The sequence below is a fragment of the Vibrio sp. B1FLJ16 genome (genome assembly GCF_905175385.1).
Taxonomy (GTDB): domain Bacteria; phylum Pseudomonadota; class Gammaproteobacteria; order Enterobacterales; family Vibrionaceae; genus Vibrio.
In genome coordinates this window covers 634,388-692,058 of the sequence record NZ_HG992749.1, presented here as the reverse complement: position 1 = coordinate 692,058, position 57,671 = coordinate 634,388, and the positions used below count along the sequence as shown (strand labels likewise).

Sequence of the window (57,671 nt, the reverse complement as noted above, 5' to 3'; positions counted from 1 at the left end):
GAGCGTTCTTAATTTTGCCTACGTTTGCAGGCACCAGTGCAGTAACTGTTGGGTAATGGAAGTCAACAGGGAAGCCTGTTGCTTTTGAAGATAAGCCGAAGAAGTCAATTACAATACCTAAACCGAATGACCCACTGTTGACGCCATCTGGCACACCAAAGCTACGCTCAGTTACGGTTTTAAAGTTGCCGGAAATAGACTTCAACGTCGCCCAACCTTCTTGCCAACCTTTACCCTGTAAGATCGCTTCGACGGTTAAGTGGGTAGTACCCGAGCGTGATGGTGCCGACATACCGATGTGTTTGTGGTAAATCGGATTTTCCAGATCTTCCCACTCTTTTGGTATCGGCAACTTCTTCGCTTTCATATAGCGCTCATTCCACATGATACCGTAGCCGGACAGTGCAAAGCCTTTATAATAACCATCAGGATCATTGATTGGGAAAGTGCCGACTTTGTCAGGGATACCAGTAACTGATGAGTTATATTTAGCCAGTAGCTGATTATCTTTCAGAACTTCAAACGCATCAGGGGCAGACGCCCAGAAAATATCCGCTTGGTTTTTTGAAGCAGTTTCTTGTAGGTATTTGATCCCTGCGGTGGTCTTTTTCGATAGGATTTCTACTTTGACTTCAGGGTATTTCTTCTCAAACGCCGCTTTATAAACGTCTGTCACGTCAGTTGGAAAAGAGGTGACGACAACCAAACTGTTATCCGACATTGCAAACGCCGCGCTAGGGCCTAACGCAAAACTGACAGCCAAAGTCAGTGAAAGTAGTTTGTTTCCTTGTTTCATTATTGCACTCCGTTTCGTTGTAGAGGTATAGAGATCAAACTCTTATCTAGACAATTCAAACGGCATGCCAATGTTGCAAAAATGTTAAAAGCAATTAATTCATAGGCTTAAACTTAAGACGCAACATTCGTTAGGTCAAAGCAAGACTAATCCAACATTTTAGTAGGTCAAAAGTGACCTACTCATAATATTCATCTTCTTTCGCATATTCCTCACGTTTTAACCCATACTTTTTCATTCTCAGGTATAGGTTTTTTCTCGGGATATCCAAATGTTCGGCTGTATCACCAATATGCCCTGAATATCGTGCGAGGGCATTATGCAATACCTGTAATTCAAACTGCGCCAACTGATGAGCGAGGCTAGTACATTCTGGTTTGGTACTGACATTAATAAAGTCAGAGATTCCCAGTGTGACCCGATCGGCTTCATTCATTAACTCTCTCACGTTACCCGGCCAATTGTGAGTCATTAACTGATGAAAATGAATCGGGGAAAGTGGCAATGCTTTTTTACCTAATCGAAGTTCTGACTCATGAATAAAATGGCTGAGCAGCAAAGGAATGTCATCTTTCCTTTCTCTTAGTGGTGGGATATCTAAACTAGCGACATTCAATCGATAGTACAGATCCTGACGAAAGCCGCCTTTTTGCGACAGTGCCAATAAGTCTTCTTTCGATGCAGACAACACTTTTAAGTCCACTTTAACCAGTTGGTTACTACCGACACGTTCCAGCTCTCCTTCTTGAATCACCCGCAGCAAACGGATCTGCGCTGAAAGCGGCATGCTCTCAATTTCATCAAGAAACAGTGTTCCGCCCGACGCATATTCAATTTTACCAATGCGCTTTTTGACCGCACCGGTAAAGCTGCCTTGCTCATGGCCAAACAACTCCGATTCAATTAGGTTTTCAGGCATCGCACCACAGTTAATCGCTACAAATGGTTTATCTTTTCGTTCAGACTGAGCATGTAAGGTACGAGCAATCTTCTCCTTACCTGTTCCGGTTTCACCATTAATCACAATGTTAACGTCTGCGTTAGCCAGAGTAATCAGACGCTGCTTGAGCTTAATCATCGGCTCAGACTGACCAAGTAACACTTCATCGAGTGAAATTTGTCGGTTCGAGCTCTGTTTTAAGCGGCGATTTTCTAATGTCAGTTGGCGGTGTTGACTCGCTTTCTTCACCAGCCCGAGTAAATGCTCTGGCCTTAATGGCTTTTCAACAAAGTCGAATGCTCCCAATTTGATGCACTGCAGTGCCGTTTCAATATCGGCATGACCTGAAATCAGAATCACCGGGATGTCTTCATCCACTTGGCGAATGTGCTCAAGAAACGTGATCCCGTCCATGTTCGGCATACGAATATCCGAAACAATCGTCGTGTCGCAGCCATAATTGATGCATGGAAGAGCCTTATCTGCTGACGGGAAAGCATTGACATTAAATCCATTCAATTCAAGGATTTCACTTAAGCTTTCTCTAAGTTCTTTATCGTCTTCAACGAGAATGATGGATGCTTGAGACATAGCGTCACCTCCGTTCCTTGGTTAACTTGCGACGTAACGTGGATACTTCCACCAAAGTCCTGAATGATGTTGTGAGTGATAGACATGCCGAGTCCTAGCCCTTTCCCCACATCCTTTGTGGTAAAAAATGGTTCAAATATATCTTTTAGCTGAAACTTCTCTATGCCACAGCCATTATCAACCACCTTGATCTTGACCTCATCTCCTCTCAGAGAAGCAGAGATAGTAATCTTAGGTGCAACTTCGCCTTCGGTCTGATCGAGTGCTTCAATACTGTTACTGAGTAAATTTACTATCACTTGCTCTAGGCGCACTTCGTTAGCCATCACTTGCAGTGAATCATCGATATCCAATTCAACCCAAGAAGAGGGGATCTTCTCAGTAAATAGCTCCAAAGCGTTTTCAATGACAGGCCTTAGAGCAACACTTTGGTTATCATCATCCGTTTTGCGCGCAAAAGATTTTAAGTGCTGACAAAGTTTCGTGGCACGATCAGTGATGTTGTTAATTTTAGTTAGCTTGTCTCCAGCCTTAATTACATCATTGCTTGTCAGGTATTGCTCGGCTAAGTAACTATTAGAACGAATGGCGGCCAAAGGCTGACTGAACTCATGCACGATCCCCGTAGTTAGCTGACCAAGCACCGCCAATTTTCCTGCTTGTATCAGCTCATCCTGAGTGTCTTTCAGCGTCTGCTCTGCTCGTTTGCGCTGCTGAATTTCCACCACCAGTTGTTGGTTCGTTTCTTCTAGCGTTTTGGTATAACGACGAAGCTCCTGCGACTGATAGTTGAATAAATTGGTAGCATCTGCGAGAGACGACACTTCGTCTTTACCAGAAACATGTATCATGCTCTGCGGCTCGCCTGCTGCCAGATACCGCATACTACGCAAGACATAAGCTAAGCGAAGCAAAAGATGATATTTAAGATACCAAGCCATTGAGATAGAAATTGTCAAAATTCCGAGTAAAGCGAGCGCCAATTGTGCTCGGCTTTGAGCTAAAGTTTCGGTTAACTCAGCGGTTGTTCTGCGATTCGCGCTCTCTGCATCAACAATGGCTTGGTCAATATTGCCCTTGATGTGTTGGATAAGCTGGCGGTTGTCTTCGAGTAGCGCCTGGTTTTGCTCATTGAGTACCAGTACACGCAGACTACGATCCAGAGTATTCTCCGAGCCACTAATGTGTTCTTCAAGCCCCTTTGCCATTTGCCGCAACGTAATCGTACTCGGGTTACTCTTTAACACCGAAATTTGCACCTCAATGGCGTGCATGTTCTCATCAATTATACTTTGTGCCGCTAACACATCATTGCGCGAACTAAGCAGCGGAACACGTTGCAGCAAATCAAAAACCAAATTCACATCTGACTCAAACTTGAGTAACTGAGCCTGAATATTGGCTTCGGTAGCAAGCCTATCGAGCTCATTATCGCTCAATGTCTGACTACCTTTAAAGCCCAACACTAATTGCGATAAGTTGTATTGGCTTTCAGAAGTAAGCGGCGCGACTTCATCAACAAAATCAACTTGTAGCCAATAGAGTTGTTGCCTGAGCTTATCCTGACGTTCTCGTAGTCTGAGCTTTTCTTGGCTATTAGCGAAAAGATTCGCAATATTGGTCTCTAGAGACTCTACCAATACCAATAATTCACTGCGCTGATTGTCGGTTAAACCAGATCGAGATAACTCGCTGAGAATCGGTAAACTTTTCTTTAAGCTAGTATGCGCTCGAGTCAACGCCACAACCGAATCTGCCGAAGCCAATTTTGATGCATCAGTCGTGATCATGCCGCCAATATGCGCAATTTTTGCAGCAGAGGTCAAAACAGGTAAGTGCTCATGCACTGTGACTTCTACGCTATCCGCCACCTGATAAAAAGTGAAAAAGTTCATCAGCACGGCCCCACCAGCAATGCTTCCGGACAAAGCAAACAGAAGGAAGATCTTGGTTGCAATACTATGTCGTTTTTTCATCACGGTTCTTCCCTAGCGACATCTAGGTTCAAACGTTCTAAGTTTTCAATGGCAAGGTGCAAACTCTGAGTAAGTTCCTTTTGCCATTGAGTGGTAATTCTTTGATAAAAATTACTGTAACGATTGTTGGGGCTCAGCTCTTGGTTTAGGGTTGGGTCTCTCGCTACGGATTCATCAATGGGAATCTGTGTCACTTCTTGATAAATATCTTGTAACTCTTTACGTTGAGCTTGAGTCAGTTCGAGATTGTTTAAGTCGTGCCAGACATGCCAAAACATCTGCAGCAATGCTAAACGTTCTGTCACAAAAGCATCAAAAAGTCGATTGACTACATGGTATCGCTCAGCCGACAGCTGTTCATTGAAAGCATTCTGTAAGCGGGTATTGTCCTTACTCTGCGCCTGCTTCAGCGACAAGCGATTCAGCGATGGTGAAGACAACAGCTGTTGTCCGCTTTCTCCAAGTAAGAAGTTGATGAATTCTTGCGCGAGTTTAGTCTGTTGAGAAAACTGACTCAGCGCGACTTGTGCAGGAACAAGGGGCGCATTGGGCAAAGCGCTATACCCCACATTCTCGCCTTCATCTCTGGCGTTTTTATAAAAGAAGTCCACTACGGGGGCAACGGCAAAGCGTTGTTTGATGATTCCTTGTCGAACACCAAAGCTGCGCGCAGTGATCGTAGCCAGGTTTCCGCTTAACTGCGCAATCATTTCCCAGCCTCTTTGCCAGCCATACTCTTGCAGTATTAGCTCTATCACAATGTGGTTGGTGCCAGAACGTGAAGGAGCGCTAAGTGCGACTTTACCTTCAAACTCAGGTAAAAGCAGTGTTTTCCAGCCTTCAGGCCGCGGTAAATGATAGGATGCCAGCACATTCTCATGCCAAAAAAATCCAAACTCAGACCATGCGAACGTTACCGGTTTTTGGATATATCCCATCCGCTGTAAGAGTGCCATCGCATCTGATGATGACACCCAGACTAAATCCGGCTCAGGTTGCCTCTTCTGCATTAAATGCGCAATCAGTGCTGGTGTTTTCTTATTGATAAAACGGAGGTCATTATTGGGGTTTTCATGTTTAAACTGCTGGTAAACGTGCGAATAAAATTGCTCAGGAAAAGAAGTAATGATGACAACTTCAGCTATAGATGAAAATGGAGCAACAATTAGCCATAGGTAAATTAATTGTTTAACCAACATCTTCCATCTCCTTACTCTGCATCTTAAAATTAACAAAAAAGCAACAAAATTAAAACACTTATCCATCCATTGTGGAAGAGGGCTAGATGAGAAACCGAAGCATAAACCTCAGTGTACTGCTGGTTATACCGGGGGGAAGTAAAAGAAAGGGCGATAACTCTTAGAGTTACCGCCCTTTTTTTACTTTTTAATTATCGTTTTTGTGCCAACTGAACTAAAGGGAGACCGATATATCCTTCACCGATAATTGGCAGTGTCGACATCAGTAACACCCTTTCGTCGTTTATTTTTGAATTATTAAGTCGTTGTCACCAATAGTTTATTCTCTATGGCAAATCTAACGAGGTTAGGAATATCAGATATATTCAGTTTTTTCATAATGTTAGAGCGATGCGTCTCAACCGTTTTGATGCTAATGCAAGTGTCGTCTGCAATTTTATTTGTTGAGTAACCCTCAACAATCAATTGGAGAATCTGTCTTTGCCTGCTGGTGAGTAAATCCAGAGGTGCGGCACCTTCTGTTTTAGCCAGTAACTCATTGAGCATGAGCTTATCGATTTTTTGGCTAATATAATTACCCCCGCTCATAATCGAAGCAATCGCCAACTCTAGCTCCTCAACGGCGGATTCTTTGAGCAGGTAACCTTGCGCACCATTTTTTAGACATCTTGCAATATACTCAATATTTTTGTGCATTGATAACATCAGGATATTAACAGGGATTTTATGTTTTCGAATAATACCAACTAGCTCTATTCCATTGATCCCTTGAATCGACACATCCAGAATAAGCAAATCTGGTTTGAGTTTTTTCAGGTTAGGGATCAAATTTAACCCAGTACTGCTCTCAGCAATTACTTCAACACTTGGTTGTGTTTTTAAAATACTGCAAATACCCGCTCTGACTATGTCATGATCATCAACAATAAATACTTTGCTCTTATATATCATATTTTAATTCAGCCAAAATTCTTGTTCCCGTATTCACCTGTGATTCGACGCTGAATTTTCCATTATGACACATCGCTCTCTCCTCCATACCTAGTAAACCTAGGTGCAGATTAGTATTCACTTTGCTTTGTATCGTAGAAATTTCAAACCCTGTGCCGTCATCAGTAATATCAACAGTGATGGTATCTTTGTTAAATTCCAGATTAACGAAGATAGTACTCGCATTGGCATGGCGGATGGCGTTGTTTACGGCTTCCTGAATTATTCTGAATAAGTCAATTTTCAATTGTTGACTCACATCAGGGAAGTTCCCCTTCGATGTAAAGCCTATTTTATTTTTTAATGGCGATGACATTTTTTCGAGAAGTCGTTTTATTGCATCAATAAAGCACAGTTCACTGATAATACCAGGCCTGAGTTCGGCTGATTTATGACGAACCCTCTCGATAACATCTTCAATTAAATCAATGGAGTTATCTACTTCACAGCTATTACTACAATTCTCTTTTTTATGCAGCTGTAAGTTAATTTGTATAGCAGTTAATATCTGCCCTAGATCATCATGTAACTCCCTGGATATACTTGCTCTTTCTTCTTCCTTACTGTTTTGTAGTTTCTGATTAAGAAACCGTATCCATTTATACGGATCTTCATAATTTGCACAATCCATGTGGCTCTTCCCCGATTTGTAGAACCATTGCTATAGCAACACCCCACTCGCAACACAAAACTAGTACACAAGTACACTTACAAAATGTAAAGGTAATAGTCATGACACATTATTCCTTTAATGTGTTCATTCATATTTGAATAACACCATTGCTTTTTTATATCAACTTAAATAAATAGCATTGACTCTGATAAAAACTCAGACAGATACTCTAAATATCAACCAACTTTCGACTTACCATTTCAAATCAAAGAGTACTTTCAGAAAATAAAACCACCAGCCAATAAAATACAATCAATTTTCGGAATTTTATAACAACTCACCCTAATTGCTTTCTGGAATTAAGGTCAACTCTGGGGTGAACGGTAATATTTAGCTAAGCTCCTTCTATTAAAAAGCCATTTATCCGGAATAAAACTCCCCCATATGTAATCCATAAATAAAAACAATTAGATACAGACTACAGGTCTATATGTAGCCCGAAATTGCCCCTTGTTCACTCCCATATATAATCACTGTGTAAAGATTTTTACGCTGGAAATACATTTTTTAAAAATCAGGGATTCCCTGATGTCGGAATTAAGAGCCATTAGTTATTGTGATTTGATGGTAGAGGATCTACCTGAACAAATTGCTAAAAATAGTCAAGGATAACTAATGAAACTCAGTTCAAAGATGGCTGTGTTACTGTCAGCTTTTACGCTGCTGGCACCTGTCGCACAGGCAGCCCAACTCCAATCGCAAAACCTAAAACAACTCATTGCTGATTCTGAAAGCATTATTTCAGGCCAGGTTCAAAGCGTCACCGACGGTATTTCCGAGCAAGGCCTTCCATACACGGAAGTCACCATTAAAGTCGGCGAAACCGCTTTGGGGAATCATGCTGAAGGTTCTGAATATACATTTCGTCAGTTTGGCTTACTTAAACCTCGTACTCTGCCAAGTGGCAACCAGATGCTAGCGTTAACGCCAGAAGGTTTTCCCCGCTGGCATCAGGAAGAAGTCGTTGTAGTGTTCATGCATAAAGCAGCGTCACTGACTGGCCTGCGTTCAACTGCGGGTCTGGCTAACGGCAAGTTCGTTATCCAGGGTGGCAAAGTAGTCAATGAGTTCAATAACCAAGGCATTTTCGACAACTTGGAGTTTGCAGAAGGTACGCTTACGCAGTCAGAACAGACAATGGTGGACACTCATGGCGCATACAACGCACCGGCTTTCATGAGTCTGTTGGGTAAAGCAGTCTCAGAGCAATGGATCAGCAATGGGAAGATGAAATAATGAAACATAATACATTAACAATTGCGATTGCCGCTCTACTCTCTGCCAACGCAGTTCAAGCAGGCGGACCACTCTATACGACTGAAGATGGTAACCCTACCCCATTCGTTTGGGACACGTCTAATGGTTCAATTCCAGTCTATGTCGATGGTGGCGAAGCATTTACTTATGACTACGATGACTCAATATTTTTACCAATTGAGCGAGCTCAGCAAATTACCCAACTTGCTTTCAGCCAGTGGAATAATGTTAAGACTTCAACCTTTGAAGCTAATGTAGCCGGTACAATTGAGGAACAGACAGGGATTGCTGACGTAGACGGCTCTAATGCGCTGCAATTTTATACTCAGCAGAATGGCTACGGCTTCTGGATGCTTTACGATACCGATGGCAGCATCCTAGAAAATGTCTTTGGTGTATCTAAACAATCCGTATTAGGCATCGCCTTCCCGGAAATTGCAGACGGTAACAACGTGATTATCGAAGCAACTGCCGTTATCAACGGCTGGAACGTATACGCAAATGACAATGCAGGTTTGCAGATCGCGGGCGTGTTTGCGCATGAAATCGGGCACGCGATCAACATGTCCCACTCTCAGACTAATGGCCACATTGCTTATAAAAGTAATCCCTCTACACCAATCTTTCCCGGTGTGAAAGGATGTGACGTAGAAGCGGTACATGCACATGATACAGGCAACTGGTATTCAGGTGAGATTAACCGCGCAGACCCAGAAATTATTGAAACAATGTACCCATTTATCGGTCACCACGGCGCTGGTGCGGTCGCACAAAGCACAGTTAACGTAACAGATGACCGTGTCGCTATTTCTAACCTGTATCCAACACAATCTTACCTGAATCAGTTTGGGTCGATAGAAGGCACGCTTCGTTTAAAAGACGGTTCAACCGAATACAGCGGTGTAAACATCATTGCACGTAATATCGATGATCCTCTGTTTGATGCTGTATCAGCACAATCCGGTAACCTGACTCAAGGCAAAGTAGGGCCTGATGGCTACTTCAAAATTAATGGCCTGACTCCGGGTGCAAGCTACGTGCTTTACACCGAAGAAATCAACAGTGGCGCATATCCGACGGCGACTTCAGAAATCCTTTCTGTCCAGGAATACTGGAATGACAACGAAAGCAGTGACCCTGCCTCTGATGACCCGTGTGAAGCAACTCCAATTGTTGCGCAAGCAGGTCAAACCAAACAGGCTGATTTAGTGTTCAACGGCTATCAGGACGGTATCAATTTCAAACAAGTTGTCTTCGCTCATCTGAGTGACCTGGCAAAAAATGGTAAGTCTTCGATAGGAATGGCAGGTAGCAGACCTTTTGTTTGGGATGAAAAGAAAGGCTTTAAGATTCTTCCGGACTATATACATACTGGCTCGGCTCAAATGAGCGCCAATGGTACTAAGCTTCTGGTCAACTCGGATCATGATCGAAATGGCGTAAACGCACCTGCAATTTGGACCGAAGCAAACGGTGTAATGCCTCTAGGCGACCTAACGGGTAACACCTGTGGTGGTTCTAGCGAACAAGGTAAATCGTCGGCAACAGGCTGGGATATTGATGCTTCTGGTAACACTGTCGTTGGTACAGCCTATAAAGATGCAGATGAAAACGGCACTTGCACTACTTACTTTACAGGTGACGTAGTTCCATTCATCTGGACATCAAAAGAAGGTATGCGTGAACTCGATACCAGTAGTGTGGATTGGTCAAATACCGCCTGGGCTCGTGCACATGCAGTTTCAGGAAACGGCGAAGTTGTAATGGGTGCACTTGGTGGCTACAAAGCAGTCGCTTGGGTAAACGAAGGCGAAATGATTAACCTTTATGACGTCGCTGGTGCGATGGGCGCGTACGCATCTTCTTATGACGGCAAGCAAGTCGCATTACAAACCAGAAACGGTAACGTTCTGCTGTGGGATCACACTCAAGAAGGCGAGGCTGCATTTACTGATATTGGCGGCCTGGAATGGTGTAACGATGTACCACTGGTCATGCTAGGAAGTAACTTCTGTGAGACACGAGGAGTTGACTGGGTTCATGCAGCGATAGGTAAGTACACTGGTTTAATGCCTGCTGACATGAGCGACAACGGTGATGTAATTATCGGCCGCGCAGGTGACATACGTACTGGCTTTGTGGGCGCTATCTATATCAAAGACCTAGGCTGGATGAAACTAGATGAGTTCTACAAGAAACAAGGTGTTCTAGAGGCACAAAACGCCTACATGGATAACCCTATGTCTCTGTCTGGCGCCGGATCGAAGATGACAGGTGGCGTTGCAGGTTACTCGGTCGCTTTCCACGTAGATATGTCTCACGTATACGTTTGTGAAAACGGCGCTTCGGTTAAGACCGGCTTCCCAAATGGATTAGTTAATAAGGTGAAATCTGGCGCGGAATTTGGCCGCTGTGAACACCTGACGGATTAACTTCCAGCGAAGCAAAAAGGTGGCTGCCAAATCGATAGCCACCTTTTCAAAAGATACACTCCAAACCACTTTTATTGAATATCCAGCGGATCACTGGATACTACTCTCTTTAGGGATGATTATGAAAATTTTAAATAAATCGCTGATTGCGATGGGCATTTGCTTATCGTTTGGTGCACATGCAGCAGATGACCGTTACATCATTCAGGTAGACAGCGCAAACAAAGGCGTAGTTAAAAACCTAGCCAAAAAGCTAGGTGCAGATATCAACATTGAAGGGCAAGAGTTCTTTGCGGCAACCTTCACAGGCAAGGACTTAGCAACCGTAAAAGGACTGCTAAACAACCCACATATCCAACTTATCGAAGAAGACGCAAAGCGTAAACTGCTTAGCTATAGTGACGATATTGGTGACGCGCGTGAGAAACAGTTAACCCCTTACGCAGTCTATCAATCACAAGCGGATCAACTGAATTTACAACCAAACGACTTTATCAAAGTATGTGTTATTGACTCAGGTTTAGACCGTTCAAATAGTGACTTTGATTGGACAAATATTACCGGTGATAACGACTCTGGCACAGGCAACTGGGATGAAAACGGCGGTCCACACGGAACGCACGTCGCAGGTACCATTGGAGCAGCAGACAATGGCTATGGCATTATTGGTATGGCTCCGGGCGTACCAATGCATATCGTTAAAGTCTTTAACGCTGACGGCTGGGGTTATTCTTCAGACCTCGCATACGCAGCAGAAAAATGTACTGATGCTGGGGCAAACATCATCAATATGAGTCTGGGTGGTGGCGCTCCGACAACAGCAGAAGAAAATGCGTTCAAAGCCTTTACCAACAATGGCGGCTTAGTTCTCGCAGCAGCCGGCAACGATGGTAATGATGTCCTTAGCTACCCAGCTGGTTACCAATCGGTAATGATGGTTGGTGCGAACGACAATAATGATCAAATTGCAGCGTTCTCTCAGTTCCCGGAATGTACCATCGTATACAGCGGTAAAAAAGGCAAAAACAACCAAGAAATCATTGATTCAACTTGTGTTGAAGTAACCGCAGGCGGTGTTAATACTTTATCAACTTACCCAGCGGATATGGCATCAACTTCCGTAGTAACGGTTGGTGAGCAAGTTATCGCATCATCAGGCATGACCTACTCAAGCCAGGGCTATGCATCCGGTGCTGTTCATTACATGGGATTGGGCGATGCTGTCGATACACAAGCCAACGGAAAAATCTGTCTCATCGATCGCGGTGTCATATCCTTTGATGAAAAAGTGATGAACTGTGAGGGTTCTGGTGGTCTGGGTGCCGTCATTGTAAACAACGTTGATGGCATGTTGAATGGCACCTTGGGCGAGACAACGACATCATCCATTCCCGCTGTTGGGGTAGCGTTAAGTGATCGCAATCTACTTCAATCAGCCAGCAACGTAGCAATTGAGATTGACAGCTCTGATTACGGCTTAATGAGCGGTACATCAATGGCGACACCAGGCGTAGCGGGTATGGCGGCTCTGCTTTGGTCAAATCACCAAACTTGTACAGGTACCCAAATCCGTGATGCATTGAAACAAACCGCGTTTGATGCTGGTGCTACAGGCCGGGACAACTACTTCGGCTACGGAATTGTTAAAATTGCCGATGCGCACGAGTATTTGCTGGCCAATGGCTGTGATGAACAGACTGCAGGATTCATTGAACTGGCTACCTCAACATCAACGGGTAAAAAAGGGTACAACGTCAACTTGGAATGGGTTAACGCCACTGCGCGTAAAGTCGATGTTTACCGTAACGGTACGATCATTTCTACTACCAGTAATGATGGTTCTTACACTGACACGTTAGCGAGCAATGCTTACGGTATGTACTCTTACCAAGTATGTGATCAATCAAGCGGTAACTGTTCAAGCATCTCTAGCGTGACATTCGACTAAAAATCATATCGGGCGTCCTCCTGGACACTGCGTTTACACAAAAGACCACCTTAACGTGGTCTTTTTTATTCAATATCTGTTTTTAACTTTAAAATAGAGTTCTAGATAGTTGGGGGGTACGCGGGCTATTTAGAAGTTATTGCTATACCATTGATTAAAGTCTGGTTCAGACAATGGTCTCGAGACAAAAAAGCCCTGACACACATGACAGCCTTTACGTTGCAGATAATCCCAGTCAGTTTTCTTTTCAATCCCTTCGGCCACGACAGATAAGCCTAGTTTGTTACACATCAACAAAGTGCTGTCGAAAATAATCTGTAGTTGTCGGCTACGTGTAATACCGTCAATTAAACTGCGGTCGATCTTCAGTTCATCAAACGGAATATTTGATAACTGTTTAACCGAAGAGTATCCGGTGCCGTAATCATCAATCGATAACTTACACCCAAACAGCTTTAATCGAGCCAATACCGCAAGTGCTCTGCCTAAGTTCTTAACAACGGCGGTCTCCGTGACTTCAAAAGTTAAGCTCTGTGCACTCGTGCCACTCTTTCTGATCAGTGTCATCACTCGCTGGCAGAAATCTTCATTTTCAAACGAAACCGCCGAGATATTGATTGAGATATTAATATTCATGCCTTTCGCGCACCAGCGGCTATGCTGCACTATCGCCTGATGGATAACCTCATAGCTCAGTTCATCCACCAAGTTATTATGCTCCATCACCGAAATAAACCGGTTTGGATAGATAATTGTGCCGTCTTCACTGCGCAGACGAACTAAAGCTTCAACACCAGATAAGACCAGATGCTGCATGTCGATCTTTGGCTGATAGTGCAGAACAAGCCTGTTATTACTGATTGCATCTTGAGCTTCCTCAACGCTAATCAGTTTTTCTCTTTTTCGTTTAACTGCAAGCGATATCTCTTTGTTCTTTTGCATACGATGCAAACGGAAAATTGCCTTTAAGCGTTTTTCTGGAATCGGCTTTTGCATGGTGCCAAGCACCTGCAAGCCTTCATCTTGAGCCATTACTTTCGCCGCCGTGATCAACGACTTTTCGTGGCCACTAACAATGATCAGACCCGAACGGCTTTTTTGCGTACCCAAAATTTGGATCAGCTCAATACCATCTAAACCCGGCATTTCCAAATCGCAGATCAAAATATCGAATCCTTTCTCATGCTCTGCGATAAGTTCCAGTGCTCGACGCCCGTCTTCAGCAGTCGTGATCTTGCAAGCGCCTATATCACGACATTTTTGCGCCATATACTCACGTTGACTTGCACTATCATCAACAATCAGAACAGTCACGTCAGTGTAGTTAATCATTATTCATTCTCTAATTTTCGTTGTGCTGAAAAATGGCATCCGCGACATCATCAAGGCTGATCGTATATTTTACGCCACCCTTTTTTATCGCCTCCCTGGGCATACCAAAGACCACACACGAATCTTCGTTTTGAGCATAGGTGGTACATCCGGAATCGAACATGGATTTCATTCCTTTCGCTCCGTCACTACCCATACCCGTTAAAATAAAGCCGGCTGCATTTACATCGCAGCATTTGGCTACAGAGTTGAACAGCACATCTACCGAAGGGCAGTGGCGGTTCACCGCAGGTCCTGGTTTAACCTTCACAACATAGGAATCATCGCGTTTGACCAAAGACATATGCTTGCCCCCCGGAGCAATCAAAGCGAGACCTTGTCTTACGCGATCACCATTCGTTGCTTCTTTCACTTCTATCTGACATCGACTATTAAGCCTGTCAGCAAAAGCAGCAGTAAATTTCTCTGGCATGTGCTGCACGATCACCATACCCGGACAGTCGGGCGTTAAGCCGGAAAGAATGCTTTCCAACGCACCGGTACCGCCCGTCGAACAGCCGATAGCTACCACTTTGTTAGCGGTTTTTTCACACCTTTCAGCTTGTGACAGCGTGCTGACTTTCAGCGGTAGTTTTACTTTTTTTCGGCGATAGACACTTTTAATTTTCGAACTGGCGGCTACTCTCACCGACTCTGCAATCTGGTGCTGACTAGTTTCTAAAAATCCTTTCAAGCCAATTTTTGGCTTAGTAACATAAGAAACCGCACCGGCTGCTAACGCTTCCAGGGTGGTTTCTGCACCTTTTGACGAAAAGGAAGAGCAAATAACCACTGGCGTAGGTCGCGAAGCCATGATTTTTTTCAGAAAGCTAATGCCATCCATGCGTGGCATTTCTACGTCTAAAATGAAAACATCTGGCCAGTTACCGCGCATTTTCTCTATTGCAAACAGCGGGTCAGATGCTACTCCACTCACTTCTATATCCGGCGTTTCAGAAAAAATATCCTGAAGAAGCTGTCTTACCACCGCAGAATCATCAACGATGAACACTTTTATTTTTTTCGATGCTTTCATGGCCTGAACTGGTAACACCCAGCTTGTATATGCACTAATCGCTCATCAAAGCCATGAATATTTTCCGAGTGCCCTACTATTAACCATCCACCAGAGCGCATTTGCTCAATGACGTTTTTGACAACTTTTTTCCGGTCGGACAACTGAAAATAAATCAGCACATTACGCAATAAAATAAGATCAAATTTCTCTTTGTTATGGATTGGTTTATTAAGCAAGTTGTGATGTTTAAAACTCACTCGCTGTTTCAACTCATCTTTAATTTTGAATAGCCCTTCACTATCACCGACACCTTTCAGACAGTACTGTTTTAGATAACGATCTGAGATGTTGTTTTTCGGTGTCAACTCATAAGAAGCCCACTTTGCTAGCCTAAGCATCTCGGTATTAATATCGGTACCTAAAATATGCCAGTTGCTTTCAGGTAGCAGCTCACCGAACAACATCGCAATTGAATACACTTCTTCACCGCTGGACGAGGCCGCACTCCATACGTTAACGCTTGTTAATTCGGCAAACTCCGGAACCAGATGGTTAGCGATAAACTCAAAATGTTTAGGTTCCCGGAAAAAGTAAGTCTCATTGGTCGTTAACAGATTCAGTGCAATCTGCTGCTCTTCACAATCATTGGTCACCCGCTGGGCATACTCCTCAAAACTAATCAGTTTGAGTTCAGACATACGCTTATGTAAACGATGGCTGACCAATGAATTACGTTTTTCATCCAGGTAAATACCACTCTTAATCAATAACCAAGAGCGAATTTGCTTACATTCAACATCGTTAAACAACACTTCGTTCGAGTTCATAGCATCAACAATCAAAACGACTCGAAGTTAAAATCTTCTTTACGGTTAGTCACATCCTTTACCGGTTGGCTTACTTCTGGCTGAGAAAGAGCACTAGAGCCGGACTGAACAAAGTAATCGCTAACATTAATTTTGAAAAATTTCATCAGCTCTCGCATCTCTACAGCTTGAGCAGCGAGTTGCTGTGAAGTCGACGCCAGGGTTTCAGCTGCTACTGCATTTTGCTGGGTCGTAAACGTAATCTGATTAATTGCACCATTAACCTCTTCCGTACCCGTTGACTGTTCCTTACTCGCCGCCGCAATTTCTTGTACTAGGTCAGCCGTATGCTGGATAGACGGCACAATATCTTCAAGCAACTGACTAGTAAGTTCCGCCTGTTTCACAGACACGGTTGCCATTTCACCAATTTCTTTAGCTGCACTTTGACTGCGGACCGCCAGCTTACGCACTTCAGATGCCACCACGGCAAACCCGCGACCATGCTCGCCAGCTCTGCCCGCTTCAATGGCAGCATTGAGCGCCAGTAAGTTAGTCTGGTAGGCGATTTCATCAATGATGTGTACTTTCTCGGCAATCTTATGCATCGCCTCAACGGTTTGACTTACCGCCTCACCACCTTTAATTGCTGAACAAGCTGTTTTATTGGCAATTTCGTCCGTTAGTGACGCATGTGCATCGTTCTGATTGATTGACGCTGCTATCTCTTCCATTGATGCGGAGGTTTGCTCGGCACTTGCTGCCTGCTCTGAAACCGCCTGGCTTAGAGAAAGAGAAGTAGAATTAACCTGTTGAGAAGCTTCGTTCAGTTTTTTTGCAGAAGACAAAATACTTTGGATCATATGTGTATGTTGTTTGAGCATGTCTTTCAGCATATACAGCACACTACTGGTATCTTTCGGTGATGTCCGGATATCGACTGTCAGGTCACCACTTGCGACTTTTTCCAGAATATCTTTAACGTCTTCTGGCTCACCACCCAGTTGACGAATAATGCTGCGCGATACTTGTATTGAAATAAAAAATGCAAACAAAAGACTCAGTATCAGACTCACTAAATTAATGTCTTTTGAACGCTCAGAACTGGCAATAGCTTGTTTGTATTCACCTTCTGCCAATACCAGCTGCAGTTCAATAATCTTATTGTATTGGCTTCTCAGTGCATCGACACTGGCTAGCAAGTCATGTTGGTATTCGCGTAGCGCATCCATATCCTGATTGACTAAAATCACGCGCAGTTCATCAATAGCATCTCTAGCCTGCTTTGATACTGGTTTGGTTTCTTCAACCAGAGCCCGCTCTTCAGGAGCCAGTTTCGTCGCAAGGTAAGCTTGCCAGTTAGCCGCTGATATTTGAATTGTGTCATCCAGTTTTTTAGTTCCATCTGTAAAACTGAGCTTGTTTTGCAAAACATCTAGCACTGATTGAATAATATCGATACGCAAGCGATCTGACGCTTTACGGACTTCATGGGCAGCCACTAAACGGTCGACATAAATGCTACGCATAACGTCGATATCCTCATCCAACGCTTTGTTGGCGAACATGCCGTTAATACCTAACATCGCAACTAATACGCCAGTCAATAAGTATAAGCGTGACACCAGCGTCATCTTTTTAAACATCACTTTATTTAACATTTTAAACTCTACCCATGACCGATTTTTCAATCACGTTTTTAATTAAGCTCATCATTTCATCGACGGACAGAACTTGATCGCCCTGTAATAAAATGAACAAATCTCCCGCGACATTGATAATCCCATGAATAAATTCGCTATTAATTTTCGTACCAAATGTGGGTGGCTGCTCGATCTGTTGTTCATGGATATCAACAACCTCTGTTACCGAGTCAACAACAAACCCCAGCAGTACCGTTTCCTGGTTAAAATTAATGTCCAGAATCACAATACAGCTGCGCGGTTTGATCTCCGTCTCAGCCTTACCAAAGCGCAGTGAGAGATCAATAATCGGAACCACATCGCCGCGCAGATTAAGCACACCCATAACAAAACCCGGCATAAGTGGCACAGCAGTGACGTTACCGTACGGAATGATCTCTTTGACACTGTCAATGCTCATCCCGTAGTTATCTTCTCTTAACTTGAAAGTTAAGTACTGCTGACAATCCTGATCATGAACGGGCAAATCCAGTTCGCGCATCAGTTCAATCATTTTCATCCCTTATTAACTGGCCGTCTCTGTGAGACTGTAAGTAAGCCGACTCTTTGTTGGCGGCAACCTGAATAAGCTGAGGTATATCAAGGATGAAACCAATATCGCCCGCCCGTAAAATTGTGCTTCCGCCAACCCCTTTAAGGGCACGGAAAATGGCATTAAGTGGCTTCACAACCGCCTGGATTTCTCCACGCAACTCTTCGACTAAAATCCCTGCTTTCTGCGACCCAAACTGCACAATCACCATATTTTTTCGTGCTGCAGGATCAAACTGGATATTGAGAAAATCGTTCATTCGCAAAAAAGGCACGATTTCCCCGCGTAAATCTAAGATGTCGTGTTCAGCGCTCATTGCCTTCGCATCAAACGGCAGACAGCCCCGAATTAAGTTAGAAGGGATAACTAAGTGAGTATCCCCTACCATCACTTCAAAACCGTCGATAATCGCCAGGGTCAACGGTAAACGGATTTTGAAATGCGTCCCTCTACCGGCCGCAGACATTACCTTGATCTGACCGCGTAAGTTTTCGATATCCCGTTTCACCACATCCATACCGACGCCCCGGCCGGAAACCGTCGTAACGGTTTCTGCCGTGGATAAGCCCGGCGCAAAAATCAACTGGTTGATTTCATCGCCCGATAACGGCTGCTCAAGCGTTATTATGCCAGCGTCTATCGCCTTTTCGACAAGCCTGGACTGGTTAATACCTGCACCGTCATCGTCAATTTCGATAATGAAAGTACCTGACTCGTGATAAGCGCGAATACTTATATTTCCGCGCTCGTTTTTACCGTTACGCAGGCGCACAGCCCGGCTTTCGATTCCGTGATCGATGGCATTTCTGACCAGGTGCATAAGAGGATCAATCAACCTGTCCACAATGGTCTTATCAAGCTCCGTATCCGCTCCGGTAATATGAAGCTGAACGTCTTTACCCTGGTCTTTGGCAACATCACGGACAATTCGCTTAAGCCGATGAAACGTGTCTTTCATTTTCACCAGACGTAAACCTAGTGCGTCATCACGGATCTTTTCCACCAGCTGTGCAGTCTGACTCAGCGACTCCATCAACGGCTCGTTGTTTAACTCTTCGGCCAACATCTCATTGGTAGCATTGGATGTGATTAGCTCACCGACAAGATTGATCAAATGATCGAGCTTTCCTGCATCTACCTTAAGGTACTGATTATCAATCGGACCTTTCTGTTCATCTTCGGCTGTTGTCTCGCCATGCTCAATTGACAGCTCTGACTCGTTCAAACCCGGCTCAAGATTATCAAGATGAAACTTAGCACCGCGCGCTTCTTCTTTCTTCACTACCGATACCTGGCTGGTATCACGAATGAACTCGAATACATCTTCGATTTCGTCTTGCGCAGCAGCAGTGAGAAATTCAATCACTAAAGTGAGATAACAAACCTCTGCCTGATACTCTTGCCAGTGCGGAAAGCGTGGCTGAATCTCAACCTTGACTACTTCACCTAATGTGCCCAGATAGTTAAGCTGCGAAGCCGGATCCATACCGTCACGAAAAACCTCTTCGCTATAAATCACATGTATAAGCCAGGTCTCAGGTTCCTGCTGTGGTACAACAATATCTACCGCTTGTTGTTCAGCGATATCCGTGTTTGGTAAATAGCTTTGCAGATCCTGTTCTAACCGTTTTCCCAGTTCTGACTGTGGAGCATTTTCAGGGGAGGAAACTGCTCCAATCAGCAATTTAAGATAGCTGTGACTGTCAAGCAGTGTCTCTGCCAGTGCCTTATCAATTCGCAATACGCCGGTACGGACTTCTGCCAGCACGCTCTCCATGCGATGAGCAAAACTGACAATATTTTCATAGCCGAATAAGCCCGCAGAACCTTTGACCGTATGGGCTGAACGGAAAATTGCATCGATATATTGATCAATGCCGACGTCACCGGACTCCACATCCAGCAGGCACTGCTCCATCACATCAAGCTGCTCTTGTGCTTCAGAGATAAATATCTGTTTCACATGATCCATACTCATAGCTCCTCCTCTGAAGAGTCATGAATAGAAACCATCTGCTCAGATAACTGATAGAGACTCAGTACACGGCTGACAACCGCGTTTTCCGCCACGATAAACTGCAGTTGATAGTGCCCAGCCAAATGAGATTTTAACCACAGTAAAAACTGAAGTGCCGATGAATCGAAATCCGTCACCTGGCTGACATCAACCATAATATTGGTCGCATCACCGCAAATCAGCGCTTCAAATTGTGACTGGATTTGCGCTATGTTCTCGACCGTCATCTCGCCCGTACATTCGGCGATACAAAAATCAGCAAGTTGAGAAAGATGAACTGGCATGCGTCTTCCTTATGCCAGAATCAGTTTGTTAACTGCAGACAGCACCCTGGCTGCATCGAAAGGTTTTACCATCCACCCTGCTGCTCCCGCAGATTTACCTTCTGCTCTTTTCTCTGCACTGTTTTCTGTCGTGAGAATAATAACGGGTGTGAACCTGTAGCCTTGGCGCGTTTTCATCTCACGCACAAAGCCAATACCATCCATATTCGGCATGTTGAGATCAGAGATCACCAGGTGTATTTTTTGCCCGTTGCAATGTGAAAGTGCATCCACACCATCCTCTGCTTCAAGAACGCTAAAGCCATGTTCTCTCAATGCTGAAGCCACCACGTGGCGGATGGTCTCTGAATCATCGACCACCAGGATAACTTTTGACATGACAAAGCCTTACCAATAAAACAGTGCAAAAAGGCACCAAAATATAAAAATAAAAAAACAAATCGGACCAGAAAGTAACATTTAGCTATTTGTTACTGCTATAAAAGCCCCCTATTTCATATGTCAGAAAAGTCCGAAAGATAAGCAACTCTCATATCTGAGATACACCAGAATTCAAAAAGAACGTTTTGCTTCAACAGACAAATCTTCTACGCTGTGAGTAATACCGACTCAATGGAACTGAGTAAATGAGAAAAGGCAGTGAGTACCCTTCTATACGAGCGTTGAGAACGTTTGTCGCCGTGGCCAGTCACCTGAGCTTTTCTAAAGCAGCAAATGATCTGTGTGTCACTCAGGGAGCGGTAAGCAAGCAAATCGCATCATTGGAACAACTTGTAGGCTTGCCATTGATAAGGCGTGAACTTAATGGGATAGAACTCACTGAAGAAGGAAAGCGGTATTTACCAAAAGTAACAGAAGCGCTGGAGATCATTCAGCATGCAACCGCCAGCCTTATTCAGCAAAATACTGAACAAGAACTGTTAATAGTCGATGTTACGCCTTCTTTCGCCAGTTTATGGTTAGTGCCCAACATCGACGACTTCCACCAGCAACACCCGAATATACGAGTTAAAATTCGTACCGGTGATGGTCCCATCAAGAACATCAACAATGACAGCGATATCAGCGTAAGGTGCCTGCCACTATCGAATCAACATGAATACAGTCAGTTACTGTGTGAAGAAACGTTACTGCTTGTGGGCAGCGCAAGCACTCCATCGCTGAAAAACAAACAAGCTGTGTGCGATTATCCGTTTATCCCGCAAACTACCCGCCCCCAGCTTTGGGAGCAGTTCAAAGCTGATCACGCATTAAATAACCCGATCACGTATCATACGGTCGGATTTGAGCATTTTTATCTGGCTTACGAAGCAGTAAGAATGGAGAAAGGACTTGCCCTGCTGCCTGATTTTATGGCGCAGTTTGCTATCCAACGCGGGGATATTAAACATATAGATAACATGACTCTGCGGAGCGGATATGGCTATTATGTGATTACTCCGACTTATCGTTTGAACTCCAGAAAAGTGTCCCTGTTTTCCCAGTGGCTGAAACATAAGTTACCGCACAACGCATAGTAAATCTGGTTCTATTTCCATACCGCCACCGTTAGTCGTGGTTGGGTGTATATGGCATTCTCATCCATACTGTTTAGAAAGGATAAATGGATAGTAGAATATGGACACTAACTCGCCCAAACTCTCTTTACGTACCATTGAGCCGACAGATTACCCAGAACTCGCGGAACTCATGGAGCTGATATTTCCTGATGTGGGAGGCTCTTGGCCGCGTCTGACCATCATGGATCTCATACATCAGTTCCCCGACGGACAAATTTGTATTGAGGATAACGGTAAGATAGTCGGCGCTGCGCTGACTATGAAAGTCGATTACAATCGAATCTCACTCCCTCACCTTTACAGCGACATCATCACTGAAAACAACGTCATTCAAAACAAAGTCACTGGCGATGCCATGTACGGGCTTGATGTGTTTGTGCACCCGGATTATCGCGGATTGCGCTTAGGGCGTCGTCTGTATGATGCGCGTAAAGAGTTGTGTCGCAGTAAAAACTTTAAAGCGATATTAGCCGGTGGACGCATTCCTAATTACCATAAATACGCGGATGAATTAAGCGTTGCCGAGTACATCGATAAAGTTAAGCGACGTGAGCTGCACGATCCGATTCTGTCATTCCAACTGGCCAACGATTTTGATGTAAAGCGTATTATGCGTGGTTATCTGCCGGAGGACGATGCGTCCATGGGCTACGCGACGCTACTTGAATGGGATAACTTTTTCTATGAGGAAGATATTCAGTCAGTCCACGATGTTGAGAAAACCCTGATCCGTATTGGTGTGGTGCAATGGCAAATGCGAGCTATGAACGATTTGGAAGACTTACTTGACCAGGCTGAGTTTTTTGTCTCGTCTCTGGCTAATTACAAAGCCGATTTTGCCCTCTTCCCTGAGTTCTTTAACGCTCCGCTGATGGGACTGCAAAGAGATCAGAACTCCGTAGAGGCAATACGCTTTCTTGCCAGTTTCTCTGCAGAGATCAAAAACCGCTTCTCACAGATGGCGGTGACCTACAACATCAACATCATCGCTGGAAGTATGCCGGTCATCGAAGATGAAAAGCTCTACAACGTCGCTTACTTATTACAGCGTGACGGGCAGATCAACGCCCAATACAAAGTTCACATCACGCCGCATGAACAAAAAGACTGGGTAATCGACGGGGGTGACAGCGTACAGGTATTTGAAACTGACGCAGGTAAGGTCGGGATACTCATTTGTTACGACAGCGAGTTTCCGGAGCTGGGCAGAATGCTTGCCGAACAAGGCGCTCAAATCGTGTTTGTGCCGTTCTGGACCGATACCAAAAACGGCTATCAGCGGGTGCGAATTTGTTCGCAGTCCCGCGCTATAGAAAACGAATGTTATGTGGCAATTGGCGGCAGTGTCGGTAACCTGCCCCGCGTAGACAATGTCGACATTCAGTATGCGCAATCTGCGGTCTTCTCACCTTCTGATATTTACTTCCCGCACGATGCAACACTGACAGAAGCGAGCGCGAACACCGAAATGATCATTTTCGCGGATGTCGATTTAACTAAGCTTAAGCAGCTCAACACGGAAGGCTCAGTGACCAACCTGCGCCACCGCCGTCTCGATTTGTACGGCGGTTTTACCAAAGTAAAAGAGTAGTAACAAACTATCGAACTATCGAACTATCGAACTATCGTCAGCCGAGAATAAAGCTGGCGATAGCTTGTCAGGCATTATTCTAACCACTCTGTCAGGACACAGATATCTCAGGTGTTCGGGACAGAAAAGCGGATTTTTACTATTGGAAATCATTAACGAGCTACTCAATTCCATGAAACCCCTGCTTGAGCAGTACGGTTACCTTGCGCTGGTGGTGAGCATTTTTCTTGAAGGTGTAGGGATCCCTATGCCTGGCCAGTCTTTACTGATCGCCGCCTCTATCCTCTCTACCGACCAAGTGATGAATCTAAGTACAGTAATGATTTTATCTTGGTTGAGCTGCTTTTCCGGCAACACCTGTGGCTACCTGATCGGTTATTACTTTGAAGGCTGGTTAGATAAAAAAGGCTACATATCAGGACCGAGAATAGCCAAACTTCAGTACGCCATCCAAAAATACGGCCCGGCCTGTCTGGTTGTCAGTCGTTTTATTGAAGGTATGAAACAGTTTATGCCGTTAGCATGCGGGGTAGCCAAAATGCCGCGCAGAGAATTCTTACTCGGTAATGCACTCGCCTCAACCATCTGGGTATTGGTATTCAGCTTACTGACCAATTATGTGTTCGAGAACATAAACTCGCTCGATCATTTATATCGTCAGTACAAGTACTTTGTCTGGGTAATTGCAGCCGCTTTATTTATATGGATGGTGTCTGGAATTATAAAGCGAAAAAAAGCCAAATCAGTAAAATGATCACCAATAAAACTAAAGTTAACATTATCAATAAGATAATATACAAACCCGTTAAATGACGACATCAAAAGCAAAAATCCACCAGCCATTTAGACGTCTAGACGTTGACATCACTCAGCAGTGCTATTAGTCTGCTCGCCTTTCTCATTGATTATTTTTGTCGTTTACATGTCCGGTTCCCAGCATACTACTCAAGCCGTTGCACCTTCAGCAATTGCTCTTATTCCACTTATTGTGTTCCTTGCACTCTTTATCGGTGTAGGGACTTACTTATCGCTGCAAGGTGTTGACTTTGCTTTCTATCAACTGCCAGCGCCAATTGCGGTTTTACCTGCCATCATTCTTGCCTTTCTGTTAAGCAAAGATAAGCTCGGACAGTCAATCGAACACTTTATGCGTGGCGTGGGTCATCAGGACATCATCGCGATGTGCATGATCTACCTGCTTGCGGGCGCATTCGCAGCGGTAGCAAAAGCGTCTGGTGGCGTAGATGCAACGGTGAACCTGGGCCTGTCCGCAATTCCGACCAGCATGATCTTACCGGGTCTTTTCCTGATCTCAGCATTTATCGCAACCTCGATGGGCACTTCAATGGGGACAATTGCGGCGGTTGCACCAGTCGCATTAGGCATTGCAGAGTCAGCGGGAATGAGCTTACCAATGACGGCAGGCGTTGTACTGAGTGGCGCAATGTTTGGTGATAACCTTTCAATTATCTCTGACACAACAATCGCGGCAACGCGCTCTCAGGGCTGTGAAATGAAGGATAAATTCAGAGAGAACGTCCGTATTGCAATACCGGCAGCACTGATTGCGATGGTGGTTTTCGCTTACAACAGCACAGCAACCCAAGTGCCGGAAGCAGGGCCTGTTGAGTGGCTTAAAGTACTACCGTACATAACAATTCTGGTATTAGCCGTATCTGGTATGAACGTATTTGTCGTTCTGACCATTGGTATTCTATTAGCTGGTGGCGTAGGCCTGGCTTCAATCGATGGCTATGGTCTGACGAATATGGCGCAGGATGTATACACTGGCTTTGGTAACATGCAGGAAATCTTTCTGCTCTCTATGCTGATTGGCGGCCTGAGTGAACTGATGCGTCGTCAGGGCGGTCTTGCTTTCCTGACCAGCCTGGTAAGCAGAATGATCAAGACCTTCGGCTCTAGTCACTCCAAACATGCCAACAGCCGTGCAAGCGAACTGGGTATCGCGGGTCTGGTTTCTATGGTTAATGGCTGTACGGCGAACAACACAGTAGCAATCATTGTTTCAGGCAGCGTTGCCCGTCAGTTAGCGGAAGAGAACAATGTCTCTCCGCGCCGCTCTGCAAGCCTGCTGGATATCTTCTCTTGCGTGGTACAGGGTATTCTGCCATACGGCGCTCAGGTGCTACTGCTTGGCTCAGTATTTAATTTGTCCCCGCTGGAAGTTGTGTCGAACTCTTATTACTGTTTTGCACTTGCGATAGCCGCAATTGCAGCGGTATTTATCAAACACAAAGCACGCCAGCCAGAAGCTCAGACAGAACAATAATGACAATGTGACAAGTACAATAAGAGGCTCCATGGAGCCTTTTCTGTTTCTGAGAACAAGTAAACGAAGATTCTTTGCAAAGGTGGAAACCAAATCTGTTACGACAAGGATGCTCTGAGACTATACACATCATCCAAGGGTACATTCACTAACTGACTGATATCGCTTAGCGCTTTTACTTGTGCAGCGTTACTTTTTGCCAGTTCTCCAGTTGCATCCAGATGGTTATTTTCGAACCCGACCCGCACATCTAAACCGAGCAGCATCGCAGAGGTCAGGCAGTCCTGCTCTTTTTCGCCAAATGCACACACTGCGCAGCGAATTCCCTCCTGTCTGAACTGCTCTAAACGCAGGCCGTGTAAATCCCATGGGGAAGACTGTTGATTTTTATGGTATCGCCCGAGCACAACCAGCACATGCTGATTGTGATCAGGTAATATACCGCTGCTGCGATAGCGGAAATAACGTTCAATGTCCGCTTCATCATAAAGAATGATTTGGCTGAGAATATTCTTCCCGGCAACCCAGCAGAAAAAGTCGCTCGCTGCTTTTTCACTTTTATCATCAGGAATCAGCTCTCTTAACGCAAAAGAAGCGGCCTCCGGGCGTACTGCTTTAATCAGCGCCATCTGTTGCAGCGCTGAATACTGCCCGACCGCTTCTGTCGTCAGCTGAACAATCATCTTATCACCGACCGCCTCTTTCACGGCGTGATAAACGGGCAGATTATCCTCAATTTCCAGTGAGTGCCTGCCGTGAATATCTCTGGCATGCAAATGTATCATAGCAGCCCCCGCCGCCTGACAGGCTCGCGCTTCAGCCACCAGCTCCTCAATGGTCATTGGCAGATTCTGGTGATCCTGCTTGGTCTTTCTCGCGCCATTCGGTGCCACGATAATCGCGACAGATGCTCTGCTCAGTGCAGTCTCTACAGCCATGTATGGGATACCTCGCTGAGTGTACGTGTGAGTTTCTCCACCAGCTCGTCAATATGATGTGGCTGAATAATGAAAGGAGGGGCCAGTAAAATATGGTGTCCGTTAACGCCATCAATCGTGCCGCCCATCGGATAACACATTAAACCATTTTCCATTGACCGCTGTTTGATTTGTTTATCAGCCAAAGTCGCTCTGTTTAAAGGGGCTTTACTCCCTTTATCAGCCACCAGCTCAATCCCTAAAAACAGGCCTTTGCCCCGGATATCACCGATATACGGTAAGTCAGAAAGCGCTGTAACAAGCTCATTACGCAGCAGAGCCCCTTGCCGCTTCACTTCGGTCAACAGATCTTGTTCGAATATCGTTTTGACTGTCGCAACGGCTGCCGCGCAAGCGACCGGATGCGCCATAAATGTATGGCCATGCTGGAAAAATCCGCTACCCGACTCTATCGCCCGGTACACTTTATCGCTAGCCACCACCGCACCAATCGGCTGATAGCCCGCGCCGAGCCCTTTCGCCATACAGACTAAATCAGGCTCTGCCTGCTCTTGTTCAAACGCGAAAAAACTACCGCTTCGGCCAACACCGCACATTACTTCATCCATGATGAGCAGCACATCATACTGGTCGCAGATTTCCCGGATACGTTTGAAGTAACCTTGCGTCGCAGGAACTGCGCCCGCTGTCGCGCCAACAATCGGTTCAGCGATAAACGCCATGACATTTTCTGCGCCCAGCTCAAGGATTTTTGCTTCCAACTCATTGGCCGCGCGCAGTGAGTAATCCAGCTCAGATTCATCGCTTCTCTGATAACGGTATGCATAACAAGGAGCGATGTGGTGACCTGAGTTAAGGATTAGCCTGAATGGTTCTCGTCGCCACTCATTTCCCCCGACAGACAGCGCGCCGAGTGTGTTTCCGTGATAGCTCTGCTGGCGGGCAATGAAGTGTTTTTTCTCTGGCTTACCGGACTCTACAAAATACTGGCGTGCCATTTTAAGTGCTGATTCAACCGCTTCTGAACCGCCACTGACAAGGTATACATGGTTGAACTGCTCAGGCATGCGCTGACAAATTAACTCGGCGAGTTGCTCTCCGCTTTCGCTGGTGAAAAAACCGGTATGAGCAAAAGGAATTCGTTCGATCTGTTCCAGCATCGCCAGCTTAACGGCCTGATGACTATGACCAAGATTTGAAACCGCAGCGCCGCCACACCCGTCCAGATATTGCTTACCCTGTTTATCAAACAGGTAAACCCCTTCTCCGCGCTCAATCACTGGCAACGTGTTGTGGCAATGGCGATGAAAAACATAAGACATATGAATTCCTTCCTGATGAATGTCGTTTCATCACATCATGTTGAATAAAATGCCATCTAACAAGGGAATTAAATTCGACCTCTATGAGCTTTTGGAATACAGGTAACTAAAAACAATTAAATCATTGAAAAGTAGCGATTAAAACATAAAGCGTACAGCTTTAATCAAGGACAGCCTATGGGTAACCCAAAGCTCTATTTGAGTGAAGGAGTAGTCAGCATCGACACTCATAATCTATGTCTAAAATAACCCGTTCAGTATAGATAAAAAAACCGCCTCATTTGAGGCGGTTAATTATTGCTAAACTTTAAAAGCGTCGACAATTTCTTTTAAGTTAACCGCCACTCGCGCTAACTCCCGGCTAGACGCAGAAGTTTCATGAGCCCCTGAAACATTTTGTGTCGCAAGGTCTTGAATGGTCAGAAGGCTCGTGTCTATGCCACTTGAGACTCTTGCTTGCTCTTCTGTCGCCTGACTTACAGAGGATGTTTTCTGATGAATTTGATCCATTGTGCCGACAACGGCTTCGATCATTTGACCGGTTTCCCGAACTTGTTCCATCGTCTGCCCAGCCACTAACTTACAGCTATTAATAATAGATTCAGTTTGCGCAGCTTGCTGATTGACCTGATGTACCATCTCTTCAATTTGCTCTGTCGACACCTGAGTACGCTGTGCTAGGCTGCGAACTTCCTCGGCGACGACCGCGAATCCACGCCCGCTCTCCCCAGCTCGTGCAGCTTCGATAGCCGCATTCAGAGCAAGCAAATTGGTTTGATCTGCGACCCCGCGAATTACATCCAGTAAGGTACTGATTTCTCGAACTTGTTCCGCTAATTGCACCACGTTGTTATTACCGTCATCGACTTGTTCAACAAGGCCCGCAACAGTTTGAACTGTTTGCATAATGCGCTTTAGCTCTTGCTGGCAATCTTGATTGGCATCCGCTGTAGAGATAGAAACGACGCTGGCACTACCCGCTACTTCACTGATCGACGATGTCATCTGGCGGATCGCCTCTACCGCTTGCTGTAGTTCCTCATTTTGTTCATGTAAGCTTTGCTCAGACTGTTCCGTTACCACGCTCAGCTCTTCTGAGGTAGCGGCTAACTGAGAGGAGGCTTGGTTAATGTCTCTTATCATCTCACTCAGATGATTCGCAGTGATATTCAGCGTTTGCTTAAGGCTTCCTTCTTCTGCCTCGGAAATATTTAATCGCAGATCCCCCTGAGCAAGTTGCTCCATCAGCTGCTTCATCTCTTCCGGCTCTCCGCCAAGCGGTTTCATCACCGCTCGGGTCACGGCCAGTGACACTCCTATTCCGCCGAAAATTGCGAACAGCAATACGATGCCATTACGTGTCATAAGTTCACTAATAGGTAGCTCAGCTTCAGCTACATCAATTTCCGATAACAGCGCCCAACGATGTCCGTACATATCAATCGGAGCGAATGCTGACACCACAGGATTACCGTTGTAATCAATAATCGTAGCAACACCAGATTCTCCGGCTAACGCACGTTTCACGGCTTCACTATTTACCCCATTCTTTTCTACTGTTCCCGCAAAGGAAGCCTGAATAGTACGACCGATAGGATCGAGAAAAGAATCTGAGCGCATTCTAAAGTCAGAGCCGACGAGGTAGGTCTCTCCGGATTCCCCCATACCACTGCGTAAATTCATCAACAAATTAACGCCTTCAGTGGACATTTGGGTGGCAACCATCCAACGTTCACCTTTCACAACAATAGGAACCCCAAGAAACGCGGCTGGATCACCATTAGACGGGGCATAAGGAGTGAAGTCGACGGCTGCAAAAGGCTTACCTGAACGTATCGCTCGATAAAGCTCACCTAAACCGGAATTTGCGTATATTCCGTTGAGCAAATTAGTCTGATAATCCGCTTCCCGAGCCACGGTGTAGATAATGTCACCGGCTTCGTCGACAACAAAAATATCGTAGAAATCCAGTTGGTTATTTAAGTCTGTAAGAAGGCGATGAAAATCATCACTGAATAATTGTTCGATGTTCGCTGAAGCAACCTGCGCAACCACCGTCGTATTGTTTCGATAGCGTTGGAACAACTCATCAAGACGAGCTTGTTTGGTATCTCGAAGTGCAATTAAACGATCTTCATTTAACGCATTAAGGCTTTGTGTCGATGAATAGACAGAAACAAGCAGAGCAACCAATACCGGAACAATACTCGCAACAACAATCCAACCTTTAACTTTAGTACTGAACTTCATTACGACTCCCTGTTCAGAATAGGATTCCTATTACTATTTCCACTCTGGCAGGACACAAAACCAGAATCAAAGCATTAGCAATCACAACAAATATTTAACAACATGCCGGATGGTATGGTTTCGGTCATACAAAATCAAGGAACTTAATGATATTTAAGTCAATTAATCGAGCCAGTAAATGAAAGGCGTATTATTTTCAAGGCTAACCTAAAATTACGGGTCTATTTGTCTCGATAACCATTGTCTGAATCGCTCAGTTGATTCACTTTTGGTATTCATGATCAAATAATAACCGGCATTGGCGGGGACTGGCTTAAAGGGAGAAACCAGGCGTTGGGTAATCAGTTCATCTTCTATTAGTGCCATCCTGGCCATTGCTATGCCGACTCCTGCTTCAGCCGCTGACATTGCCATATCGGTGCGGTTAAAGAAATGCCCGACATCTGTTTTAAAATTCAACCCCATGGCTGAAGCCCAGAATAACCACTCGTAATCACGTGTGGCTTTATCCCACGGCAGTGCGTCATGTAACAGAGTGGCATCTTTCCACTGCTCCATTGATGACAAAGGCTCATCGTTATCTAAAGCAGCTTTTAGCCACTGATGATCCTCAAGGTATTTAGGGCTCATGACTGGCAACAACTGCTCATCTAAGAGCAACTCGGCGTCTTTATGTTTATATGGATGCAGTCCGTAGTCGATGGCGACATCGTAATCTTTCAAATCACTGTTAACCAGCGCCACTTCGGCAAAGATTTGCACTTGTATCTCCGGATGTTCCAGATGAAAGCTCTCCAGCTTCGGCACTAGCCATTTGAAAGCAAATGACGGCGTCAGCTTTAACTTAATCTCATTGTTCTGCTTATCGGCTTTTAGTTCATCGAGCAGTTTTCCCAGTTCAGAAAAATGAAATTGCGCTGCCTGCTGTAGTTGAGTTCCTTTGTCTGTTAAACGAATTCCTCGCGAGTGGCGTTCAAATAGATTAAAACCTAATGCTTGTTCTAAATGAATTATTTGCTGACTTACCGCCCCTGTTGTCAGGTGCAGTTTTCTGGCAGCACTAGTAAAACTGGTATGTTCTGCAACTTGAAAAAAAAGCCACAAACCGCTTATCACATTACTTCTCATCCTTAAGCCTATAGTTTTCCTAAACTCTATGTGTAATTTATATCGATTGTTAACAAAAGGTAAGCAAAAGAAACTAGCCGCAATTGATAAATGAGTGGAGTTCATACATGGAAGTCATCGTATTAGGTAGCGGAGTTATCGGTTTAACGTCTGCTTGGTATTTATCTCAGGCAGGCTATCAGGTAACGGTTATCGATCGTCAGCCAAGCAGTGCGATGGAAACCAGTTTTGCTAACGCGGGACAAATCTCCTACGGGTATTCATCTCCCTGGGCTGCTCCGGGGATTCCGCTCAAAGCTATTAAATGGTTAATGGAAGAGCATGCACCGCTAAAAATTAAACCTACGTTAAGCTCAGATATGATCAGCTGGGCATCAAAAATGGTCGCGAACTGCACGTTGCCACGCTATCAGGTAAACAAAGCCCGTATGCTCTCTATTGCGAATCACAGCCGTGCCTGCTTGGAGCAGTTGCGTAAAGAACATACAATTGATTATCAGGGACGTCAGTTCGGCACCTTACAGGTCTTTCGTACCGAGCAGCAGTTAAAAGCAATTGAAAAAGACATCAAACTGCTTGAACAAAGCGGCACGCGTTTCGAGTTGATGGATGTCGAACAATGCATCAAGCAGGAGCCGGGCCTTGCTCTGGTAAAAGAAAAGATTGTTGGTGGTTTGTATCTGCCGGATGATGAAACCGGTGACTGTTTCCAGTTCTGCCAGCAACTGACGGAGCTGGCAAAAGCTCATGGCGTGAAGTTTGAGTTCAATACTGAAATAAGCAATTGGGTTACCGAGGGGAAAAAGGTCACAGGTGTCCAAACCAACCGCGGATTATTCAAAGCCGACCAGTTTGTACTGGCGTCAGGAAGCTACTCTACCGCTCTGCTCAGACAACTTGATATTAATATCCCGGTTTACCCGGTTAAAGGCTACTCACTTACTATGCCAATCGAAAACGAGCAATATGCGCCACGTTCGACAGTAATGGATGAGACTTACAAAGTCGCGATGACTCGCTTTGATGACAGAATTCGCGTCGCAGGAACCGCCGAACTAGCAGGATTTGATGGCTCGATACCACAGAAGAGAAAGAACACGATTGAGATGGTGATCCGCGACCTGTTCCCACGTAGTGGCGATTTTAGTCAGGCTGAATTCTGGACAGGTTTCAGACCTATGACACCAGATGGTACGCCTATCATTGGCGCAACGCCTTACGAGAACCTCTTTACCAATACAGGGCATGGCACTCTTGGCTGGACAATGGCTTGTGGATCCGGCCAGTTACTGGCAAACATTATGGCAGGGAAAACAACAAAAGTTATAGAGCCATCAGAGCTGAACTTGTTCCGTTACGCTTGAACAATTAATAGCCAATAATACCACTAAGCGCATATATGTCAGCATTTTGAACTTATCAGATTTAGCGTGCATTCAAATAACAATCTGCTGCAAAATTAATCAAAAAGGGAATTTTAACTCAACCAATCACATATATGATAATGGTAAGAAGATATTAAGGAGAGTTATCTATTCTGTGTACACCATCACGCTACTAAGGATTTTAAGCCAAAAAGGTTAACAATTACGTTACAAAAAAAGGTAATGTATTGTTTGGAAAATAACCGCAAACACAACTAACAGGGAAAATACTCATGCAGTCATTAGTTGATTTTTTGAATGGAATAATCTGGAGCCCGGTACTGATCTACTTGTGCCTGGGTGCTGGTTTATTTTATTCCATCATGACTCGTTTCGTACAAGTTCGTCACTTCTTTGAAATGTGGCGTCTATTGCTATCAGGAAAGAGTTCTAAAAAAGGGATTTCATCATTTCAGGCGCTTGCCGTATCGCTATCTGGCCGTGTAGGTACAGGTAACATTGCAGGTGTTGCTGCCGCTATCGGCTTTGGTGGTCCGGGTGCGGTATTCTGGATGTGGGTTGTTGCGTTCTTTGGTGCGGCAACTGCTTACGCAGAATCTACCCTTGCGCAAATCTACAAAGAAGAAGATGAAGGCGAATTCCGTGGTGGTCCGGCTTACTACATTGAAAAAGCAATGGGACAAAAATGGTACGCTTGGATCTTTGCTATCTCGACTATCTTTGCGTGTGGTGTGCTACTGCCAGGCGTTCAGTCAAACAGTATCGGTAACGCGGTTGAAGCGGCATTCGGTTCTGGTGACATGATCGAAACCGCTATCGGTACTATCAGTTTTGCTAAAATTTTCACTGGTACGGTTGTTTGTGTCATTCTCGCTTTCATCATCTTTGGTGGTGTAAAACGTATCGCAAACTTTACCCAAATCGTTGTTCCTTTCATGGCTTTGGCTTACATCGTAACAGCATTTGTAATCATCCTTCTGAACATTGGCGAAGTTCCACGCATCTTCGGCATGATCATTGGTGACGCATTCACGCCAATGGCGGGCATCGGTGCAGCAATCGGCTGGGGTGTAAAACGTGGTGTTTACTCTAACGAAGCCGGTCAGGGTACAGGTCCTCACGCTGCGGCAGCAGCAAGTGTTGACCACCCAGCTCAGCAAGGTCTGGTTCAATCGTTCTCTATCTACATCGATACGCTGCTGGTTTGTTCAGCAACCGCGTTCATGATCCTTATCACAGGTGCTTACAACGTTCACGGTGCAGTAGAAGGCGCGTTCCTGGTACAGAACCTGCCTGCAGACATTGGTGCTAACGGCCCAGTATTTACTCAGATGGCAATCGAAAGTGCACTTCCTGGAGTGGGCAAACCGTTCGTTGCTATTGCTCTGTTCTTCTTCGCATTTACAACCATCTTGGCTTACTACTACATCGCAGAAACAAACATCGCTTACATTCGTCGTACGTTTAAAATCGATGGCCTGATGTTTATTCTGAAACTGATTCTGCTGTCTGCGGTATTCTACGGAACGGTGAAAACTGCGAACCTTGCCTGGGCGATGGGTGACGTAGGTGTTGGCTTGATGGCTTGGCTGAACATTGTCGGTATTCTGATCATCTTCTTCATGTCTAAACCAGCACTTAAAGCGCTGACTGACTATGAACAGCAGCAGAAACAAGGCGTGACTGAATATACGTTCAATCCGGTAGCACTAGGTATTAAAGGTGCCGACTACTGGGAAGAGAAATACAAGCGTAAGACAGGTAAATCAGCCGAGACTGAAGCAGTTGAAACAACCAAAACTGCTGAAGAAGGTTCATTCTAAAACTACAAAAATAAATACAGCATTACACAACGACAAGGGCCAGCAATTCGCTGGCCCTTTTTTATTGTCGTTAGTCTCTCCCGTTATTTGGACGGAAAGATTTGTCTCCAGTCATTTTTCATATCAACAACCAGCCAGCCTTTTTCTCTTGCTTCATCCAGCCCTTTATCAAGTGTACCGATGCTTGATTGTCTGTCGTATGCCCATTCTCGTTCCTTATCTGTGTGATGAACATACATAGCCAAGCGTGCTCCAGTTCCCGACGTTGTCCATTGCAGCATCTGTAAATCACCATCAGAATTACCAAAGGAAGCAATTGGGCGCTTACCGATATGTTGATAAATTTGCAGCGGTTTTTCTGTTTTATCATTATTCACATCGATACCAGGTACACGATTGATTTGATAGTTTCCGCCTACGTTGACAAACTCCGTCGAGAGTCGGGTGCCGATGATACGTTCAGGTGGAATGTTATAGACTTCCGTTGCCCAGGCGCGCATGAAGGCATTACCGCCACCTGAAACGATAAAATTTTTAAACCCGTTATCTTGCAGATAATCCAGTACTTCTAACATTGGTTGGAAAACCATGTCTGTATATGGCTTACCGGTTACCGGATGTTTGGAAGCGCTTATCCAGCTCTTCACTATTTCAGTAAATTCATCGCTGCTCATGCCCGTGTGCGTTTGCTTCACTAACTCCATCAGATCTTCTGTTGTCAACTTATCAATCTGGCCGCTTAACACTAAGGAATATGGCTTTGTCGTTTTCCATTCCGGATGGTCTTTTGCCTGAACTTTAATTTGATCAATGGCGAATAGTAACTGGAAATACATTGGCTTTTCAGACCATAACGTTCCGTCGTTATCAAAAGTAGCGATACGATCTTCAGGGGCAACATAATTGGCAGAGTCTGCGTCAGTTACATCATTGACAAAGTGGATAATGGCGTCCTTGGCCTCTCCATCATTCCAAGAAGGTAATGGATCGCTAACTAGGGCTGAAGTCGGAAATGAAAGCACCGCAATGGCGAGTGAGAGAATAAACGCTAGATGTTTTTTCATAAGATGTAACTCGTTGTATATGGGGTAATCCAATAATGAGTCATCTTTCAAGAAAAAGCCCGATTTGAATCACGATAAACCGTAAATCAGAAAATTCCCACTTGCTTACGTCCTGGTAATAAATAGGCGGATCTTAGGAGATCCGCCTGTACCATCCGGTTTAAGGTTTACGATTTAGGCTGTCGCTAAAGCTTCAACTTTGCGAGCAATTTTGGCTTTGCCAACCGGCAGAACTTCACGACCAAACTCGTTGTTCAGTACTTGTGCCATTGCGAAGTAAATGGCACTAGCACCACAGAAGATCCCTTCAAAGCCAGCGACTGTTCCGATGAACTCACTACCAGTAAAGTCACGAGCTGCAAGCAGGAAGAACAAGATGGTTAGCGAGCCAAATACAACCTGTTTGGCTGTCGGGTAGCACAGAGAGCCGATAAACATGAAACCAGTAAAGATACCCCACAAGGCTAGATACCAACCCATAAAGCTTGCTGGGCTAGCTGGCAGCCCCATGTGAGGCATTACAATAAGACCTACCAAAGTTAACCAGAACAAACCGTAAGAAGTGAATGCGGTTGTACCAAACGTATCGCCACGCTTGTAGCACATAATGCCAACGATAACTTGACCTAAGCCACCATAGAAGATGCCCATCGCCAGAATCATAGAGTCCATTGGGAAAAATCCTGCATTGTGAATGTTAAGCAGAATTGTGGTCATACCGAAACCCATAAGACCTAGCGGCGCTGGGTTAGCCAGTTTTGTCGACATGTACTGATACCTTAAAAAAAGTTGATACAAAATGCGTGCAAATTTTAATGGAGGCTAATGGAAAAGAGAAAAGCCGTTATTGAAAACTTAGATTCCATAAACATTCACGCTATAAATAAGAAGACCCCACTAATAAGCGGGGTCGGAAGTAAGGCTAAATGTCATTACTGGCAGGAAATCTCATCCCAGAACCAGTTACTCTGTCGTGGAGTTTCCCACGTACCCGGTCCATTTTTAGCCACAAAACATTTACCCTGGTAAGTCACTTTATCTCCGTTCGCAACTTGAGTGACGCCAGGTTCCCAGGTGATGAAATCACTACTAACAGGCTGCTCTGGTTCAGTCACAGGCGTTTCCGGTTCAGTGACTGGTGTCTCTGGTTCGGTAACCGGTGTTTCAGGCTCAGTAATGGGAGTTTCAGGTTCTGTTGTCGGCGTGCCTGACACTAGCTTCCACGGGTCGCCTGCGGTCGGCTCATTCCCCTGAGACCACCACTTCGCCTCATATACTGCACCTGAGTAAGACACCTGTTCGCCCCCGGTATAAACTTTACTTGCGTCCCAGGCTGCAACACCATCAACTGGTGGTTCAACAGGATCAACAACCACAAGCTCATCAACTACACGTACTTCTGGCCAGCTGGAGTGCGATTCATATAGGTTCGTAACACACTTCTCGTAATCACCCGGGACAAGTGCAGAATACGCCGTCTGGAATCCCACCAGCTCACACTCAAACGAGTAGCCACCGGGGCGGTCTGAATAATACTTCCAGTTGCCATCCCAGTTGGTGTAAAGCACATCGGTCGCTCCGTTAAGGTTCAGGCTACCGTAAGGCGTTTGCTGCCAGCAGGTGTTCTGCTCATCGGCTTCAATCGGGATCTGATAATGCTCAGATAATCCTTCCCAGTACCGTATACGGTTAACCGGCTGCCCTTTGTCTTTATTTTGCGCGCCACACTCAATACCGCCATTGATGATATTGATCGTGGTGCCGAAACCGTAACCGATACCTGCATCGATTTCGCGCTGAGACGGAACCCAGGTACGATCAATAACATGCAGCATCGCAGGTTTAGGCGCTTGAGGCGTCAGGAAGAACCATATAGCAGAAGCCAAGTTCAGCCAGGAATCTGCAACCAAACCAGGATTATTGAGCAGTACAGTGGCATCTCCGTCAAACATTACCTCGGAGAAAGCACCATAGTTAAAGTGATAAGAAAGCTGCTTAGCACCACGGCCAAAATAGCCTTGTCCTGCGGCACATGGCCACTTCTTGTTTTGCCAGTCATTCTGACCGCAACCCGTCGTGTACCCAGCCTGACCTTCAGACCAGCCCATTTCACGTACGTGCACTAACGCTTGCTGCCACTCTTCTAACGCAAGTGGGTTATCAGACACATTGCCGATTGAAATATGTCCGCCAGTCTCCTGAGCAAAGTGAGCAAAGGCTGTGACAATTGAACGTTTACAAATCGCATCAGAATCGCGGCCATCAGTGTACTCCGCACAAAACGCAGGGAACTTACCGATTGCACGCAAGAATCGAGTGTAGGTATATTCAGGAGCAGCCATATGGGTAAGGAAATCCCATTCAGCCTCTGGAAAGACCTTCTCTGCACGCTTAACGTTATCCGGATTCGATACACTGCCCGGCTCAATCGCTTCAACTAACGTGTTCGGAGCGGTACGAAGCGCTTGCGACCAGATCTGGTACATTGGGTCAGCGGTTTTCTGTTGTTCCACCGCCTCGACATCAGCACGAGAAATAATATAGCCTGTCGGGTTCTCAGGGTCGGGCTGAATATTCATTGCAGCCCAGGCAGTCGGAGCCGCTGTCAGCATTGCTAATGCAGTGACATAACTTCTTCTCTTCATCTTTAAGTCCTTGTGTTAAAAGTAATAAAAGGGTAGATAAAGGAAGAAAAAGATTCACGAACACTAGGGTTAGCGAACGTCAACTTGCGAGTGAACATAACCTCGCTAAGCGCACTGAAACTTGGCCGTTACAGTAAAATGTTTACCTGCTTCAAAAACATTCTGGGCAAAAAACATGATAATAAAGCAGTGTCTGAGTCAGAGCCTGACGAAGTGAAGACAATAAAAAACCAGCCCGAAGGCTGGTTTAACAAACGGTACCGAAGAGGATTATTCCCATTCGATTGTCGCTGGCGGCTTACCAGAAATGTCGTAAACAACACGCGAAATGCCATCAACTTCGTTGATAATGCGGTTAGAAACCTTACCCAGGAAGTCATATGGCAGGTGTGCCCAATGCGCAGTCATGAAGTCGATAGTTTCTACTGCACGCAGAGAAACAACCCAATCATACTTACGACCGTCACCCATTACACCAACAGAACGGACTGGTAGGAATACAGTGAACGCTTGAGAAACTTTGTTGTACAGATCAGCTGCGTGAAGCTCTTCAATGAAGATAGCGTCAGCACGACGTAGTAAGTCGCAGTACTCTTTCTTGATCTCGCCAAGAACGCGAACACCCAGACCTGGCCCCGGGAACGGGTGGCGGTAAAGCATGTTGTACGGAAGACCTAGCTCCAGACCGATCTTACGAACTTCGTCTTTGAACAGCTCACGTAATGGCTCAACCAGACCCATTTCCATATCTTCAGGCAGACCGCCCACGTTATGGTGCGATTTGATCACGTGTGCTTTACCCGTCTTGGAAGCAGCTGACTCGATTACGTCCGGGTAAATTGTACCCTGAGCCAACCATTTCGCGTTTTTCAGCTTCTTCGATTCTTCATCGAATACGTCTACGAACACGTGACCAATGGTCTTACGCTTGTCTTCCGGATCTGACTTGCCTTTCAGCGCGTCAAGGAAACGGTCTTCTGCATCAACTTTGATGATGTTCAGACCGAACTTGTCGCCAAACATATCCATTACCTGCTGACCTTCGTTTAAACGTAGCAGGCCGTTATCCACGAATACACACGTTAGTTTATCGCCAATCGCACGGTGCACCAGCATAGCAACAACGGATGAATCCACACCGCCAGAAAGGCCCAGGATCACTTCGTCATCACCCACTTGCTCTTTAATGCGAGCAACAGCGTCTTCGATGATCGATTCCGATGTCCAAAGACGTTCACAACCACATACGCCAAGAACAAAGTTCTCTAGCATTTGTAGACCTTGTTTTGTGTGCGTAACTTCTGGGTGGAACTGAACGCCGTAGTATTTCTTCTCTTCGTTCGCCATAGCTGCGTAAGGACAAGTCTCTGTCTCACCAACTTTTACGAAGTCTGCCGGAATTTCTACTACTTTATCGCCGTGGCTCATCCAAACATCTTGCGTCGCTTCCAGATCTTTAAACAGTGCAGATTCACCAGAAACTTTAACCTGTGCGTAGCCAAATTCACGCTCGTTTGAGCCAGCTACTCGACCACCTAACTGTTCTGCCATGGTCTGCATGCCGTAACATACACCAAGTACAGGAACACCTGAGTCAAATACGTATTGAGGTGCGCGAGGAGAGTTCTCTTCCGTAACGCTTTCAGGGCCACCAGACAGGATGATGCCATCTGGGTTGAATTCACGAATATCCGCTTCTTCTACATCCCAGCTCCACAGTTCACAGTAAACGCCGATTTCACGTACGCGGCGAGCAACTAATTGAGTGTACTGAGAACCGAAGTCCAAGATCAGAATACGTTGGTCATGGATATTTTTAGTCATTTTGAGCAGTCTTTTTTAGGCTAAGTGATTAAAACCGAGGCGAGTGTACTCGCCTCTTATTAATGCTTCAAGGAAAAAGCAAACGTTTACGTCGGGCTATTAGTTACCTAGACGGTAGTTTGGTGCTTCCTTAGTGATCTGAACATCGTGTACGTGAGACTCTTGCATACCTGCGCCAGAAATACGTACAAATTCAGCTTTAGTACGCATATCTTCGATAGTTGCAGAACCTGTCAGACCCATGCTTGAACGTAGACCACCCATTTGTTGGTGTACGATCTCTTTTAGGCGGCCTTTGTATGCGATACGACCTTCGATACCTTCAGGAACAAGCTTGTCTGCTGCATTATCAGACTGGAAGTAACGGTCAGAAGAACCTTGAGACATTGCGCCCAGAGAACCCATGCCGCGGTAAGCTTTGTATGAACGTCCGTTGTAAAGAATCACTTCACCCGGAGCTTCTTCAGTACCTGCAAACATAGAACCAACCATCACACATGATGCGCCAGCTACGATTGCTTTACAGATATCGCCAGAGAAACGGATACCGCCGTCAGCAATTACAGGAATGCCGTATTCGTTCGCAACTTCAGCCGCATCTGCGATTGCTGTGATTTGAGGAACACCCACACCGGTTACAATACGAGTCGTACAAATAGAGCCTGGGCCGATACCAACTTTTACTGCGCTTACGCCCGCTTCAATAAGTGCTTTAGCGCCGGCACCAGTTGCTACGTTACCACCGATGATGTCGAGATCTGGGTATGCTGCGCGAGTTTCGCGAATACGATTCAGAACACCTTCAGAGTGACCGTGTGAAGAGTCAATAAGTAATACATCAACGCCCGCTTCAACTAATGCTGCAACGCGTTCTTCGTTACCTGCACCAGCACCAACTGCAGCACCTACACGCAGACGGCCACGCTCATCTTTACATGCGTTAGGCTTACGCTCAGCTTTGTGGAAGTCTTTCGCTGTGATCATACCGGTAAGTTTGAAATCATCATTCACAACCAGCACTTTCTCTACGCGAGCTTCATGCATTTTCTCTTGAACTTCTGCGCGAGTTGCACCTTCTTTCACTGCTGCCAGGCTTTCTTTTGGCGTCATTACTGAAGATACTTTCTTAGAAAGGTCTGTAACGAAACGAACGTCACGACCAGTGATGATACCAACCAGTTCGTTGTGCTCAGTTACTACAGGGAAACCAGCGAAGCCGTGCTTTTCAGTCAGTGCAACTACATCAGCAATCGTTTCGTCAGGGTTTACTGTTACAGGATCTGTTACCACACCCGCTTCGAACTTTTTAACTTTACGAACTTCAGCGGCTTGCTGCTCAATAGACATGTTCTTGTGGATAAAGCCAATACCGCCTTCCTGCGCAAGTGCGATAGCTAAACGAGCTTCCGTCACTGTATCCATAGACGCAGAAATCATCGGAATATTCAGAGCAATATTTTTCGTCAGCTGAGTGCGAAGATCAGCTGTGTTTGGGAGAACGGTGGAGTGTGCTGGCACTAGCAGTACGTCGTCGAATGTCAGCGCTTCTTTGGCAATTCTTAGCATTTGCAATATCTCACAATTAGAGGAGTAAAAAAAACAATCCAAAGTCTCATCGTTTCGCATAATGAGGGCAGCGAGTTTTTGTTTACAAGCTACATTTGGATTAGATATTGCGGAGGGATTATACGGTTAACGCAATCGCTTGACTACAAATTTTTTAATTTTTTTCTTGCATTTACCCCCTTGCTATGTATTATATTGCCGCTAACTTCCATACTCACGTCTACGAGATTAGCTGTGCTCTCCCAGACCAATCAAAACATTTTCACTGTTTCCCGTCTTAATGCAGAAGTCCGTCTGTTGTTGGAAAATGAAATGGGTGTCGTCTGGCTTATCGGAGAGATCTCCAATTTCTCAGCTCCGGTCTCGGGACACTGGTACCTCACTCTTAAAGATTCCCGTGCTCAAGTTAAATGTGCCATGTTCCGTGGTAACAATCGTCGCGTCACTTTCAAACCTGCCAACGGTAATCAAGTTTTAGTCAAAGCCCGCCTGTCTCTGTATGAGCCACGAGGTGACTACCAGCTTATTATCGAGAGTATGCAGCCGGAAGGTGATGGTCGTCTACAGCAAGAGTTCGAAGAGCTCAAGATGAAGCTGGCCGCAGAAGGTTTGTTTGCCCAGACAAACAAGCTCACCTTGCCTGAGCACCCGAAATGCGTTGGTGTCATCACTTCCAAAACCGGAGCCGCACTTTACGATATTCTTGATGTGTTAAAACGTCGTGATCCTTCGCTTCCGGTTGTGATATACCCAACCATGGTTCAGGGAGAAGATGCTGCCATACAGATTGCTCAGGCGATCGGCCGTGCTAACAGCCGCAATGAATGTGATGTATTGATTGTCGGTCGTGGCGGTGGCTCTTTAGAGGACTTATGGTGCTTTAATAATGAGATACTTGCACGTACGATCGTGGCTAGCCAGATTCCGATCATCAGTGCTGTTGGACACGAAGTCGATGTGACCATTGCCGACTTTGTTGCTGATGTACGGGCTCCAACACCTTCGGCAGCCGCTGAACTGGTAAGCCGTGACAACAGCCATAAAGACCAGGCTCTCATTACCCGCCAGCATAAGCTAGCCAGCGCAATGCGTTACTACTTAGCGACACAAAGGCAACAAAGCACAAAACTGCTCCACCGTTTAGAACGTCAGCATCCAAACTATCAGCTACAACGTCAGTCTCAGCAACTCGACGAGCTGGATACACGTCTGCGAAGAGCAATGCAGCGATTTATTGATACCCGCCAACAAGCGGTTGAGCGCAAACATTATCGTCTGCAGTTAAACTCTCCTGTAAAGCAATTAGCTGAGCAGAAATCGAAGTTAGAACGTGCAGAACAAAAGCTAATGGATGCGATGGATCGTAAGTTACTAACCATGCGTCACCAACTGGCTATTGCCGCAGAAAAGCTAGATACGGTCAGCCCTCTTGCCACCTTGAAGCGTGGCTATTCGATCACCCAGACTGAGCAAGGCAAAGTGATTACTCAGGCTGAAGAGGTGAAAACGGGCGACCTGTTAGTCACCCGTTTAGCCGATGGCGAGATTCGTTCTACTGTTAACTGATCTTTTGAAACTCAAACCGAACCCTGGATTTTGATTTGAGTTCATTGCAGGTATTGCAGAAGTAATTCGCGGCTCCACAAGCCTGAAGTTTTTCTAGCTCAGCATCGCAATCAGGACAAAACCCTACCTTTCTGAAATCCGAGTCGCACTGATTACAGTGATACTGACCCGTCCACTCTAATTCGACGTTACAAGTCGGACAGATGTTCTGTTGCATTTTACTTCCACCTTTCAAATTACTTTTATCTAGTTTATCTCGTTGAATTGCTCGATAACGTTGATCCGCGTCACTTTAGCCTGTTTACAGTTATATAGGACTTGGTTAAAAAGATCTTACCCTGATCATCGGATAATTCCCTTTTGATCAGCGATCACCCTCTAAAAGAATATTTATATCACCACATACCGAAAGCATAAGTTACATGTTCTGCATTTCAATTTAAAACAGACAATAAACCTGAACGTAAGTGAAAAATCATTCAAGCTCAGAATTTCACAAAAAGATCTAACTTCCTGTATTAGGTTTTACTTCGGTGTGCATTTCAATAATCTGAGGGCCTTGCTCGATAAATGATACCAGTATAGATTCGAACTCACCTAAGCGGTTCGCATGCGTTCCGCCACAAGGGATAACCGCAATGTCGCCCTCCCCTAAATCACATTTCCAATAACGGGAATCGGTAAGACTTTCGCCTTGGCACTCGATAATGATCGCCTCATCACGCAGCAACCATTCTTCTAACTGAGCATTTACCTTATGTTCTATCTCAACAAGGTCAGACAACATATCTGCGCTGTTTAAACCTCTTTTACGGAGTGTTTTACCTAAACGGTAGGTATCCAGACATTTATCAGGCGTCACAAAACTACTCTCCTGAGCATAGCTGTTGAAGTCATAGTTGCCATGAGGGTCTTTGCGATCGGCATCTTTACGCCAATACGCTTCGGCCAGAACTTTATTTAGGGCTAAGTAGGCCAAATGCCCTGCACTATGGCCGCGGCTCAGTGCAAGCTGATAGGTTTTGTCGACTTGCAAGGTGACCGTAGTTCCAGACTTCAGAGATTCTGTTCTTGGTAATACATGCACTACAACAAACGCCCAACCTTCTGTATCCCGTTTTACAGGAATTGTCGTTCCGACATACAGTATATTGGTAGCTTGCTCCACAGCTCCAACCTGACAGTCGATCACCTCAACCGTTTCTCCGTTTACCTGAATAACGCCTTTATCTGCGGGGTGATCTGGCCAAATGTGACTTACCGGATGAAAAGGTGTTGCCTCTGTTACGACATAAGTCACTTCGTCGTTATGTTGAACAAATTGTACAGGAGATTCTAATTGCCATGTCTGATGACAGAAGCGGATTTTAGTCGCAGTTATAGTCATAGTTGCTGTTTAAGAGGTTTTGAAGTTAAAAAAATACCCAAGCAAAACTTGGGTATCCTGAACTCGATTATTTATTACGGTTTTTTACCGCAGACATCATACGTTTGCGTTTACGTTCCTGAGAAAGCGTAAGTTTGTTAGTGCGGTTCTCGTATGGGTTGTCACTGTTCTGGAAGTTAATACGGATTGGAGTACCCATGATTTCCAGAGACTTACGGAAGTAGTTCATCAGATAGCGCTTGTACGAATCTGGCAAATCGCGAACCATATTACCGTGAATCACCACAATTGGTGGATTGTAACCACCTGCGTGTGCGTATTTCAGCTTAATACGACGACCACGAACCATAGGTGGTTGGTGATCATCAACTGCCATTTTCATGATACGGGTCAGCACTGAAGTACCGACACGAGTCGTAGCAGACTTATACGCTTCCTGAATCGACTCAAACAAGTGGCCAACACCAGTGCCGTGCAATGCAGAGATAAAATGAATACGGGCAAAATCGACAAAGCCCAGACGGCGGTCCAGCTCTTTTTTCACGCTCTCTTTCACGTCGTTATCCAGACCATCCCACTTGTTCACGGCAAGGACGATAGAACGGCCAGCGTTCAGAGCAAAGCCAAGCAGGCTAAGATCCTGGTCTGAAATGTTTTCACGAGCGTCAATCACCAGCAAAACCACGTTAGCATCTTCGACTGCTTTTAACGTTTTAACAACCGAGAACTTTTCAACCGTTTCGTTAATACGACCACGACGACGGACACCAGCCGTATCGATAAGTACATATTCACGACCATCACGTTCCATAGGAATGTAGATAGAGTCACGGGTGGTACCAGGCATATCGTACACAACAACACGCTCTTCACCCAGAATACGGTTGGTCAGCGTAGATTTACCTACGTTCGGACGACCGATGATTGCAAGCTTGATTGGCTGATCTTGCAAACGCTGGAACTCTTGCTCCGCTTCTTCTTCGGTGTACTCATCATCCGCAATCTCAGCATCTTCAAATTCTGTCAGATCTTCGATCTCACCTTCTTCAGATTCGCTGGCAAGCAAATCGTCAAAGAACGGAGCCAGAGCACGCTCTAGAAGCGCAGTTACGCCACGGCCATGAGCAGCAGCAATCTGGTACATGTCGTCGACACCTAACTGCCAAAAGTCGGCACAAGCAGCATCAGCATCGATACCATCAATTTTGTTAACTACCAGCATTGCTGGCTTTTCAATTTTACGCAGATGCGCGGCAATGGCTTCGTCAGCAGACGTAAGGCCAGCACGACCGTCAACAAGAAACAGCACTACGTCTGCTTCATCAATGGCTGCCAGCGACTGCTGCGCCATTTTTGTTTCCACACCTTCTTCTGTGCCATCAATACCACCGGTATCAATCACAATAAACTCGTGCTCTTCGCCAAGTCGAGCCTGGCCATATTTACGGTCTCGCGTCAGGCCAGGAAAGTCCGCAACCAACGCGTCACGAGTACGGGTTAATCGGTTAAATAGTGTAGATTTACCTACGTTCGGACGCCCAACAAGGGCCACAACAGGTACCATAACAACCTCTACAATAATCTTTCTTCTGTAGTTATAGGTAACGACTTGCTCAATGCCAAATCAAACCAGCTTTTTACCTATAACCACGTCAGGAATAACTGTTAATAAATAATTTCAAACAACAAAACGGCTCCTAACTGTCACCAGCCAGGAGCCGAATGTGAATTATATCACGATATTATTCGTTAATGGTTAGTTTCTTTACATCGCCGTTACGTGTTGTAAGGACATAACCATCAGACAATAGTGTCGGGCCAACAGCAAAACCACTGTCATCAACATATTGCTGGGCGACAAAATCACCGGTTGAACGATCTATCCAATGCAAGTAGCCAAGAGTATCACCAACCACAACGTAGTTACCCACAACTACAGGTGCGGTAAGCTGGCGATGCTCTAACAAGTTGTTTGACCACAACTCGGTACCACTGCGAGCGTCAACGGCCACCACGTGATCTTTTTCAGTGATCACGAACAAACGACTGCCATCCGTTGCCATATCATTCGCCGATGAATAGTTACGCTTCCAGATCGGGTTAGCAGAACGAAGATCAACGGCAATCAGCTGACCATTAAAACCAACGGTAAAGAGAGTCCCGCCAAGCACAATCGGAGATGCATCGACATCAACCAGACGGTCAATCTCAGTAGCACCTTTTGGCGTACCTACTGGCTGTTGCCAGATAAGCTGTCCACGCTCGACAATTGCGGCTGCAAGTCGGCCATTCGCCGTCCCCCAGAAGACACCACCACCAATTGCAACTGGTGTACTGTCACCACGTAAAGTCAGGTTAGGTACTTCAGTGCTTAGCGCCCAGCGTTGTTCACCTGTGCTTTCGTTAAGAGCGACTAGCACCCCCCGGCTGGTATTGATAATGATCAGGCCAGAGTCAGCAACTGGCTTAGCCAGAACTTCACCACCAACCTTGACACGCCAGTTCACTTCACCTGTCTCCTGGGACAGAGAAATAACATCGCCGTTGTCAGAACCAATGTACAGGCTTCCGTAAGCGGCCGTGATACCACCTGAAAGTCGGGCAACAACACTCTCTTCGAGATCAACTTGCCATTGCGCTTTGCCATTCTCTGGATCAAGAGCTTTTACAATCCCATCACGGCTAGCAACAAATAACATATCATTAGCGTATACAGGCGACAGCTTAGAGAAGTAATGGCCTACACCATCACCAACTGATGTGCTCCACTCGGTTTTCGTAGTGAACTCACTATCGACCTGAGGTAGCGGCGCCATAACAATGGTATCTTCTTCGCTTGCACAGCCAGCAAGAATTCCCACAGTTAACACACCAAGCAAGGCTTTCTTAAAGACTCTTTTCATCCAATGCGGTCCTTATTTCGCCAGATCGTCCAATTTCATTTGTAGTGTCGGGCTTGCATCTGCTGCTTGATGCGCTTCAGTGTAGGCAGCATAAGCCGAATCCTTGTCACCCTGACGAAGTGCAATATCACCGCGAAGTTCTGCGATACGGCCATTCCATGCTGCATCGGTAACTTTACTTAGTTCTGAGGTTGCAGCATCGAAATTACCCAACTCAGCTTCAATACGAGCAATACGGTAACTGATTAGTGGAGACAATGCGGCATCTTTAGTGCTGGTTTGAGCCCATTTAAGTTGCTCAAGCGCTGCTGTCAGGTCTTCTGCTTCAACTTGCGCTTTGGCTAATTGCAGGGCTGCCAATACTGAATATTCTTTAACTTGGCTTGAGTCGATAAAGGCCTGAACTTCAGTTTGAGCGTCGACACCGTTTTCCTGCAGAGCAGTAATGGCTGTCGTGTAGTTTTGCGAAGCCGCTTCACTCGCCTGAATTACCGAATCCTGGTAGTAACGCCAACCAAATAAACCACCTAAACCAACAACTGCACCAATGATCACGGCTTTACCGTTCTCTTTCCACCAGTCTTTAATGGCTTCAACTTGTTGTTCTTCAGTATCGTAAAGTTCCACTTCCTGTCCTCTTAAAACATGTAAATGGCAGCTTAGCTGCCATTGTTCCTATTTCGTTGAAAGGCTCCGCATTTGGGAGCCTTAGATAACGAATCAGGATAAAGTTACTAGCTTACTAAAAGACTTAGATAAGCGCTGCGATCTTTTCAGCAACTTCTGCCTGGTTGTAAGTCTCTTGCTCACCACCAGCCAAGTCTTTCAGTACAACGGTGTTATCCGCAACCTCGTTCTCACCCAGAACCAATGCTACAACAGCACCGACTTTATCTGCGCGTTTAAACTGTTTCTTGAAGTTACCGCCACCAAAGTGATTCATCACACGAACGCCTGGTACTTCTTCACGAAGCTGCTCAGCAAGTTTCATTCCGGCCATCATGGTGCCTTCGCCGGCCGTGACTACGTAAACATCTACAGAGCGGCGTACTTCTGTCAGCTCCAAAGTTTCAAGCATCAATACCAGACGCTCTAGACCCATCGCAAAACCAACCGCAGGCGTCGCTTTACCGCCAAGCTGCTCGACCAGACCATCGTAGCGACCACCACCACATACCGTACCCTGAGAACCTAAGCTTTCAGTGATCCACTCGAAAACAGTACGGTTGTAGTAGTCCAGACCACGAACAAGGCGTTCATTAACAGTGTATTCGATACCCGCAGCATCAAGAAGTTCACAAAGACCTGCAAAATGTTGCTTAGAATCATCATCTAAGTAATCAGAAAGGCGAGGTGCATCACCTAAAATATTCTGAACATCTGGGTTTTTACTGTCCAGTACTCGCAGAGGGTTAGTGTGCATACGACGTTTGCAATCGTCATCCAGTACATCGATATGTTGTTCCAGAAACGCCACTAAAGCTTCATTATAGTTTGCACGAGCTTCAGGCGAACCAATTGAGTTCAACTCAAGACGAACATGCTTATCGATGCTAAGTTCACGCCACAGACGAGCGGTCATCATAATAAGTTCAGCATCTACGTCAGGACCATTCAGGCCAAATACTTCCACGCCACACTGGTGGAACTGACGGTAACGGCCTTTCTGAGGACGCTCGTGACGGAACATCGGGCCCATGTACCAGACACGCTGTTCCTGGTTGTACAACAAACCATTTTCGATACCGGCACGTACACAGCCAGCAGTCCCTTCAGGACGAAGCGTCAGGCTATCGCCATTGCGATCTTCGAACGTGTACATCTCTTTCGAAACCACGTCTGTCTCTTCACCAACAGCTCGGCTGAACAGATGGGTCATCTCAACGATTGGCATACGCATTTCGTTGTAACCGTATGCGCTAATTACATTTTTCACTGCGTTTTCTAGTTTCTGCCACAGTGGCGATTGAGTTGGGAGGCAGTCGTTCATGCCTCGAATTGCTTGAATTGTTTTTGCCACAATACTGTCCGTAATTCTCGTTGAGATTAATCTTGTACTTTTACTTCGATACGATTTTCATTGTCCATCATGGACGCTTTCGCACGGATTTTAGCTTCTAGCTGATCTACAAGATCATTGTTATCAAAGCGCTCTTTCTGGCGTTTACCATCTTCATAAAAAGCACTCTTCTTATTACTGCCTGCCAGACCTAGATGAGAAACCTCTGCTTCACCAGGACCGTTTACCACACAGCCGATAATCGACACATCCATCGGAGTAATGATGTCTTCTAAGCGCTCTTCAAGTGCGTTTACAGTACCGATTACATCGAATTCCTGACGTGAACAACTCGGACACGCAATGAAGTTAATACCGCGTGAACGAATACGCAGAGACTTCAGAATATCGAAACCTACCTTGATCTCTTCTACAGGGTCCGCAGCAAGAGAAATACGCAAGGTGTCGCCAATCCCTTCGGCCAGAAGCATACCTAAGCCAACTGAAGATTTGACTGCTCCAGCACGCGCCCCGCCGGCTTCTGTAATTCCTAAATGCAGAGGCTGGTCGATTTTCTTAGCTAGAAGCCTGTATGAATCTACCGCAAGAAAAACATCTGATGCTTTAACGCTCACTTTGAACTGGTCAAAGTTAAGGCGGTCAAGGTGATCCACGTGACGCATTGCCGATTCAACTAAAGCTTCCGGAGTCGGCTCACCATATTTCATCTGCAGATCTTTTTCTAAAGAACCGCCATTGACGCCAATACGGATCGGTATGTTTTTATCACGGGCGCAATCAACAACCGAGCGAATACGCTCTTCGTTACCGATATTTCCTGGGTTAATGCGTAAACAATCAACACCATACTCAGCCACTTTTAGTGCAATGCGGTAATCAAAGTGAATATCCGCAACCAAAGGAACTGACACTTGCTGTTTGATCTGTTTAAACGCTTCAGCAGCATCCATCGTAGGTACAGAAACACGTACGATGTCTGCACCAACTTTTTCTAGTGCCCGGATTTGTGCGACTGTCGCTTCCACGTCAGTCGTGCGAGTGTTGGTCATTGACTGTACAGCAATTGGCGCACCATCACCAATTGGTACATCACCCACATAAATACGCGTCGATTTACGACGAATAATAGGAGATTCGTGTTGCATAATTTTTTTATAACGGTAAAGTGAATCTAGCGACTTTGCCTGAAGTATACCCAGAAAGGTCAACAGGTTCACTCGCAAATGTCATTGTCACCCCTTCCGGAGCGCCCAATATCACATTAAATGGTGCTTTTCCGGTAAGTTCGACATCCTGCCCTGGCTTACGAGTGCCAGTTACTAGTGTTCTGCCGTTGGCGTCTTTAACCTGAATCCAACAATCTGATTGAAACTTCATTGTTAGCAGAGTCATGCCTTTTGGTACGACAACTGCCGGCTCTTCCACAACCGGAGCCTCTTCAATAACAGCGACAGGTTCTTCAGCTTCTTCCAAGGTCTCACTGGCAGCAATCTCATCACCAAGCTCTGGTAAAGCGTCAGTTTCCGGTGAAGTATCCAAGCTCTCATCTACTTCCGGGGTTTGAGCTGCAGTCATACTCTCTTCTGATTTACCTGCGATCAGATCATCTGTACTCATGTTATCGATTTCGACCAACTCTTCTGCACTAGGGCTAGGCGCTTCTATATCCGTGTCTGTCACAACTTGGGAAAGACTATTTTCCTGTTGATTCTGCCACCACCAAGCTGCGGAAATACCGGTAATAACTATCGCGATAATCCAGGTCAGCAGCATAATGCGGCTATTATGCTTTTCATGTTTTGTTTTGCGAGAAAAGCTCTGCATTTCGACATCTTCAGCTTTAGGCTTTATGTCAGCTGTTTGCTCTAGTGCGGATAGCACTATTTTTTCGTCAAGTCCGACAACTTTTGCGTAAGAACGCAAATAACCACGGGTAAACGTCGTCACTTGCTTAGAATCGAATCGGTTGTTTTCTATGTCTTCAATAACAGAAACGCGAAGTCTCAGACGATCAGCTACTTGCTTCTGAGTCATGCCTTGAGATTCGCGTTTATTCTTTAACAAGGTACCCGCTGCAATAGACAGCGGTACTTCGTTGGTATTTTCGTGGTCTGTCATAATGGTGTTTTAGTCTGCTTTAGTCATTAACACGGCTACTCATGTTCGTTCTTTGCTTCATCCTAAATTAAAGCTAGGTAGTCTGATCGTGTTAACCAAAATAATAATTTTAAGAAATTCTCGGCACTTGGAGTATGGATACCCGTTTTACAACAATCGGCAAAGCGTAATGAAAGAAAAGAGCGGAGAATTCTCGATGTTGTGGTACCTGCTATGTAATATGATAAGCGAATGCATAACAAAGATAAAAACTCTTTACGCCCAAACTAACAGATTACTCAAGCTTTTGTCCAAACTTTGACACTGTAATTCGAAATTCTACGCAATTCCACTATTCAAATAGGGTTACCAACTGATCACCTGAAATAAGTAATTCCGCGAACGTTGTGTATAAAAACGAGTCACTATGCATCGCTTATACTGAAAGCATTTGCGTATCATAAGTTCAGTAAACAAAATAGCCAGAGCAAATGGCTCTGGCTATTATAAATTTTCACTCAATTTACACGGCTTTGACTTCAATAGTCTCCGCACCACGTGCCGCTTTTAATGCAGCAGTACGCTTAGTCCGGTCTATAACATCACCAACTAACTGACCACACGCAGCATCAATATCGTCACCGCGGGTCTTGCGTACGGTTACCGTGTGCTCATACTGCATGAGCGTTTTCTGGAAACGGTCAATACGGGAGTTACTTGGTTTCTTGTACGGTGATCCTGGGTACGGGTTGAACGGAATCAAGTTGATCTTACATGGCGTATCTTTCATTAGCTCTGCTAACTCCCGCGCATGGTCCATATCATCATTCACATGATCAAGTAGTACATACTCTACTGTCACTTTGCCACGGTTTGCATTAGAAGATGCAATATAACGACGCACTGATGCCAGAAAATCCTGAATGTCCCAACGGTCATTGATTGGCATAATTTCACTGCGTAACTTATCGTTTGGCGCATGAAGTGAAATGGCTAACGCCACGTCGATTTTACCCGTCATTTGATCAAGACCTGATACGACACCCGATGTAGACACAGTTACACGGCGCTTAGATAGACCAAAGCCCAGATCATCCAGCATGATTTCCAGAGCAGGGATCAGGTTTTTCATGTTAAGTAACGGTTCACCCATCCCCATCATTACTACGTTAGTAATCGGACGACGACCAGTCTCTTTCTCCAAACCGACTTCACGTGCTGCGCGCCATACCTGACCGATGATTTCGGAAACCTTTAGGTTACGGTTAAAGCCTTGCTGAGCCGTTGAACAGAATTTACATTCCAGAGCACATCCCACCTGAGAAGAGACACACAATGTTGCGCGATCATCTTCAGGGATGTAAACCGTTTCCACATCCTGGTCACCAACCTTCATCGCCCACTTAATAGTGCCGTCAGAAGAGTGCTGAGCTTCCGCAACAACGGGGGCTTTGATTTCACACTTATGCTGCAGTTTCTCACGTAACTTCTTATTGATGTTCGTCATGTTGTCGAAGTCATCAACACCGAAATGGTAGATCCACTTCATAACCTGATCGGCACGAAACGCTTTTTCGCCGAGTTCTTCTGCGAAAAACTGACGCATGCCTTTGCGATCAAAGTCGAGTAGATTGATTTTTTCAGTGGTCATATTACCTCTCAATGACTGAAACAAGAATAAGGGCGCGAATTGTACAGCCTTTATGCAGCTACAACAAGGGTTGTAAAACCTTGAGTTTGCTAAGGCATTAAAATCATAGCGATTAAAATTTAAACAATTTTAATCTAAGAGAATTTAGGGTGGGTAGATAATAAAAGCCCCGGGAATCTCCGGGGCTTACTATCTTTACGAGCACATGCTAATACAAGATTAACGTGGGCAAATCTCTGACTCAGGAAAGAAGAACTCAATCTCACGAGCCGCAGATTCCGGGCTATCGGAGCCATGTACAGAATTGTGGCGCATGCTTAATGCGTAATCGCAGCGAAGCGTACCACATGCAGCTTCTTCCGGGTTTGTTTTACCCATCAGTTCTCGGTAACGTGCAATCGCATTTTCACCCTCAAGAACCTGAACCATAATTGGTCCGGAGGTCATAAACTCTTTCAGAGGTTCGAAGAACTCTTTACCTTCATGTTCCGCGTAAAAACCGCTCGCCTGCTCTTCCGTCAGGTGAACCATTTTTGCCGCTATAATACGTAGTCCAGCCTTCTCAATGCGGTTGTAGATTTCACCGATCAGGTTTCTTTCCACTGCGTCAGGCTTAACAATTGAAAACGTTCTTTCCAGAGCCATAAGGTTTCCTTTTTTGTACTTGTAATAATAGTGATTAAAAGTGACTTACTTGACTATGGCAGTACCTGACAATAAGGCGCTGCCATAAAAGTTATTTGTCTGCTTGCTCGTTAAGAAGACGGGCAAGAGTGCGAACACCCATACCGGTTGCACCCGCAGCCCATTTCTCAGAAGCTGCTTTGCGGTACGTACCAGCACAGTCAAAGTGTAACCAGCCTTTCTTGTAATCTTCGACAAAGTAAGACAGGAATGCCGCAGCCGTACTTGCACCTGGAGTGTAGTCACCGGAGCTGATGTTCGACAGATCCGCAAAGTTTGATGGCAGCATACCACGGTGGAAATCAGCAAGAGGCAGTGGCCACAGACCCTCTTTCTCCTGATTTGCCGCAGTCAGAGCTTGGTGTGCAAGCTCGTCGTCGAAGCTCATTAACGCATGGTAATCATTACCTAACGCGTTTTTCGCAGCACCAGTTAGGGTAGCGCAGTCGATAATTAATTCTGGCTTTTGCTCACTTGAGTAAATAAGACCATCCGCCAATACCAAACGACCTTCCGCATCGGTATTCATGATCTCTACGGTCGTACCGTTTTTGTATGTAATGATATCGCCAAGCTTAAGCGCACGGCCGGAAATCATGTTCTCTGCACAACAAAGGATCAGTTTTACACGCTTGTTTAAACCGCGCTGGATAGCTAAGCCCAGACCACCGGTAATCGTGCCTGCACCACCCATATCCGCTTTCATCGCACTCATAAAGTTAGAAGGCTTCAGGCTGTAGCCGCCCGAATCAAAAGTAATTCCTTTACCTACTAAACATGCGAACACTGGCGCGTTTTCATCACCTGTCGGGTTATAGTCTAGTTGCAGCATTGCGGACGTACGCTCAGAGCCACGACCAACCGCATAGATACCTTCCCAGCCTTCGGTTAACAGATCTTTATCTTTAACAATACGAGCGGTAACAGTACCTTCCGGTGCAACAGATTTGATGAATTCAGCTGCCATAGTCGCTAACTGACGAGGTGCAACTTCTTCTGCAGTTTTATTGATAACATCTCGCGTGAAATCAGTCGCTACGATACGCGCCTGAAGCTCTGCCTGATCTTCTTCCGGCAGTGATGCCCACTCTAGCAGGCCATGTTTTTTCGGATTACGGTAACCTTGATGGAAAGCCCAGATGCTTTCCAGATCCCAGTTATCACCAGAAAGCAGAATCGAATGAATACCCTGGCCATCTAGCTGACGAGCTGCACGCTGAATTGCGCCAAGATCATGGCCTTCACCTAAATGAATTGTCGTTCCGTTTTCTGAAAACGAAAGTAAGGCTTTTTCACCCCAATGTGGAGCAGCGGAATCTTGGCTTAAAAATACAGACATCTGTGTAGACATGGTTTCTCCTGTCTTATAACGGCGCCGTCTACGCCGCTTCTTTTTTAATAACTTACGGATGTTAGCATTATGTAGGGCAAAAATGTCAACTTGATAAAAAAACGGACCTAAGGGTCCGCTTTTTTTAGTAAGAATTGTTAACTCAGCTGCGTTTTACAACCGAATCGAGCATTAGTCAGCTTCGTCCATCCAGCACATGATGACCGCTTCAAGAATCTTTTCATTGCAATGGTTTGGTTCATCGTCAAACTCATCTAATTCCATGATCCATTGATGAAGGTCGGTAAAGCGCACGGTTTGCGGATCGATGTCTGGAAACTTGTCACAAAGTTCGATTGCGATATCGCGAGAATCTGTCCATTTCATTGCTCATCTTCCTTTTCTTCATCTCCACTTTAGGGAGACTATATTAATGATCTTCTGAAGCGTGGTTTAGCGTGTATTTTGGAATCTCAACAACCAGGTCTTCGTCGGCTACTTTCGCCTGACAGCCAAGGCGAGATTCAGGCTCTAAACCCCATGCTTTATCCAGCATGTCATCTTCAAGCTCCTCACTCTCTTCAAGGGAGTCAAAACCTTCGCGAATGATCACGTGGCAAGTGGTACAGGCACATGACTTTTCACACGCGTGTTCAATACCAATGCCATTCTTCAACGCTACGTCCAGAACAGTTTCACCAGTATTTGCTTCCAGCACTGCACCCTCAGGGCACAAATCTGCGTGTGGTAATACTATAATCTTAGGCATACTACTTATCTCTTATATATCGTCTACTGATTGACCTGACAGTGCAGCTCGAATCGATTTATCCATACGGCGTGATGCAAAGTCTTGGCTCGCTTTATCGGTATCTTTAATGCCCTGCTCAATCGCATCCGCATTATCGCCATTACGCAGCTCAATCAGTGCTTCAATTGATTTTACCAGATTTTGTTTCTCTTGCTCTGACAGTAAATCATCACCATCAGCTTGCATTGCAGCAATTAAACCTTCAATCACACGATCCGCTTCAACGCGTTGTTCAGCTAAAGCACGTGCTTGCATGTCTTCTTTTGCGTGAGTCATCGAGTCACGCAGCATGTCAGCGACTTCGTTATCACTCAGACCATACGAAGGCTTAACCTGGATCTCAGACTGCACGCCGGTGCTCTTTTCCATTGCAGTAACAGACAGCAGTCCATCGGCATCCACCTGGTATGTTACACGGATATGCGCCGCACCAGCTGCCATTGGTGGAATGCCTTTGAGAGAGAAGCGAGCCAAAGAACGGCAATCATCGACCATTTCACGCTCACCTTGCACAACGTGTACACTCATCGCGGTTTGACCGTCTTTGAATGTGGTAAATTCTTGTGCGCGAGCAACAGGAATCGTCGTGTTACGCGGAATGATTTTTTCAACCAAACCACCCATGGTTTCAATGCCAAGTGATAATGGAATCACGTCAAGCAGTAACATTTCCGAATCCGGCTTGTTGCCCGCCAGAATATCCGCTTGGATACCCGCACCAATCGCGACCACTTCATCTGGATTAATACTTGTCAGTGGCATGCGGCCAAAGAATTCGCCAACCATTTCACGTACTAACAGAGTACGTGTTGAACCACCAACCATCACCACTTCAAGCACATCTTCTGCATCAACGTCCGCGTCTTTCAGTGCGCGGCGACAAGACATCAGTGTTTTCTTCACTAGCGGACGGATAAGATCCTCAAACTGATCACGGGTAACCGTACCTTTCCAGCCAAATACGTCAACTTCTACGCTGTCTTGCTCAGAAAATGCGATCTTTGTTGCGGTAGCGATGTTCAGTAGTACGCGATTTTGCTCTGCAGAAAGCTGAGTATTCAAACCCGCTTGCTCCATCAGGAACTCAGCAAACAGATGGTCAAAATCATCACCGCCTAACGCTGAATCACCACCAGTTGCCAATACTTCAAAGACACCCTTAGACAGACGCAAGATTGAGATATCAAACGTACCACCGCCCAAATCGTAAACCGCTATCACGCCTTCTTGCCCGGAATCCAGACCATAAGCGATCGCAGCTGCAGTCGGTTCGTTCAGAAGACGAAGAACATGCAGGCCAGCTA

Annotated in this window: 47 protein-coding genes (2 of these 47 running past the window's edge); 10 read left to right on the top strand and 37 right to left on the bottom strand. The window is 45.5% G+C overall.

The features are described from left to right. The 6 genes from KHN79_RS03125 to KHN79_RS03100 form a co-directional block, all read right to left on the bottom strand. A protein-coding gene (locus KHN79_RS03125) for an extracellular solute-binding protein (RefSeq protein WP_182010397.1) crosses the window boundary here: on the bottom strand, positions 1 to 796 show its 5' portion. 545 nt of this gene lie to the left of the window's left edge; the window shows 796 of its 1,341 coding nt (coding positions 1–796); it begins with the start codon at positions 794 to 796; the stop codon falls past the left edge of the window. A gap of 178 nt (positions 797 to 974) precedes the next feature. After that, positions 975 to 2,327, bottom strand: coding sequence for a sigma-54 dependent transcriptional regulator (locus tag KHN79_RS03120; protein WP_182010396.1), 1,353 nt, complete (start codon positions 2,325 to 2,327; stop codon positions 975 to 977). Next, the gene (locus KHN79_RS03115) at positions 2,270 to 4,303 is read right to left on the bottom strand and encodes an ATP-binding protein (protein ID WP_182010395.1); all 2,034 of its coding nucleotides are present in this window, start codon (positions 4,301 to 4,303) and stop codon (positions 2,270 to 2,272) included. Before KHN79_RS03115 ends, KHN79_RS03120 begins: the two co-directional genes overlap by 58 nt. After that, positions 4,303 to 5,502 carry an extracellular solute-binding protein gene (locus tag KHN79_RS03110; protein WP_182010394.1) on the bottom strand — a complete coding sequence of 400 codons (1,200 nt, stop codon included), beginning with the start codon at positions 5,500 to 5,502 and terminating at the stop codon, positions 4,303 to 4,305. The genes KHN79_RS03115 and KHN79_RS03110 overlap by 1 nt, the downstream gene beginning before the upstream one ends. A 297-nt stretch (positions 5,503 to 5,799) precedes the next feature. Beyond that, complete coding sequence (locus tag KHN79_RS03105; protein ID WP_182010393.1) at positions 5,800 to 6,453, bottom strand: response regulator transcription factor; 654 nt, start codon at positions 6,451 to 6,453, stop codon at positions 5,800 to 5,802. Then, positions 6,443 to 7,123 carry a sensor histidine kinase gene (locus KHN79_RS03100; RefSeq protein ID WP_182010392.1) on the bottom strand — a complete coding sequence of 227 codons (681 nt, stop codon included), beginning with the start codon at positions 7,121 to 7,123 and terminating at the stop codon, positions 6,443 to 6,445. Before KHN79_RS03100 ends, KHN79_RS03105 begins: the two co-directional genes overlap by 11 nt. Positions 7,124 to 7,780: 657 nt before the next feature. Here KHN79_RS03100 and KHN79_RS03095 point away from each other — a divergent pair. From KHN79_RS03095 to KHN79_RS03085, 3 genes are all read left to right on the top strand, one after another. Then, positions 7,781 to 8,401 (top strand): hypothetical protein, encoded by a 621-nt coding sequence (locus tag KHN79_RS03095; protein WP_182010391.1) that lies wholly within the window; start codon positions 7,781 to 7,783, stop codon positions 8,399 to 8,401. Next, positions 8,401 to 10,854 carry a hypothetical protein gene (locus KHN79_RS03090; protein WP_182010390.1) on the top strand — a complete coding sequence of 818 codons (2,454 nt, stop codon included), beginning with the start codon at positions 8,401 to 8,403 and terminating at the stop codon, positions 10,852 to 10,854. The genes KHN79_RS03095 and KHN79_RS03090 overlap by 1 nt, the downstream gene beginning before the upstream one ends. 121 nt (positions 10,855 to 10,975) lie before the next feature. Continuing rightward, entirely contained in the window at positions 10,976 to 12,802 is a 1,827-nt protein-coding gene (locus KHN79_RS03085; RefSeq protein WP_182010389.1) for a S8 family serine peptidase, read from the top strand. 129 nt (positions 12,803 to 12,931) lie between these two features. On the opposite strand, the gene KHN79_RS03080 is transcribed toward KHN79_RS03085, so the two are convergent. Genes KHN79_RS03080 through KHN79_RS03045 form a run of 8 tightly spaced genes read right to left on the bottom strand, consistent with a single transcriptional unit; the run spans position 12,932 to position 20,911 of the window. Then, a complete protein-coding gene (locus tag KHN79_RS03080; RefSeq protein ID WP_182010388.1) occupies positions 12,932 to 14,134 on the bottom strand; it encodes an EAL domain-containing response regulator in 1,203 nt (400 codons plus the stop codon). Positions 14,135 to 14,144: 10 nt separating this feature from the next. Beyond that, positions 14,145 to 15,209: a chemotaxis response regulator protein-glutamate methylesterase gene (locus tag KHN79_RS03075; RefSeq protein WP_182010387.1), complete on the bottom strand. Its 1,065-nt coding sequence runs from the start codon at positions 15,207 to 15,209 to the stop codon at positions 14,145 to 14,147. After that, positions 15,206 to 16,018, bottom strand: a complete 813-nt coding sequence (locus tag KHN79_RS03070; RefSeq protein WP_182010386.1) for a protein-glutamate O-methyltransferase CheR — start codon at positions 16,016 to 16,018, stop codon at positions 15,206 to 15,208. Before KHN79_RS03070 ends, KHN79_RS03075 begins: the two co-directional genes overlap by 4 nt. Before the next feature lie 11 nt (positions 16,019 to 16,029). Beyond that, on the bottom strand, positions 16,030 to 17,658 hold the full coding sequence (locus tag KHN79_RS03065) for a methyl-accepting chemotaxis protein (protein WP_182010385.1): 1,629 nt from the start codon (positions 17,656 to 17,658) through the stop codon (positions 16,030 to 16,032). Position 17,659: 1 nt separating this feature from the next. Beyond that, positions 17,660 to 18,193 (bottom strand): chemotaxis protein CheW, encoded by a 534-nt coding sequence (locus KHN79_RS03060; RefSeq protein ID WP_211907264.1) that lies wholly within the window; start codon positions 18,191 to 18,193, stop codon positions 17,660 to 17,662. Continuing rightward, a complete protein-coding gene (locus tag KHN79_RS03055) occupies positions 18,186 to 20,210 on the bottom strand; it encodes a chemotaxis protein CheA (protein ID WP_182010383.1) in 2,025 nt (674 codons plus the stop codon). Before KHN79_RS03055 ends, KHN79_RS03060 begins: the two co-directional genes overlap by 8 nt. Further along, the gene (locus tag KHN79_RS03050; protein WP_182010382.1) at positions 20,207 to 20,533 is read right to left on the bottom strand and encodes an STAS domain-containing protein; all 327 of its coding nucleotides are present in this window, start codon (positions 20,531 to 20,533) and stop codon (positions 20,207 to 20,209) included. The genes KHN79_RS03055 and KHN79_RS03050 overlap by 4 nt, the downstream gene beginning before the upstream one ends. Positions 20,534 to 20,542: 9 nt before the next feature. Then, positions 20,543 to 20,911 carry a response regulator gene (locus KHN79_RS03045; protein WP_182010381.1) on the bottom strand — a complete coding sequence of 123 codons (369 nt, stop codon included), beginning with the start codon at positions 20,909 to 20,911 and terminating at the stop codon, positions 20,543 to 20,545. A 248-nt stretch (positions 20,912 to 21,159) separates the two neighbouring features. Here KHN79_RS03045 and KHN79_RS03040 point away from each other — a divergent pair, with 248 nt between their 5' ends. From KHN79_RS03040 to KHN79_RS03025, 4 genes are all read left to right on the top strand, one after another. Next, on the top strand, positions 21,160 to 22,050 hold the full coding sequence (locus KHN79_RS03040) for a LysR family transcriptional regulator (RefSeq protein ID WP_182010380.1): 891 nt from the start codon (positions 21,160 to 21,162) through the stop codon (positions 22,048 to 22,050). A 100-nt stretch (positions 22,051 to 22,150) separates the two neighbouring features. Further along, entirely contained in the window at positions 22,151 to 23,683 is a 1,533-nt protein-coding gene (locus tag KHN79_RS03035; protein ID WP_182010379.1) for a bifunctional GNAT family N-acetyltransferase/carbon-nitrogen hydrolase family protein, read from the top strand. Positions 23,684 to 23,855: 172 nt separating this feature from the next. Next, on the top strand, positions 23,856 to 24,437 hold the full coding sequence (locus KHN79_RS03030; protein WP_182010473.1) for a DedA family protein: 582 nt from the start codon (positions 23,856 to 23,858) through the stop codon (positions 24,435 to 24,437). 168 nt (positions 24,438 to 24,605) lie between these two features. Continuing rightward, positions 24,606 to 25,973 (top strand): Na+/H+ antiporter NhaC family protein, encoded by a 1,368-nt coding sequence (locus tag KHN79_RS03025; protein ID WP_182010378.1) that lies wholly within the window; start codon positions 24,606 to 24,608, stop codon positions 25,971 to 25,973. A gap of 98 nt (positions 25,974 to 26,071) precedes the next feature. On the opposite strand, the gene KHN79_RS03020 is transcribed toward KHN79_RS03025, so the two are convergent. The 4 genes from KHN79_RS03020 to KHN79_RS03005 form a co-directional block, all read right to left on the bottom strand. Next, positions 26,072 to 26,911 carry a 3-keto-5-aminohexanoate cleavage protein gene (locus tag KHN79_RS03020; protein ID WP_182010377.1) on the bottom strand — a complete coding sequence of 280 codons (840 nt, stop codon included), beginning with the start codon at positions 26,909 to 26,911 and terminating at the stop codon, positions 26,072 to 26,074. After that, positions 26,902 to 28,233, bottom strand: coding sequence for an aspartate aminotransferase family protein (locus KHN79_RS03015; protein ID WP_182010376.1), 1,332 nt, complete (start codon positions 28,231 to 28,233; stop codon positions 26,902 to 26,904). Before KHN79_RS03015 ends, KHN79_RS03020 begins: the two co-directional genes overlap by 10 nt. 300 nt (positions 28,234 to 28,533) lie before the next feature. Then, the gene (locus KHN79_RS03010) at positions 28,534 to 30,483 is read right to left on the bottom strand and encodes a methyl-accepting chemotaxis protein (RefSeq protein ID WP_182010375.1); all 1,950 of its coding nucleotides are present in this window, start codon (positions 30,481 to 30,483) and stop codon (positions 28,534 to 28,536) included. 213 nt (positions 30,484 to 30,696) lie between these two features. Further along, on the bottom strand, positions 30,697 to 31,611 hold the full coding sequence (locus tag KHN79_RS03005; RefSeq protein WP_182010374.1) for a LysR substrate-binding domain-containing protein: 915 nt from the start codon (positions 31,609 to 31,611) through the stop codon (positions 30,697 to 30,699). A gap of 107 nt (positions 31,612 to 31,718) precedes the next feature. Here KHN79_RS03005 and KHN79_RS03000 point away from each other — a divergent pair, with 107 nt between their 5' ends. Both KHN79_RS03000 and KHN79_RS02995 read left to right on the top strand, forming a co-directional pair. Continuing rightward, positions 31,719 to 32,975 carry a D-amino acid dehydrogenase gene (locus tag KHN79_RS03000; protein ID WP_182010373.1) on the top strand — a complete coding sequence of 419 codons (1,257 nt, stop codon included), beginning with the start codon at positions 31,719 to 31,721 and terminating at the stop codon, positions 32,973 to 32,975. A 293-nt stretch (positions 32,976 to 33,268) separates the two neighbouring features. After that, a complete protein-coding gene (locus KHN79_RS02995) occupies positions 33,269 to 34,819 on the top strand; it encodes an alanine/glycine:cation symporter family protein (RefSeq protein ID WP_182010372.1) in 1,551 nt (516 codons plus the stop codon). Positions 34,820 to 34,902: 83 nt separating this feature from the next. Here KHN79_RS02995 and KHN79_RS02990 read toward each other — a convergent pair whose 3' ends face one another. The 5 genes from KHN79_RS02990 to guaB all read right to left on the bottom strand — a co-directional run bounded on the left by KHN79_RS02990 (position 34,903) and on the right by guaB (position 41,918). Continuing rightward, complete coding sequence (locus KHN79_RS02990; RefSeq protein ID WP_182010371.1) at positions 34,903 to 35,883, bottom strand: HAD family hydrolase; 981 nt, start codon at positions 35,881 to 35,883, stop codon at positions 34,903 to 34,905. Between the two features lie 174 nt (positions 35,884 to 36,057). Beyond that, positions 36,058 to 36,651 carry an acetate uptake transporter gene (locus KHN79_RS02985; RefSeq protein WP_182010370.1) on the bottom strand — a complete coding sequence of 198 codons (594 nt, stop codon included), beginning with the start codon at positions 36,649 to 36,651 and terminating at the stop codon, positions 36,058 to 36,060. Positions 36,652 to 36,815: 164 nt separating this feature from the next. Further along, on the bottom strand, positions 36,816 to 38,528 hold the full coding sequence (locus KHN79_RS02980; RefSeq protein ID WP_182010369.1) for a glycoside hydrolase family 19 protein: 1,713 nt from the start codon (positions 38,526 to 38,528) through the stop codon (positions 36,816 to 36,818). Positions 38,529 to 38,798: 270 nt separating this feature from the next. Further along, positions 38,799 to 40,352: a glutamine-hydrolyzing GMP synthase gene (gene guaA, locus KHN79_RS02975; protein ID WP_182010368.1), complete on the bottom strand. Its 1,554-nt coding sequence runs from the start codon at positions 40,350 to 40,352 to the stop codon at positions 38,799 to 38,801. Between the two features lie 99 nt (positions 40,353 to 40,451). After that, positions 40,452 to 41,918 carry an IMP dehydrogenase gene (gene guaB, locus KHN79_RS02970; RefSeq protein WP_182010367.1) on the bottom strand — a complete coding sequence of 489 codons (1,467 nt, stop codon included), beginning with the start codon at positions 41,916 to 41,918 and terminating at the stop codon, positions 40,452 to 40,454. Between the two features lie 234 nt (positions 41,919 to 42,152). Here guaB and xseA point away from each other — a divergent pair, with 234 nt between their 5' ends. Continuing rightward, positions 42,153 to 43,484 carry an exodeoxyribonuclease VII large subunit gene (gene xseA, locus KHN79_RS02965; protein WP_182010366.1) on the top strand — a complete coding sequence of 444 codons (1,332 nt, stop codon included), beginning with the start codon at positions 42,153 to 42,155 and terminating at the stop codon, positions 43,482 to 43,484. Here the strand turns inward: xseA and KHN79_RS02960 are convergent. The 14 genes from KHN79_RS02960 to hscA all read right to left on the bottom strand — a co-directional run. Beyond that, positions 43,477 to 43,701, bottom strand: coding sequence for a zinc ribbon domain-containing protein (locus KHN79_RS02960; RefSeq protein WP_182010365.1), 225 nt, complete (start codon positions 43,699 to 43,701; stop codon positions 43,477 to 43,479). The genes xseA and KHN79_RS02960 overlap by 8 nt on opposite strands. A 288-nt stretch (positions 43,702 to 43,989) precedes the next feature. Continuing rightward, positions 43,990 to 44,871, bottom strand: a complete 882-nt coding sequence (locus tag KHN79_RS02955; RefSeq protein ID WP_182010364.1) for an alanyl-tRNA editing protein — start codon at positions 44,869 to 44,871, stop codon at positions 43,990 to 43,992. Between the two features lie 67 nt (positions 44,872 to 44,938). After that, positions 44,939 to 46,435: a ribosome biogenesis GTPase Der gene (gene der / locus KHN79_RS02950; RefSeq protein WP_182010363.1), complete on the bottom strand. Its 1,497-nt coding sequence runs from the start codon at positions 46,433 to 46,435 to the stop codon at positions 44,939 to 44,941. 178 nt (positions 46,436 to 46,613) lie between these two features. Then, positions 46,614 to 47,774, bottom strand: a complete 1,161-nt coding sequence (bamB, locus tag KHN79_RS02945; protein ID WP_182010362.1) for an outer membrane protein assembly factor BamB — start codon at positions 47,772 to 47,774, stop codon at positions 46,614 to 46,616. Between the two features lie 12 nt (positions 47,775 to 47,786). After that, entirely contained in the window at positions 47,787 to 48,401 is a 615-nt protein-coding gene (locus KHN79_RS02940) for a YfgM family protein (protein WP_182010361.1), read from the bottom strand. 124 nt (positions 48,402 to 48,525) lie between these two features. Further along, entirely contained in the window at positions 48,526 to 49,794 is a 1,269-nt protein-coding gene (gene hisS / locus KHN79_RS02935) for a histidine--tRNA ligase (RefSeq protein ID WP_182010360.1), read from the bottom strand. Positions 49,795 to 49,820: 26 nt separating this feature from the next. Beyond that, a complete protein-coding gene (ispG, locus tag KHN79_RS02930; RefSeq protein WP_182010359.1) occupies positions 49,821 to 50,939 on the bottom strand; it encodes a flavodoxin-dependent (E)-4-hydroxy-3-methylbut-2-enyl-diphosphate synthase in 1,119 nt (372 codons plus the stop codon). 7 nt (positions 50,940 to 50,946) lie between these two features. Continuing rightward, on the bottom strand, positions 50,947 to 51,912 hold the full coding sequence (rodZ, locus tag KHN79_RS02925) for a cytoskeleton protein RodZ (RefSeq protein ID WP_182010358.1): 966 nt from the start codon (positions 51,910 to 51,912) through the stop codon (positions 50,947 to 50,949). A 502-nt stretch (positions 51,913 to 52,414) separates the two neighbouring features. Then, on the bottom strand, positions 52,415 to 53,542 hold the full coding sequence (locus KHN79_RS02920; RefSeq protein ID WP_182010357.1) for a bifunctional tRNA (adenosine(37)-C2)-methyltransferase TrmG/ribosomal RNA large subunit methyltransferase RlmN: 1,128 nt from the start codon (positions 53,540 to 53,542) through the stop codon (positions 52,415 to 52,417). A gap of 219 nt (positions 53,543 to 53,761) precedes the next feature. After that, positions 53,762 to 54,187: a nucleoside-diphosphate kinase gene (gene ndk, locus KHN79_RS02915; RefSeq protein WP_182010356.1), complete on the bottom strand. Its 426-nt coding sequence runs from the start codon at positions 54,185 to 54,187 to the stop codon at positions 53,762 to 53,764. Between the two features lie 91 nt (positions 54,188 to 54,278). After that, on the bottom strand, positions 54,279 to 55,577 hold the full coding sequence (gene pepB / locus KHN79_RS02910) for an aminopeptidase PepB (protein ID WP_182010355.1): 1,299 nt from the start codon (positions 55,575 to 55,577) through the stop codon (positions 54,279 to 54,281). A 171-nt stretch (positions 55,578 to 55,748) separates the two neighbouring features. Then, a complete protein-coding gene (iscX, locus tag KHN79_RS02905; RefSeq protein ID WP_182010354.1) occupies positions 55,749 to 55,943 on the bottom strand; it encodes a Fe-S cluster assembly protein IscX in 195 nt (64 codons plus the stop codon). A gap of 43 nt (positions 55,944 to 55,986) precedes the next feature. Beyond that, positions 55,987 to 56,325: an ISC system 2Fe-2S type ferredoxin gene (gene fdx / locus KHN79_RS02900; protein ID WP_182010353.1), complete on the bottom strand. Its 339-nt coding sequence runs from the start codon at positions 56,323 to 56,325 to the stop codon at positions 55,987 to 55,989. Positions 56,326 to 56,337: 12 nt separating this feature from the next. Next, positions 56,338 to 57,671, bottom strand: the 3' portion of a protein-coding gene (gene hscA, locus KHN79_RS02895; RefSeq protein WP_182010352.1) for a Fe-S protein assembly chaperone HscA. 520 nt of this gene lie beyond the right edge of the window; 1,334 of the gene's 1,854 nt are visible here — the last part of the coding sequence; its start codon lies beyond the right edge, outside the window; the stop codon is at positions 56,338 to 56,340.

Bases quoted from the DNA above. Each gene is read 5' to 3' on its own strand.
- KHN79_RS03120 (WP_182010396.1), bottom strand. From the start codon at position 2,327: ATGTCTCAAGCATCCATCATTCTCGTTGAAGACGATAAAGAACTTAGA.
- KHN79_RS03115 (WP_182010395.1), bottom strand. From the start codon at position 4,303: ATGAAAAAACGACATAGTATTGCAACCAAGATCTTCCTTCTGTTTGCT.
- KHN79_RS03110 (WP_182010394.1), bottom strand. From the start codon at position 5,502: ATGTTGGTTAAACAATTAATTTACCTATGGCTAATTGTTGCTCCATTT.
- KHN79_RS03105 (WP_182010393.1), bottom strand. From the start codon at position 6,453: ATGATATATAAGAGCAAAGTATTTATTGTTGATGATCATGACATAGTC.
- KHN79_RS03100 (WP_182010392.1), bottom strand. From the start codon at position 7,123: ATGGATTGTGCAAATTATGAAGATCCGTATAAATGGATACGGTTTCTT.
- KHN79_RS03095 (WP_182010391.1), top strand. From the start codon at position 7,781: ATGAAACTCAGTTCAAAGATGGCTGTGTTACTGTCAGCTTTTACGCTG.
- KHN79_RS03090 (WP_182010390.1), top strand. From the start codon at position 8,401: ATGAAACATAATACATTAACAATTGCGATTGCCGCTCTACTCTCTGCC.
- KHN79_RS03085 (WP_182010389.1), top strand. From the start codon at position 10,976: ATGAAAATTTTAAATAAATCGCTGATTGCGATGGGCATTTGCTTATCG.
- KHN79_RS03080 (WP_182010388.1), bottom strand. From the start codon at position 14,134: ATGATTAACTACACTGACGTGACTGTTCTGATTGTTGATGATAGTGCA.
- KHN79_RS03075 (WP_182010387.1), bottom strand. From the start codon at position 15,209: ATGAAAGCATCGAAAAAAATAAAAGTGTTCATCGTTGATGATTCTGCG.
- KHN79_RS03070 (WP_182010386.1), bottom strand. From the start codon at position 16,018: ATGAACTCGAACGAAGTGTTGTTTAACGATGTTGAATGTAAGCAAATT.
- KHN79_RS03065 (WP_182010385.1), bottom strand. From the start codon at position 17,658: ATGTTAAATAAAGTGATGTTTAAAAAGATGACGCTGGTGTCACGCTTA.
- KHN79_RS03060 (WP_211907264.1), bottom strand. From the start codon at position 18,193: ATGATTGAACTGATGCGCGAACTGGATTTGCCCGTTCATGATCAGGAT.
- KHN79_RS03055 (WP_182010383.1), bottom strand. From the start codon at position 20,210: ATGAGTATGGATCATGTGAAACAGATATTTATCTCTGAAGCACAAGAG.
- KHN79_RS03050 (WP_182010382.1), bottom strand. From the start codon at position 20,533: ATGCCAGTTCATCTTTCTCAACTTGCTGATTTTTGTATCGCCGAATGT.
- KHN79_RS03045 (WP_182010381.1), bottom strand. From the start codon at position 20,911: ATGTCAAAAGTTATCCTGGTGGTCGATGATTCAGAGACCATCCGCCAC.
- KHN79_RS03040 (WP_182010380.1), top strand. From the start codon at position 21,160: ATGAGAAAAGGCAGTGAGTACCCTTCTATACGAGCGTTGAGAACGTTT.
- KHN79_RS03035 (WP_182010379.1), top strand. From the start codon at position 22,151: ATGGACACTAACTCGCCCAAACTCTCTTTACGTACCATTGAGCCGACA.
- KHN79_RS03030 (WP_182010473.1), top strand. From the start codon at position 23,856: ATGAAACCCCTGCTTGAGCAGTACGGTTACCTTGCGCTGGTGGTGAGC.
- KHN79_RS03025 (WP_182010378.1), top strand. From the start codon at position 24,606: ATGTCCGGTTCCCAGCATACTACTCAAGCCGTTGCACCTTCAGCAATT.
- KHN79_RS03020 (WP_182010377.1), bottom strand. From the start codon at position 26,911: ATGGCTGTAGAGACTGCACTGAGCAGAGCATCTGTCGCGATTATCGTG.
- KHN79_RS03015 (WP_182010376.1), bottom strand. From the start codon at position 28,233: ATGTCTTATGTTTTTCATCGCCATTGCCACAACACGTTGCCAGTGATT.
- KHN79_RS03010 (WP_182010375.1), bottom strand. From the start codon at position 30,483: ATGAAGTTCAGTACTAAAGTTAAAGGTTGGATTGTTGTTGCGAGTATT.
- KHN79_RS03005 (WP_182010374.1), bottom strand. From the start codon at position 31,611: ATGAGAAGTAATGTGATAAGCGGTTTGTGGCTTTTTTTTCAAGTTGCA.
- KHN79_RS03000 (WP_182010373.1), top strand. From the start codon at position 31,719: ATGGAAGTCATCGTATTAGGTAGCGGAGTTATCGGTTTAACGTCTGCT.
- KHN79_RS02995 (WP_182010372.1), top strand. From the start codon at position 33,269: ATGCAGTCATTAGTTGATTTTTTGAATGGAATAATCTGGAGCCCGGTA.
- KHN79_RS02990 (WP_182010371.1), bottom strand. From the start codon at position 35,883: ATGAAAAAACATCTAGCGTTTATTCTCTCACTCGCCATTGCGGTGCTT.
- KHN79_RS02985 (WP_182010370.1), bottom strand. From the start codon at position 36,651: ATGTCGACAAAACTGGCTAACCCAGCGCCGCTAGGTCTTATGGGTTTC.
- KHN79_RS02980 (WP_182010369.1), bottom strand. From the start codon at position 38,528: ATGAAGAGAAGAAGTTATGTCACTGCATTAGCAATGCTGACAGCGGCT.
- guaA (WP_182010368.1), bottom strand. From the start codon at position 40,352: ATGACTAAAAATATCCATGACCAACGTATTCTGATCTTGGACTTCGGT.
- guaB (WP_182010367.1), bottom strand. From the start codon at position 41,918: ATGCTAAGAATTGCCAAAGAAGCGCTGACATTCGACGACGTACTGCTA.
- KHN79_RS02960 (WP_182010365.1), bottom strand. From the start codon at position 43,701: ATGCAACAGAACATCTGTCCGACTTGTAACGTCGAATTAGAGTGGACG.
- KHN79_RS02955 (WP_182010364.1), bottom strand. From the start codon at position 44,871: ATGACTATAACTGCGACTAAAATCCGCTTCTGTCATCAGACATGGCAA.
- der (WP_182010363.1), bottom strand. From the start codon at position 46,435: ATGGTACCTGTTGTGGCCCTTGTTGGGCGTCCGAACGTAGGTAAATCT.
- bamB (WP_182010362.1), bottom strand. From the start codon at position 47,774: ATGAAAAGAGTCTTTAAGAAAGCCTTGCTTGGTGTGTTAACTGTGGGA.
- ispG (WP_182010359.1), bottom strand. From the start codon at position 50,939: ATGCAACACGAATCTCCTATTATTCGTCGTAAATCGACGCGTATTTAT.
- rodZ (WP_182010358.1), bottom strand. From the start codon at position 51,912: ATGACAGACCACGAAAATACCAACGAAGTACCGCTGTCTATTGCAGCG.
- KHN79_RS02920 (WP_182010357.1), bottom strand. From the start codon at position 53,542: ATGACCACTGAAAAAATCAATCTACTCGACTTTGATCGCAAAGGCATG.
- ndk (WP_182010356.1), bottom strand. From the start codon at position 54,187: ATGGCTCTGGAAAGAACGTTTTCAATTGTTAAGCCTGACGCAGTGGAA.
- pepB (WP_182010355.1), bottom strand. From the start codon at position 55,577: ATGTCTACACAGATGTCTGTATTTTTAAGCCAAGATTCCGCTGCTCCA.
- iscX (WP_182010354.1), bottom strand. From the start codon at position 55,943: ATGAAATGGACAGATTCTCGCGATATCGCAATCGAACTTTGTGACAAG.
- fdx (WP_182010353.1), bottom strand. From the start codon at position 56,325: ATGCCTAAGATTATAGTATTACCACACGCAGATTTGTGCCCTGAGGGT.